Annotated in this window: 59 protein-coding genes (2 of these 59 running past the window's edge); 21 read left to right on the forward strand and 38 right to left on the reverse strand. The window is 63.7% G+C overall.

The window, feature by feature from the left end:
• From H9532_RS15015 to H9532_RS15060, 10 genes are all read right to left on the reverse strand, one after another.
• Positions 1-825 carry the 5' portion of a sigma-70 family RNA polymerase sigma factor gene (locus H9532_RS15015; RefSeq protein ID WP_296370018.1) on the reverse strand. The gene continues 147 nt to the left of window position 1, outside the view, so only the first 825 of its 972 coding nucleotides appear in the window; it begins with the start codon at positions 823-825; its stop codon lies beyond the left edge, outside the window.
• Positions 826-1066: 241 nt separating this feature from the next.
• Positions 1067-1516, reverse strand: coding sequence for a phosphate-starvation-inducible PsiE family protein (locus tag H9532_RS15020; protein WP_296370020.1), 450 nt, complete (start codon positions 1514-1516; stop codon positions 1067-1069).
• A gap of 74 nt (positions 1517-1590) precedes the next feature.
• Positions 1591-3276 carry a SulP family inorganic anion transporter gene (locus tag H9532_RS15025; protein ID WP_296370021.1) on the reverse strand — a complete coding sequence of 562 codons (1686 nt, stop codon included), beginning with the start codon at positions 3274-3276 and terminating at the stop codon, positions 1591-1593.
• 82 nt (positions 3277-3358) lie between these two features.
• Positions 3359-4018, reverse strand: a complete 660-nt coding sequence (locus tag H9532_RS15030; RefSeq protein ID WP_296370024.1) for a Na(+)/H(+) antiporter subunit B — start codon at positions 4016-4018, stop codon at positions 3359-3361.
• The gene (locus H9532_RS15035; RefSeq protein ID WP_296370027.1) at positions 4015-4533 is read right to left on the reverse strand and encodes a hydrogenase subunit MbhD domain-containing protein; all 519 of its coding nucleotides are present in this window, start codon (positions 4531-4533) and stop codon (positions 4015-4017) included. Before H9532_RS15035 ends, H9532_RS15030 begins: the two co-directional genes overlap by 4 nt.
• Positions 4530-4799: a monovalent cation/H(+) antiporter subunit G gene (locus tag H9532_RS15040; protein ID WP_296370029.1), complete on the reverse strand. Its 270-nt coding sequence runs from the start codon at positions 4797-4799 to the stop codon at positions 4530-4532. Before H9532_RS15040 ends, H9532_RS15035 begins: the two co-directional genes overlap by 4 nt.
• On the reverse strand, positions 4796-5044 hold the full coding sequence (locus H9532_RS15045; RefSeq protein ID WP_217795239.1) for a hypothetical protein: 249 nt from the start codon (positions 5042-5044) through the stop codon (positions 4796-4798). Before H9532_RS15045 ends, H9532_RS15040 begins: the two co-directional genes overlap by 4 nt.
• Positions 5041-5460: a sodium:proton antiporter gene (locus H9532_RS15050; protein WP_296370033.1), complete on the reverse strand. Its 420-nt coding sequence runs from the start codon at positions 5458-5460 to the stop codon at positions 5041-5043. Before H9532_RS15050 ends, H9532_RS15045 begins: the two co-directional genes overlap by 4 nt.
• Entirely contained in the window at positions 5460-6917 is a 1458-nt protein-coding gene (locus H9532_RS15055) for a proton-conducting transporter membrane subunit (protein ID WP_296370035.1), read from the reverse strand. Before H9532_RS15055 ends, H9532_RS15050 begins: the two co-directional genes overlap by 1 nt.
• A gap of 11 nt (positions 6918-6928) precedes the next feature.
• Positions 6929-7288, reverse strand: coding sequence for a cation:proton antiporter subunit C (locus H9532_RS15060; RefSeq protein ID WP_296370038.1), 360 nt, complete (start codon positions 7286-7288; stop codon positions 6929-6931).
• 90 nt (positions 7289-7378) lie between these two features.
• Between H9532_RS15060 and H9532_RS15065 the strand changes: the two genes are divergently transcribed.
• Together H9532_RS15065 and H9532_RS15070 are read left to right on the forward strand one after the other, a co-directional pair.
• Positions 7379-7540 carry a hypothetical protein gene (locus tag H9532_RS15065; protein ID WP_296370040.1) on the forward strand — a complete coding sequence of 54 codons (162 nt, stop codon included), beginning with the start codon at positions 7379-7381 and terminating at the stop codon, positions 7538-7540.
• A gap of 37 nt (positions 7541-7577) precedes the next feature.
• Complete coding sequence (locus tag H9532_RS15070; protein ID WP_296370042.1) at positions 7578-8918, forward strand: cation:proton antiporter; 1341 nt, start codon at positions 7578-7580, stop codon at positions 8916-8918.
• Positions 8919-8963: 45 nt separating this feature from the next.
• Here H9532_RS15070 and H9532_RS15075 read toward each other — a convergent pair whose 3' ends face one another.
• The 5 genes from H9532_RS15075 to H9532_RS15095 all read right to left on the reverse strand — a co-directional run bounded on the left by H9532_RS15075 (position 8964) and on the right by H9532_RS15095 (position 12566).
• Positions 8964-9935 carry a sigma-70 family RNA polymerase sigma factor gene (locus H9532_RS15075; RefSeq protein ID WP_296370045.1) on the reverse strand — a complete coding sequence of 324 codons (972 nt, stop codon included), beginning with the start codon at positions 9933-9935 and terminating at the stop codon, positions 8964-8966.
• 70 nt (positions 9936-10005) lie between these two features.
• A complete protein-coding gene (locus H9532_RS15080) occupies positions 10006-10458 on the reverse strand; it encodes a phosphate-starvation-inducible PsiE family protein (protein ID WP_296370048.1) in 453 nt (150 codons plus the stop codon).
• Positions 10459-10558: 100 nt separating this feature from the next.
• The gene (locus H9532_RS15085) at positions 10559-10873 is read right to left on the reverse strand and encodes a hypothetical protein (RefSeq protein ID WP_296370050.1); all 315 of its coding nucleotides are present in this window, start codon (positions 10871-10873) and stop codon (positions 10559-10561) included.
• A gap of 34 nt (positions 10874-10907) precedes the next feature.
• Positions 10908-11906: a sodium-dependent bicarbonate transport family permease gene (locus H9532_RS15090; protein ID WP_296370053.1), complete on the reverse strand. Its 999-nt coding sequence runs from the start codon at positions 11904-11906 to the stop codon at positions 10908-10910.
• Between the two features lie 96 nt (positions 11907-12002).
• On the reverse strand, positions 12003-12566 hold the full coding sequence (locus H9532_RS15095) for a Crp/Fnr family transcriptional regulator (protein WP_296370055.1): 564 nt from the start codon (positions 12564-12566) through the stop codon (positions 12003-12005).
• 607 nt (positions 12567-13173) lie between these two features.
• Here H9532_RS15095 and H9532_RS15100 point away from each other — a divergent pair.
• Genes H9532_RS15100 through H9532_RS15110 form a run of 3 tightly spaced genes read left to right on the forward strand, consistent with a single transcriptional unit; the run spans position 13174 to position 16085 of the window.
• Positions 13174-13818: a DUF6671 family protein gene (locus H9532_RS15100; protein ID WP_296370057.1), complete on the forward strand. Its 645-nt coding sequence runs from the start codon at positions 13174-13176 to the stop codon at positions 13816-13818.
• 49 nt (positions 13819-13867) lie between these two features.
• A complete protein-coding gene (locus H9532_RS15105) occupies positions 13868-14980 on the forward strand; it encodes a DUF389 domain-containing protein (RefSeq protein ID WP_296370058.1) in 1113 nt (370 codons plus the stop codon).
• A gap of 19 nt (positions 14981-14999) precedes the next feature.
• Complete coding sequence (locus H9532_RS15110) at positions 15000-16085, forward strand: calcium/sodium antiporter (RefSeq protein WP_296370060.1); 1086 nt, start codon at positions 15000-15002, stop codon at positions 16083-16085.
• Positions 16086-16092: 7 nt separating this feature from the next.
• Here the strand turns inward: H9532_RS15110 and H9532_RS15115 are convergent, their stop codons facing one another.
• Both H9532_RS15115 and H9532_RS15120 read right to left on the reverse strand, forming a co-directional pair.
• Positions 16093-16326: a hypothetical protein gene (locus H9532_RS15115; protein ID WP_296370062.1), complete on the reverse strand. Its 234-nt coding sequence runs from the start codon at positions 16324-16326 to the stop codon at positions 16093-16095.
• Between the two features lie 86 nt (positions 16327-16412).
• A complete protein-coding gene (locus tag H9532_RS15120; protein ID WP_296370065.1) occupies positions 16413-16628 on the reverse strand; it encodes a DUF4278 domain-containing protein in 216 nt (71 codons plus the stop codon).
• 365 nt (positions 16629-16993) lie between these two features.
• On the opposite strand from H9532_RS15120, the gene H9532_RS15125 reads away from it, so the two are divergent.
• Complete coding sequence (locus H9532_RS15125; RefSeq protein WP_296370066.1) at positions 16994-18457, forward strand: ammonium transporter; 1464 nt, start codon at positions 16994-16996, stop codon at positions 18455-18457.
• Positions 18458-19053: 596 nt separating this feature from the next.
• A complete protein-coding gene (locus tag H9532_RS15130) occupies positions 19054-19194 on the forward strand; it encodes a hypothetical protein (RefSeq protein WP_296370068.1) in 141 nt (46 codons plus the stop codon).
• A 15-nt stretch (positions 19195-19209) separates the two neighbouring features.
• Here H9532_RS15130 and H9532_RS15135 read toward each other — a convergent pair whose 3' ends face one another.
• From H9532_RS15135 to H9532_RS15165, 7 genes are read right to left on the reverse strand one after another with little or no spacing between them, the layout of a single operon-like run.
• Complete coding sequence (locus tag H9532_RS15135; RefSeq protein ID WP_296370071.1) at positions 19210-21975, reverse strand: cation-translocating P-type ATPase; 2766 nt, start codon at positions 21973-21975, stop codon at positions 19210-19212.
• 42 nt (positions 21976-22017) lie between these two features.
• Positions 22018-22770, reverse strand: coding sequence for an amino acid ABC transporter ATP-binding protein (locus H9532_RS15140; protein WP_296370073.1), 753 nt, complete (start codon positions 22768-22770; stop codon positions 22018-22020).
• The gene (locus tag H9532_RS15145; protein WP_296370075.1) at positions 22767-23963 is read right to left on the reverse strand and encodes an amino acid ABC transporter permease; all 1197 of its coding nucleotides are present in this window, start codon (positions 23961-23963) and stop codon (positions 22767-22769) included. Before H9532_RS15145 ends, H9532_RS15140 begins: the two co-directional genes overlap by 4 nt.
• The gene (locus H9532_RS15150) at positions 23963-24922 is read right to left on the reverse strand and encodes an ABC transporter permease subunit (protein WP_296370076.1); all 960 of its coding nucleotides are present in this window, start codon (positions 24920-24922) and stop codon (positions 23963-23965) included. The genes H9532_RS15145 and H9532_RS15150 overlap by 1 nt, the downstream gene beginning before the upstream one ends.
• The gene (locus H9532_RS15155) at positions 24922-25983 is read right to left on the reverse strand and encodes an amino acid ABC transporter substrate-binding protein (protein ID WP_296370078.1); all 1062 of its coding nucleotides are present in this window, start codon (positions 25981-25983) and stop codon (positions 24922-24924) included. Before H9532_RS15155 ends, H9532_RS15150 begins: the two co-directional genes overlap by 1 nt.
• A gap of 37 nt (positions 25984-26020) precedes the next feature.
• Positions 26021-27205, reverse strand: coding sequence for a cation:proton antiporter (locus H9532_RS15160; RefSeq protein WP_296370081.1), 1185 nt, complete (start codon positions 27203-27205; stop codon positions 26021-26023).
• A gap of 18 nt (positions 27206-27223) precedes the next feature.
• Positions 27224-27541, reverse strand: coding sequence for a hypothetical protein (locus tag H9532_RS15165; RefSeq protein WP_296370083.1), 318 nt, complete (start codon positions 27539-27541; stop codon positions 27224-27226).
• A gap of 173 nt (positions 27542-27714) precedes the next feature.
• Between H9532_RS15165 and H9532_RS15170 the strand changes: the two genes are divergently transcribed.
• Positions 27715-28416 carry a GAP family protein gene (locus tag H9532_RS15170; RefSeq protein ID WP_296370085.1) on the forward strand — a complete coding sequence of 234 codons (702 nt, stop codon included), beginning with the start codon at positions 27715-27717 and terminating at the stop codon, positions 28414-28416.
• Positions 28417-28472: 56 nt separating this feature from the next.
• On the opposite strand, the gene H9532_RS15175 is transcribed toward H9532_RS15170, so the two are convergent.
• Positions 28473-28901, reverse strand: coding sequence for an Rrf2 family transcriptional regulator (locus tag H9532_RS15175; RefSeq protein WP_296370087.1), 429 nt, complete (start codon positions 28899-28901; stop codon positions 28473-28475).
• 163 nt (positions 28902-29064) lie between these two features.
• On the opposite strand from H9532_RS15175, the gene H9532_RS15180 reads away from it, so the two are divergent.
• Entirely contained in the window at positions 29065-30870 is a 1806-nt protein-coding gene (locus H9532_RS15180; protein ID WP_296370089.1) for an SLC13 family permease, read from the forward strand.
• Positions 30871-30990: 120 nt separating this feature from the next.
• Positions 30991-31428 carry a DUF2062 domain-containing protein gene (locus H9532_RS15185; RefSeq protein ID WP_366664578.1) on the forward strand — a complete coding sequence of 146 codons (438 nt, stop codon included), beginning with the start codon at positions 30991-30993 and terminating at the stop codon, positions 31426-31428.
• Here the strand turns inward: H9532_RS15185 and H9532_RS15190 are convergent.
• Positions 31419-32432: a CNNM domain-containing protein gene (locus tag H9532_RS15190; RefSeq protein WP_296370093.1), complete on the reverse strand. Its 1014-nt coding sequence runs from the start codon at positions 32430-32432 to the stop codon at positions 31419-31421. The two genes, H9532_RS15185 and H9532_RS15190, sit on opposite strands and share 10 nt — an antisense overlap.
• A gap of 50 nt (positions 32433-32482) precedes the next feature.
• Here H9532_RS15190 and H9532_RS15195 point away from each other — a divergent pair, with 50 nt between their 5' ends.
• The 6 genes from H9532_RS15195 to bchL all read left to right on the forward strand — a co-directional run bounded on the left by H9532_RS15195 (position 32483) and on the right by bchL (position 40742).
• Positions 32483-33889 (forward strand): potassium transporter TrkG, encoded by a 1407-nt coding sequence (locus tag H9532_RS15195; RefSeq protein WP_296370095.1) that lies wholly within the window; start codon positions 32483-32485, stop codon positions 33887-33889.
• 25 nt (positions 33890-33914) lie between these two features.
• Complete coding sequence (locus H9532_RS15200; protein ID WP_296370097.1) at positions 33915-34619, forward strand: TrkA family potassium uptake protein; 705 nt, start codon at positions 33915-33917, stop codon at positions 34617-34619.
• Between the two features lie 115 nt (positions 34620-34734).
• Positions 34735-36012, forward strand: coding sequence for a ferredoxin:protochlorophyllide reductase (ATP-dependent) subunit N (locus H9532_RS15205; RefSeq protein ID WP_296370099.1), 1278 nt, complete (start codon positions 34735-34737; stop codon positions 36010-36012).
• A 40-nt stretch (positions 36013-36052) separates the two neighbouring features.
• Positions 36053-37720: a ferredoxin:protochlorophyllide reductase (ATP-dependent) subunit B gene (locus tag H9532_RS15210; protein ID WP_296370101.1), complete on the forward strand. Its 1668-nt coding sequence runs from the start codon at positions 36053-36055 to the stop codon at positions 37718-37720.
• A 99-nt stretch (positions 37721-37819) separates the two neighbouring features.
• Entirely contained in the window at positions 37820-39673 is a 1854-nt protein-coding gene (locus tag H9532_RS15215; RefSeq protein ID WP_296370104.1) for an amidohydrolase, read from the forward strand.
• Between the two features lie 184 nt (positions 39674-39857).
• Entirely contained in the window at positions 39858-40742 is an 885-nt protein-coding gene (bchL, locus tag H9532_RS15220; RefSeq protein WP_296370105.1) for a ferredoxin:protochlorophyllide reductase (ATP-dependent) iron-sulfur ATP-binding protein, read from the forward strand.
• Between the two features lie 24 nt (positions 40743-40766).
• Here bchL and H9532_RS15225 read toward each other — a convergent pair whose 3' ends face one another.
• Genes H9532_RS15225 through psaM form a run of 4 tightly spaced genes read right to left on the reverse strand, consistent with a single transcriptional unit; the run spans position 40767 to position 43145 of the window.
• Entirely contained in the window at positions 40767-41456 is a 690-nt protein-coding gene (locus H9532_RS15225; protein ID WP_296370108.1) for a fumarylacetoacetate hydrolase family protein, read from the reverse strand.
• Position 41457: 1 nt separating this feature from the next.
• Complete coding sequence (locus tag H9532_RS15230; protein WP_296370109.1) at positions 41458-42453, reverse strand: protochlorophyllide reductase; 996 nt, start codon at positions 42451-42453, stop codon at positions 41458-41460.
• Between the two features lie 27 nt (positions 42454-42480).
• On the reverse strand, positions 42481-42984 hold the full coding sequence (locus H9532_RS15235) for a hypothetical protein (RefSeq protein WP_296370111.1): 504 nt from the start codon (positions 42982-42984) through the stop codon (positions 42481-42483).
• 59 nt (positions 42985-43043) lie between these two features.
• Complete coding sequence (gene psaM / locus H9532_RS15240; RefSeq protein ID WP_043717315.1) at positions 43044-43145, reverse strand: photosystem I reaction center subunit XII; 102 nt, start codon at positions 43143-43145, stop codon at positions 43044-43046.
• Positions 43146-43286: 141 nt separating this feature from the next.
• On the opposite strand from psaM, the gene H9532_RS15245 reads away from it, so the two are divergent.
• Entirely contained in the window at positions 43287-43763 is a 477-nt protein-coding gene (locus H9532_RS15245) for a CRR6 family NdhI maturation factor (protein ID WP_296370116.1), read from the forward strand.
• Here the strand turns inward: H9532_RS15245 and H9532_RS15250 are convergent.
• On the reverse strand, positions 43756-44514 hold the full coding sequence (locus tag H9532_RS15250; protein ID WP_296370117.1) for a sulfite exporter TauE/SafE family protein: 759 nt from the start codon (positions 44512-44514) through the stop codon (positions 43756-43758). The genes H9532_RS15245 and H9532_RS15250 overlap by 8 nt on opposite strands.
• 35 nt (positions 44515-44549) lie before the next feature.
• Between H9532_RS15250 and H9532_RS15255 the strand changes: the two genes are divergently transcribed.
• A complete protein-coding gene (locus tag H9532_RS15255; protein WP_296370120.1) occupies positions 44550-45278 on the forward strand; it encodes a lipoate--protein ligase family protein in 729 nt (242 codons plus the stop codon).
• A gap of 6 nt (positions 45279-45284) precedes the next feature.
• Here the strand turns inward: H9532_RS15255 and H9532_RS15260 are convergent, their stop codons facing one another.
• Complete coding sequence (locus tag H9532_RS15260; protein ID WP_296370121.1) at positions 45285-46511, reverse strand: site-2 protease family protein; 1227 nt, start codon at positions 46509-46511, stop codon at positions 45285-45287.
• Positions 46512-46567: 56 nt separating this feature from the next.
• Between H9532_RS15260 and H9532_RS15265 the strand changes: the two genes are divergently transcribed.
• Both H9532_RS15265 and H9532_RS15270 read left to right on the forward strand, forming a co-directional pair.
• Positions 46568-47236 carry a phosphoribosylanthranilate isomerase gene (locus H9532_RS15265; RefSeq protein WP_296370123.1) on the forward strand — a complete coding sequence of 223 codons (669 nt, stop codon included), beginning with the start codon at positions 46568-46570 and terminating at the stop codon, positions 47234-47236.
• 11 nt (positions 47237-47247) lie between these two features.
• Entirely contained in the window at positions 47248-47769 is a 522-nt protein-coding gene (locus H9532_RS15270; protein ID WP_296370126.1) for a hypothetical protein, read from the forward strand.
• A gap of 47 nt (positions 47770-47816) precedes the next feature.
• Here the strand turns inward: H9532_RS15270 and folE are convergent, their stop codons facing one another.
• From folE to H9532_RS15300, 6 genes are all read right to left on the reverse strand, one after another.
• Positions 47817-48539, reverse strand: a complete 723-nt coding sequence (folE, locus tag H9532_RS15275; protein WP_296370128.1) for a GTP cyclohydrolase I — start codon at positions 48537-48539, stop codon at positions 47817-47819.
• 21 nt (positions 48540-48560) lie between these two features.
• Complete coding sequence (locus H9532_RS15280) at positions 48561-49292, reverse strand: SDR family oxidoreductase (protein ID WP_296370130.1); 732 nt, start codon at positions 49290-49292, stop codon at positions 48561-48563.
• A 45-nt stretch (positions 49293-49337) separates the two neighbouring features.
• Positions 49338-50327 (reverse strand): acetyl-CoA carboxylase carboxyltransferase subunit alpha, encoded by a 990-nt coding sequence (locus H9532_RS15285; RefSeq protein WP_296370132.1) that lies wholly within the window; start codon positions 50325-50327, stop codon positions 49338-49340.
• Positions 50328-50384: 57 nt separating this feature from the next.
• Positions 50385-51452: a long-chain acyl-[acyl-carrier-protein] reductase gene (locus tag H9532_RS15290; RefSeq protein ID WP_296370134.1), complete on the reverse strand. Its 1068-nt coding sequence runs from the start codon at positions 51450-51452 to the stop codon at positions 50385-50387.
• Positions 51453-51531: 79 nt separating this feature from the next.
• Positions 51532-52245, reverse strand: a complete 714-nt coding sequence (locus tag H9532_RS15295) for an aldehyde oxygenase (deformylating) (RefSeq protein WP_296370137.1) — start codon at positions 52243-52245, stop codon at positions 51532-51534.
• A gap of 109 nt (positions 52246-52354) precedes the next feature.
• A complete protein-coding gene (locus H9532_RS15300; protein ID WP_296370138.1) occupies positions 52355-53194 on the reverse strand; it encodes a creatininase family protein in 840 nt (279 codons plus the stop codon).
• A 74-nt stretch (positions 53195-53268) separates the two neighbouring features.
• On the opposite strand from H9532_RS15300, the gene H9532_RS15305 reads away from it, so the two are divergent.
• Positions 53269-54077, forward strand: partial view of a S1 RNA-binding domain-containing protein gene (locus H9532_RS15305; RefSeq protein ID WP_296370140.1) — the 5' portion only. 562 nt of this gene lie beyond the right edge of the window; the window shows 809 of its 1371 coding nt (coding positions 1-809); it begins with the start codon at positions 53269-53271; the stop codon falls past the right edge of the window.

The following is a 54077-nucleotide window of genomic DNA, read 5'->3' on the forward strand; positions in this document are numbered from 1 at the left end:
ATAGCGCAGCCGCAGCAACTCAGCCTCCTGGTCCGGCAGCTCATCGAGCAGGGCGACAAGGTCAGTTTGCAGGTGGGCGGCGGTGAGTTGATCGCTGGGCAGCTGGGCGTCACAGCGCAGGGAGTCGAGCAGGCGCAGGTCGTCTTCCGGGCCGTGGCTGCTGTCGAGGCTCAGGGGTTCCTGGGCGCGGAACAGGGCTTCGCGGATGTCGAGCGGTTTTAGCTCGGTGGCTTCTGCCAGCTCCTCGAGGTTGGGTTCACGGCCCAGCATCTGGCGCAGTTCCTGCTGGCAGCGGCGCAACCGCTGCAGGCGATCCTGCATGTGGGCTGGCAGGCGGATGCTGCGGCTCTGCTGTTGCAGGGCACGGCCCATGCCCTCCCGAATCCACCAGGTGGCATAGGTGGAGAACTTGTAGCCGCGGGTTGGATCAAAGCGCTGCACGGCTCGGATCAGGCCGAGGGTTCCCTCCTGGATCAGATCTTCCAGGTCGAGGCGCCGGTGGCTGATGCGGCGAGCCAGGCTCACCACCAGTCGCAGGTTGGCGGTCACCATGCGCTCACTGGCCCGTTCCGCCAGCTTCAGTTCGCGCTGCAGCTGCCGGGGTGTGAGCTGCACGTTGCTGGCCCAGGACTCCAGGCTGGGGGCTTGGCCGCCCGAGCGGAGTTTCATTTCTTCGGCCGCTTCGAGCAGGCGCCGGCCGTTTTGCACGGCGCGGCCCAGGCTGATTTCCTCTTCAGCGGAGAGGAGCGGAATACGGCCGATTGCACGTAGGTGCCGGCTGATTGCGTCGCAGTCTCCTTTGCGGAGCTTCTGTGGCGCAGGCATCGAGAGAGATGTCTGTGGGGTTGCGAAACCTTAAGGACATCTGCGGCGTGCTGGGTGGCTTTCGGCGTTGATGCAGCAACCGCAATCGCCTTGATCAGTGCAGCTGATCAATCCGGCAGACCCAGCATGGTCAGTGCGTTCTGGGCCAGGGCTTGATGTGCATGGGCCTGCGGGCTCCACCACTTAACGCATTCCTAATCCGGTTGGTGTTGTTGTTCATTAAAACGGCAGATTCAGCCTCTCATGAGGCCTGCACAGGCTTGTCATCCCGGCGTGCCCAGCGCACCAGCCAGTAGGCGGCGGCCAGCCCCACCACGATCACCCCGAATCCCGCCATCAGCGCTGGTTTGTTTTCTGTGCCCGGAGGCAGCACGATCACCTTCCGCGCCACAGCCGTGAGGGCGGTGATGAGCACCAGCTCGATTTGTACCACCTGATCGCGCAGGTAGGCGGTCACGTTCTGGAGCACCTCCAGGGCGATGAAGATCAGCAGGAGGCGATCCAGCAACTTGATCAGGCTGCCGTCGAACCAGTTGGTCTCCCGTTGCATCAATCCCATGCCTGTTTCCACCACCAGCTCCAGAGCCGCTAGACCCACCACGGCCGCCAGGAGCAGGGCTAGCAGCTTGGCCAGCTGCCGCTCGTAGCTGTGGATGGTGGAGAGGAACTGCTTGTCGTTGAAGAGCTTCATCGGCTGGGGAATACGAACAACGCATGAAAAAAGGGCATCCATGCGCTGGATGCCCTGGGAGAGATCGCCGTAACTCAGGCCAGGCCAGCCACGGCCTGCTGCAGCGCCTCGCGGCGGCCGATGCTGGTGCGCTCCGACGGCAGCTTCTTGTAAAGGCCGAGCTTCTCGAGCCGGCGCTGGGTGGTGCCAGTAGCACCCACCACAAACACTTCGCGGCCTTTCTCAATCGCTTCCTCCACGGCGTTTTCCACCGCCAAGGCGGCGGTCACGCCCAGGTGCGACACCTCGGTGAGATCGAACACAACGGCTTTGCACTCGCCGATGGCGTTGTGCTCGCGGCCGATCGCCTTGGCGACGCCGAAGATCATCGCGCCGTTGAGTTGGAACAGCAGCACCTGACCGCGGCCCTGATCGAGCAGGCGGCGCTCGTCATCACTGATGTCAAGGTCGCCATCGCCGGTGCTCACCGACTTCACGCTCTTGCTTTGCAGTGCGCTCATCTTGTCGATGGTGAGGATGTTGGCGATGAACACGCCGATCCCCACGGCGGCGATCAGATCCACCAGCACGGTGAGGGCGATCACCAGATACATGATCAGCGCGCCGCTGATCGAGATGCGGTGGGCGCGCTTGATGAAGCCCCAATCCACGATGTCGACACCCACCTTCAGGGCGATGCCAGCCAGCACGGCCTGGGGAATCTGAGCGGCGACACCGGTAAACGCCAGGATCACGATCATCAGGATCACGGCTCGGCTGATGCCCGAGAGGGCACTGCGGCCGCCCGCCTGGATGTTCACCACGGTGCCCATGGTGGCGCCGGCACCGGCGATACCGCCGAACAGGCCAGATGCGATGTTGCCCAGGCCTTGGCCGATCAGTTCCTTGTTGGAGTCGTGCTCGGTGCGGGTGATGCTGTCGGCCACCACTGCGGTAAGTAGGGCGTCGATGCAGCCGAGCATGCCCAGCACCGCTGCATCAATCAGCATCCGGCTGAGATGCGGCAGATCGAAATAGGGTGTGCGCAGCTGAGGGAAACCAGAAGCGATCTCGCCGATGCGGCGGATCTCTTCGCCGCTGCCCTTCAGCAAGCTGAGCGACAGGATGGTGCCGATCACCAGCGCGATCAGCTGTGGCGGGGCAATCTTCTTGATCTTGCCGGGGGTGAGCCAGAGGATCGCCAGGGTGACCACGGCCAGCACCACCTCAGCGGGGCGGGCGTTGGCGATCAGCTGAGGCAGGGCCTGCAGGGTTCCCATCACACCCCCTTTGGGGATGGCTTGCCCAAGGAAGGGCCCGAGCTGAAGAATGATCAGGATGAAGCCAATCCCGCTCATGAAGCCCGAGATCACCGTGTAGGGCATCTGGGTGATGTAGCGGCCCAGCTTCAAGAAGCCGAAGGCGATCTGGAACAGGCCGGCCAGCATCACCACGGTGAAGGCCATGGCCAGGCCGTTCTCGGGATCGCTGGCGGTGAGGCTGGCGATCACCGCCGTCATCACCACGGTCATCGGACCGGTGGGCTCGGAAATCAGCGTGGGGGTGCCGCCGAACAGGGCGGCGAACAGGCCCACGAGCACAGCACCCCAGAGGCCAGCAGCAGCGCCGGCACCGGAGGCCACACCGAAGGCCAGGGCCATCGGCAGGGCGATCACAGCGGCGGTCACACCGCCGAACAGATCACCTTTGATGTTGTTGGTGCTGATGTGATTCAGCAGCCGCAGCGGTGAACGCCCGGGGGGGGCCGAGGCGGAGGTCATCGCAACAGAACAGGGTTGGCGCGGAACCTTAGGGGGTGCGCGCGGAATGTGGGTGGGGTTCTGCCACTACAGCGCTGGGTGCTTAGAGCAGGCCTCGATGCCGCACCAGCCGTTGCACCATCGCCCAGGAGCCCAGCGTCACCTTGAGGGCCACCAGCAGATTGAGCAACGGAATCCAGCCACCACTCAGCAGGCTGCCGAAGCGGCCTGCTGCGGGATCCAGCCCCACGAGGCTCACCAACGCCACGAGCAGGAAGCCCACCACCGCTGCTTTCTCCCAGAGATCGGCGCGGTAGAGCTTGTAGAGCCGTTCGCTGCGATCAGCGCCACCACTGATCAGCAGAAGGCCGATGGCTGAGCCACCGGCCACCCCTGCTGCAAAGCCCCCACCGGGGCTGAGATGACCGCGTAGCGCCAGCTCCACGGCCACCAGCGCGGCAATGGTGGAGCCCAGCTCACACAGCACCTGAGACGGTGGATCGTCGAGCGAGCGGATCCGTTTGCGCTCCGGATCGCCCGCCAGCACCAGGCGCACGCCGATGGCCGCCAGGGTGAACACCACCACTTCCGCGACTGTGTCGAACAGGCGCGTGTGCAGGATCACCCCGGACACGAGATTGGGCACCTGGGTTTGCGCCGTGAGTGCCTCGATAAGGGGGGTGATTCCGGTCGCGTCGGGGAGGGGGCTGGCCAGGGGGGCCGCAAACAGGGCGATGGCCGCCAGCAGATACAGCCAGGTCATGGTTGGGGTTCGGACGCCAGGTGTAGTTCGCCGCCGCTGGCGCGCCATGCGGCATACCCCGGGCATTGCTCCAGCTGCCGTCGCAGGGGTGGCTGCAGCAGCACGAGCTGGCCATTGTCGTTCAGCCAGCCATGGCTGGCGTTGCGGCCGGGTTCATCGTTGCGCTGCCAGCGCAGCCGCAGATGCAGGGGGGCAATCCAGGCACTCAGCTGGGCATCGCGGCTGGGGTCGGGCTGGGAGCGCCGATCTTCGAGTCGCAGGGCCATGGAGGAACGCAGGGCCACGGCGTAGAGCGTGGTGGAGAGCAGCGTGCCCACCAGCGCCTCGGTGAGGGCCACATCCGGTGCACCCAGCAGGGCGTAGAGCAGGGTGGCCACAGAACCCAAGATGCCCCGCAGCACCAGGGTTTGGTAGGGGTTGCTCTGGCTCACCAGCAGCAGGGCGGTGACCGGCAGCAGAGCGGTGATCGGCAGCAGCAGGTCGAGTTCGCTGCCCAGGCTCAGGGACGCGTTCATCGGTGGTTCACCTCCGCGGGTTGTGAACAGCGGGCCAGCACGTAGCCAAAGATCGTGTTCCACACCACCAACCCCAGCAGTGCCAAGGCCAGCAGGGGCCATTGGCTGGGGATGCGCAGCAGCAAACCCAGCAGCATCAGGCCAGAGCCGAGCGTGTCGGACACCGACAACTTGTGCAGCTTGCTCAGATAGCTCCGCTCTTCGAGCAGCGGCCAGGTTCCCCAGAACCACAACGCCAGCCCAGCGCCCAGCAGCAGCAGGCTCATCGCTCCACCTCCCGCAGCAGGTTGGCCAGCAGCAGCATCCCGGCGTTGCCGGCGCTGAGACTGATCGCTCCCACCAGGCCGAGCATCCAGTCGCCCCGCAACACCGCCACCACCATCGTGATCAGCGCCACCTTGGAGGCGATGCTGCCGAAGGCGGCCATGCGGTCCCACACGCTGCAGGGCCGGCACACCACGGCAATCGGGATCAACAGGGCCAGCACCATGCCCCAAAGCAGGAGGGTCATGGCTGCACCTCCTCGGGCTGGCCCTGGCGCGGCCGCAGCTGATGAATGGTGTAGTGCGGGCCGGTTGGGCCGTTGCTGAGGCCGAGCACGATCGTGAAGGGTGTGAGTGTGATGGCCAGCACCTCCAGGAAAATCAGCAGGCGATGGCGGGGATCACCGGCGGGTCGCTCAATCCAGCTCTCCTCCTCTCGATCGCCGGAGCTGATCAGCGCGAGCGCTTCGCCGTAGGCCAGCGGCACGGCGATCAGGCTGCGACCTAAGGCCCGCAACGTCGGTGCCAGCGGCTGCCTGGGGCCACGGGCGTGGGGGAGCAGCAGGGAAAGGCCAATGCCGATGGCCAGGTTCACGGCGGTGAGATCAGCGGTGAGCAACGTCCACAGCAGCAGCCGAAACAAGCAACTCAGCAGGAACACCATCAGCCCAGCTCCGCACCGATCGAGAGGAGCAGGCCGGCGCCCACCAAACCCAGCCCCCCCACGAGATCCGGCAGGCGATCCAAGGAAGGCAGGCCGTGGCTGACCTGCTGCCGCCGCCGCTCCAGTAGCTGGTCGACAACCAGCCCCAACCCCAGCAGCACCAGGCTCACTAGCCAGCCACGCTGCACCTCGGCGAGCAGCAGAACACAACCCACCACCAGGGGAAGCATCAGCAACCAGGCGCCCCAGGGAAGAGCGCCGCTGGCCTCCTCGGGATTGGATGCGGCGGCCAGGGGGGCGCGGCAGAGCCGGCAGTACACCGCCACACTTCCCACCGACAACACCACCAGCGCCGTGGTGATCACCGGTGGCACCGCACTCTCCAGTTGCTTTTTGGCGGCGTAGCCCAGCAGCGGCGCCAGGCCTGCGATGGAACAGGAGCCAACCAGCAGCGTGAGCAGCAGGGGAGCCGGCAGGGGCTGTTGCCGCCAGGTTTGCAGGGAGCGGCTCGGCCACTGGCGCGCGGTGAGAAACAAGCCGCTCTTGGCCACGCCGTGGGAGAAGGCCATTAAGCCACCGGCCGCTGGTGCCAAGAGCACCAGCCCCATCTGGGCCAGGGTGCTCCAGGCCAGCAGGCGCTTGGCATCGGTGACAGCGAGGGCATAGATCAGGCCGAGCACGGCGCTGGCCAGGGCGATCGGCAGCAGCAGCTCGCCGATGGCGGTGTTGAGTTGCTCCAGCCTCAGCAGCGGCAGAGCGCCGCCGCCCACCACCACACCCGAGAGCAGGGCCGACACCTCCGCCGGTGCTTCGGCATGGGTGCGAGGCAGCCACAGGCCATTGAGAAACACACCGGCTTTGGTGAGCAAGCCCACCAGCACCAGCACCAGCGGCGCGCCTGGCGGCAGCTGGGCCAGGGCCGTAAACGCAAAACTCCCGGCCTGGGCGTACACGAGCCCTGCGCCGATCAGATAGATCGCCATGGTTGTGTTGCCGATCAGCAAATAGCGCAGCGCAATCCACAAGGCATTGGCGCTGTTGCCCTTGAGGATCAGCAGAAAGGCGGTGATGCCAACCACCTCCAGCGCCACATAGAGGCTGATCAGATCGGTGGTGAGAAAGCTGGTGTTCAGCGATCCCAGCAGCACCAGCAGCAGCATCCAGCCCGTTCGATCCCAGCCCTGCCGCCGCGCTTCGATCCACACCGCCAGGCACACCAGGCCATTGAGCAGCACAAACCAACCGGCCAGAGGCTCGAGGCTCAGGGGCACTCCGAATTCACCCAGCAGTTGCAGGGGTCGGGTGGTGCCTGTGATGAGCGCCTCAGCGCCCACCCAGGCGGTGGCCCCGCAGCAGCCCACCACCAGGGCATGACTCAGCGATGGCAACAGCACCGCCAAAAAGGCGGCGAGATACGGAACCAGCAGCCAGGCGATCAGCAGGCTGTCCGGGCTCATCCAGCTCGGTGTCATGGCGGATCGGTGGCTTCAAAGCTGGCAGCGTTGAGACTGGGATCGATCCTTGCCATCTGGGTGATCACCACCAGCAGCAGGGCCTGGATCGAGAGCCCGATCACGATCGCGGTGAGAATCACCGCCTGGGGAATCGGATCGGCATAGTCGCCGGATAGGAGCTCACCGGAGCGGGGCAGGATCGGGCTGCGCAGGCCTGAACGCGCTGCCAGCAGCACAAACAAAGCCACCACAGCGCTGCCCATCACATCCATGGACAGCACTTTGAGAAAGAGGTTGCGGCGCAGCAGCAACCCTCCAAAGCCGGCTAGCACCGCCAGCAGGATCAGCAGCTCCAGCAGTCGGATCGGTGCCATGCAGGCGGAGCGGTGGCGGGAACTTAGGCACCACAACCCCCAGCCTGGGTGAATCAGGCCCAAGCTCACGCCACCGTTTGGTCATTCGCGATGACCCTGCTGCTGTTTGTAGGCCTGAGCTGGTTGGCGCTACGCACCGTGATGGTGCTGGCTCAGGTGAATCGCCACACCCCGGAAGCGCAACTGGGCCGTGAGTTCCAGTCCGAGCTCCAGCAACGCGGATTGCTCGACACGCCACCCAGAACCCCCTGAAGCATCCCTATAACCAGCTGCCCGTTTCAGGCCGTTCATGCTTCCCCCTTTGGCGCTGATCGCTGAGATCAGCCCCCATCAGCTGGAAGTGGCGGAAACCCTCCTACAGGTGGGTCGCTTCCTGGTGATCTTTATCGCCGCCCGTGCCATCGCTGAGGTGATGGTTCGGCTTCAGCTACCCACGATCCTGGGTGAGCTTGTGGCTGGTGTGTTGATCGGTGTGTCCGGTCTGCATCTGATCGTTCCGCCGGATACCCAGGCTCAGATCAGCAACGCTCTGCTCTCGCTGCTGGGCTCCCTGGCTGAGATCCGCCCCGACGAGGTCGCCGAGATCTACAACGAAACCTTCCCGAGCCTGCAATCGGTTTCTCAGATCGGCTTGTTTGCCCTGCTGTTTCTCACAGGGCTGGAGAGCGAACTGGATGAATTGGTGGCCGTTGGCGTTCAGGCCACCACGGTGGCGGTGGCTGGTGTGGTGCTGCCCTTTGCCTTGGGCACCGCGGGCCTCTATTTCCTCTTTCATGTGCCATTGATTCCGGCGGTGTTTGCCGGTGCGGCGATGACAGCCACCTCCATCGGCATCACGGCCAGTGTGTTTGGCGAGCTCAAGTGGCTCAAGCGCAAGGAGGGCCAGATCGTGATCGGCGCTGCCGTGCTCGACGACATCCTCGGCATCGTGATCCTGGCTGTGGTGGTGGCGATCGTGGGTGGTGGCAGCTTCAGCATCGGCCCGGTGATCAAGCTGGGCCTGGCTGCCGTGGCGTTTGTGGCGGTGGCTCTGGTGCTGAGCCGGAAGGCAGCCCCCGCGTTCGATTGGGTGGTGGATCAGCTGAAGGCACCTGGTGATGTGGCCGTGGCCAGCTTTGTGGTGCTCACGCTCTGTTGTTTCGCAGCCCAGGCCATTGGCTTGGAGGCAGCCCTGGGCGCCTTCGCTGCAGGCTTGATTCTCAGTGCCTCGAAGCACACTCACGACATCGACGCTGCTGTGAAGCCGCTGGTGGCCTTGTTCGCCACCGTGTTCTTCGTGTTGATCGGTACCGGGATGGATCTCTCCGTGCTGAATCCCTTCGATCCCGCCAACCGTGAGGGATTGATTGTGGCCGCCTTCCTTCTGGCGGTGGCCATGCTCGGCAAAGTGGCTACAGGTTGGTGTTATTCCAGTGCAAGTCCAACCAACCGTCTGGTTGTAGGACTTGGCATGATGCCCCGTGGAGAAGTGGGTCTGATCTTCCTTGGCCTAGGCAGTCAGGCCGGGATCCTCACTCCCGCACTTGAAGCGGCCATTCTGCTGATGGTGATTGGAACAACCTTCTTGGCACCGATCCTGCTCAGACTGGTGATTCCTTCTACACCCGAAGTCGCTGCTGAACCATACTGACAAGGCCGATCAAACATGGCACCTCTCCTTTGGAGCGGTGCTTTTTTATGGGAAGATATAGTCTTTCATGTGTGACGATAACTTTGCGATTGACTGGCTAGCTCTTCGTTCAATTCCTCTAGCGGAATCTCGTGTGATTCCCATTTTGCGTGCTGCCGCACTGAGTGATAGTTCATCTGGGCACTCGATTCCGTGGCGCATCATGAGCAAGTCTTTCTCGGGCTTGGTCACTTGATTGAGGGCTTTGTGAACGTCTCTTTTCATGAGCTCTAGGATTGTTGGTGCGTCAGTTGGATCTAGATTGCTAGCGATGAGCTCCAAGAGCTCTTGGTCGTCGTTTTCTCCTGTTTTGGAGTCAAGGCTGATAGGTGCTTGTGCGCTCTGTAGCACTTCACGCACTTCTGTGAGACTGCGGCCTGTGCCCTCTGCGATTTCGTGAAGGGTTGGATTTCGCTTTAGTTTTTGGTGGAGAAGCCGCTGTGACTTTTGTAGTTTGATCAGTATCTCGATGATATGTACTGGTAGGCGAACCGTGCGCCCGTGTTTGGCTATGCCTCGAGTAATGCTTTCTCGGATCCACCAGTATGCATAGGTAGAGAATTTATAGCCTCTCGTTGGGTCGTAACGATCAACTGCCTTGATCAAACCTAGATTGCCCTCCTGGATTAAATCATCCAGTTCAAGAAGGCTGTTGCCATAGCGTTTCGCGATCGTCACCACGAGCCTCAGATTGGCATTGATCATGCGTTCTTTCGCTCGTTTCGCAGCTTTTAGCTGTCGTTTTAGTTCCTGTATTGTGATACCAGCCTCCAGTGCCAAGGCTTCTGTTGGTATTGGGCCCTGAGCAGTTCGCGCCTCGAGTGTTTCTGAGAGTGCTTCAAGCGCTCGTCCACGTTGAACCATGCGCGCGAGGTTAATCTCCTCAGCGGCAGTTAGCAGTGGAATTTTGCTAATCGATCGAAGATGCTGGCCGAGTAAGTCGTGTTTCCTGTGATCAGCTTGATGTTGTCTACCCATGGATACGGCGTGTCTCTGACTCCGTGGAATAGGCTGTGCTAGATCGTGTTTCTACTGTTTAGCGTTAGCATCAATGATTTGCAGAGTTGACTTGGTTGTTCCGTCTTGCCATCAGAACAAGCCAGTACGCTGCGGCAATGCCCACCACAATCAGCCCAAAGCTTGCCATGAGTGCAGGCTTGTTCTCGGTTCCGGGTGGAAGAACAATCACTTTCCTTGCAACAGCCGTTAGCGCTGTAAGCAGCACCAATTCAATTTGGACGACTTGATCTCGCAGATAAGCGGTCACATTCTGGAGTACCTCCAGTGCGATAAAGATCAACAATAGTCGATCCAAAAGCTTGATCAAGCTGCCATCAAACCAATTTGTTTGTAGGCTAACTGTTTTAGATATTGCCTCGATCAGCAATTCAAGTGTGCCAACACCGATGACAACTGCAAGAAGCAAGGCGAGTAGCTTGGCCAACAATCTCTCGTAGCCATGGATTCCTGATAGAAAATTGTCATCATTGAGGAACCGCATCGGCTTGCTTAACTTGGGTGGCGTTGGGAAAGGTCAAAGTTGTTATTAAGCTGCTGCGCCTGTGCCCGGCACAGGCGCAGCAGCCGATTAGTTGTGCTGTCTAGAACTTATGGTCGCGCAATGCCTCGACTTGTGAGATGTAGGTGATGATTGAGTAGTCGGCATAGTATTTCCTCTCGACCTCATGAATGATTTTGTCTGCGAGTTCGCGTGATCCCACTAAAATCTCGATCTTGACATTAGACAAGGTGTGAGACACACTCGGTTCGCCTGTTGAGCGAACGTTCCGGCTGCCTTCGCCGCCAGCTGCGACCACTGTGTAACCAGTTGCGCCTGCTTCTTTGATCAGCTTGATCAGCTTCTTGGAGAGGATTTCCTCTGCAACGATGACCAGCTTCCAAACCTGTTGGCTCATGGTTTGATCTCCGTGTTTTGAGTGAGGTTAATCATTAGCGACCCAGAAGCAATTCGGCAAGTCCGATGAAAAGGGGGATGCAGATCGCGATCGCCACCGGCGTGCCAATTGCAGTCGATGCACCGATATAAGCGGAGGGATTCGCTGATGGGATACCGGCGCGAAGAGTAGGTGGGCCTGAGATATCAGAACTGGATGCGGCAATTACAGCCATAACAACTGCGCCTCCAATGCTGAATCCTGTAATCTTGTGAATGATGAGACCGAGGCCAAAGGCCAAGAATCCATGGACGATTGGCGCAAAAAAAGCATAGATTGCAAACCATTGAGCTACTTTGCGAAGCTCATTCATTCTTTGTGCTGCTTCCATACCCATGATGATCATGAGAACAGCGAGGAATCCCCGAAATAGTGGATTGAAGAAGCTCTCATAAACCGGTTCTGGCTTTGTGAGGATTCCAAGCGCTACACCCAAGAGCAACGCTGTTACAGCTGAGCTCTGAAGGCTTTCTTTGATGATTGGCCAGATCTCAATCTTTTCGCTCGCGTTGCCGGTGGTTTTGCTGATATAAACGCTGGCTACCACGATCGCAGTCACCAGGGCTGGAATATCCATAAATGGATAGAGAGCCGCTGTCCATGCTTCATAAGGAATCTTAGCTGAATCAAGCTGCGGTAAGACTGCAGCCAGTGTTGATCCACTCACTGCACCAAATAGACCGCCAGTAGCAACCGCATCTGTGACTTTGATGCCAGGCAGCCTGCCAAGAGTGAAGCGACTGATGAAGACAATTCCGATACCAAGCGCCACCGCTGCAGCTGCTGGCAGAAAAATCTCTGCCGGATTCGAGTTGCGAATCGCGATTCCGCCAGTCAGTCCAATTTTCATCAGCAAGAAGAAACTGATGAATTTGTAAATCGAATCGGGGATGGCTAGCTGACTTCCCAATGAAGCCACCACAATTCCGCCGATCAAGAACCCCAGCGTTGGTGACTGGAGCTGATCTAAAAAAAGCTTAAGAAATTCAAACACTACGTTCCTCTGTGATGGGAGAGCAAAGCTGATTGGATCGGTTCGAGGCTGCGTGTTGGCGGATCCCTACTCTTTAGCTTGATAGATATCATTCTCTTAGCCCAGGCTTTCAAGCCAGTCCAGACCTATCTGCGTAAGAATCTCTTCGCCGCTAATGATTTCTAGGTATTTCTTTTGGCGGAACTGACTCAGGCCCTTTGTTACCGTGACGCGTGACATTCCTGTTGTTTCTGCTATTTGGCGATGAGTTAAATTCATTTGATTTAAAGGCATTATGTATCCATTGCTGCTTTCGTGGCCAAAACGTTTACTGAGCCAGGTCAGAAGGCTCATCAGTCGTGCATCAACGGGGCGAATACTTGCGATCTGAAGCAGATCCGCCATCTGTTGAATTTGCGCTATGCACAGCGAACTAGCTTCGTTTGGATTGAGCTGCTGTTCCTGCACTCTTGCCGTTGATAGTGCTCGCAGCTCAACCAAGCCCTGGCTGAGGGGGTGCAGGTCGACTAAATCGCCTGGTCCCCAAATTCCAAGCGTGAATAGTTCGTTCAGCTTTGTGTGCGCAATTGCCCTTAGGTAGCCATCGTTTACGCGCCAACAGACATGGGTTGGGAGGAGTTGGCCTGCCTCTAGAGCCAGATTCAGGCTGCGTTCTTGCATGGCTGTGTTCATCGCCTGCGCGTGGAGGGGATGGAATTCCGTTAGTACTGATGCGCACCTCGGAATATTGCGACAGAACCGTAGGCCTCGTTCCGGATGGTTTGGGGCGGCTTCTGGGAAGCAAATTCCATCGCTACCATAAGCATTTCTGAACCTACTTAGTGGTGAAAGTTCTCTGGCTACTTCAAGCTGTTCTGCCGCTACATGCTGCGTCTTCTGCAGCTGGATTCGACTGGTCTTGATGGTCGGGCCTTGAATGCCGTCTCGATTTATCGTTTGAGCATTGTGTTGCTATCTGATAGCCCAGTGTTTGTATCTGGGTACATCCTGGATAGTTCTCTGGCTACCAGGTGTTGTGTTTGTGGGTTGTTGTCGCTTAAGTTGCTTCTCGATTGACCAGCTCTGATTGCAGGCCTACTTCAGCCGCAAGATCTGTCTGACGACTCGCCATGGCAAGCACCGTGCTCTGGCGTTGCCTTTCCGCTTGGGGTTAGGTGCTGAGCTGCACGTGTGTGATCTCGATACGGACCAGCTCGGAACGTTTAGCGGCGAGATCCACCGCATGCATGAAGCCTTGGAGACTTGTCGAATCAAGGCCAGGATGGGGATGTCTGCCTCTGGTCTTCCAATCGGGATTGCCAGTGAGGCCAGCTTTGGCCCACACCCCGCCATGCCAATGCTGGCTGTGGGTCAGGAGTTATTGATTTTCCTCGATCTTGAGCGTGATCTTTGCGTGCTGGAGCAGCGGCTCGAGTGGCGAACGAACTACAGCCAGACCTTGCTGGAGTCCGATGATCAGCTGGCGCCTTGGCTGGCGCAGGTGAAGTTTCCCTCTCACGCTGTGATTGCGCGTCCGGAGACCGCGCAGGTTGGAGTGCTGTTGAAAGGGCTCAACACCAGTGAGTCGCTGGCTGAGGCCATCAGCGTCTGCCGCGCCGCCGATCCAGACGGGCGTGTGTGGCTGGAAACCGATATGCGGGCCCACTGCAACCCCACCCGCATGCGCTCGATTCGTCGCTTGGGTAGTGCCCTCGTGCGCCGGCTCCGCAACCCCTGCCCCGAGTGCGGCAGCCCGGGCTGGGGTCTGCTCGACACCCAGCCCGGCTTGCCCTGCAGCGATTGCGGTACCGCCACCGAGCTCACCCTCAGCGAGATCTGGGGCTGCCAGCAGTGCGGTGCCCGGCGCGAGCACCCACGCCGCGATGGACGGATTCAGGCCGATCCCGGTCAGTGTCCGTGGTGCAATCCCTAGCCCGATTGCTCGAATCGGTCATCCTGGATCGAGCCGCCCCCCAACGCTGATGGTTCAGCCCACCAGCCTTGCTTCCCTGGAGGCCGGGTTCGAGCGGGAGGCTCGCCTGGATGAGCCCTTTGTGGTGCTCACCGTGGCGGCGAGCCTGATTGCCACCCTCGGGCTGCTGGCCGATAGCCCTGCGGTGGTGATCGGGGCGATGTTGATTGCGCCTTGGATCCTGCCGCTGCGCAGTGCCTCCTTCGCGATCGTGGAGGGGCGGCTTCCGCTGGTAGGGCGAGCGCTACTCACCCTGGCGGTGGGTGTGGCGATCACCATGGCGCTGTCGGCGGGGTTGGGCTGGCTGGCGCGTCTTCCCGTGCTGGGCGATGAGGTGCTGCGCCGCACCACCCCCAACCTGCTGGATCTCGGCATCGCTCTGGTGGCCGGTTCGATCGCCACCTATGGACGGCTCCGTCCCGAGGCGGTGTCGTCGATCGCCGGCACCGCCATCGCGGTGGCCCTGGTGCCGCCGGTGTGTGTCCTTGGCCTCCTGCTTTCGATTCAGCAGTGGGGTCCGGCCCGTGGCGCCGCCCTGCTGTTTGCCGCCAACCTGCTGGGCATCCTTTCGGGTGGCCTGCTCACCTTGGTGGTGAGCCAGGCCAGCCTGCGCCAGCAGTTGTGGCGTAGCCGCATCGGCCTGGTGAGCTTGCTGCTCACCGGTTTGCTGTTGATTCCTCTCACCGGCAGCTTCCTCAGCCTGGTGAAGCAGGCCCAACGCCGCCAGGCCCTGCAACAGGTGGAGCGGGCGATCACCGAGAGCTTGCGGCAGCGCACCATCACCCTTGGCAAGGATTCGGAGCTCACCGGTGTTTCGATTGATTGGAATCAGAACCCGCCGCTGATCAAGGCTGCGGTGAGCGTGAGCCGGCCGAATCTGCCCACCTCAAAGCAAGTGGCCGCCGTGCAGGACTTCATCAACAAGCAGCAGGGCTTCAACTTCCGCCTGCTGGTGCAGCGGGTGTCGATTGATGTGATCGGTCCTGAAGCCGCCCCCAATCCAAAGCCGGTGAGCGTGGAGGAAGCCGTTCCCAGAGCCCAGCCGGAACTATCCCCCCAGTCGGCTTCCATCACGGCAGATCAGCCCCAGGCAGACAACAAGCCGCCTTTAGCCGACAATTGAGCGGTCTGTTGATCGCTACATGCCCTACGCCCTGAGTGCGTTTGAGATCGTCGCCGGCATCCTGTTGCTGTTTGGCGGCGGTGAGCTGTTTGTTGCCGGCTCGGTGGCGCTCTCGCTGCTCTTCGGCATTCCCCAAATCGTGATCGGCCTCACGGTGGTTTCGATGGGTACGAGCGCCCCGGAACTGTTCGTGAGCCTGCTCTCCACTATCCAAGGGGGCGCCGGTGGTGACGCCATCGCAGTCAGCAATGTGGTGGGCTCCAACATCTTCAATGTCTTGATCGTGCTTGGCGCCAGTGCAGCGGTGATGCCGCTGCGGGTGAAGAGCCGCCTAGTGCGCCGGGATGTGCCGCTTTTGCTCGGCGTTTCGATGGCGACCTGGGGTATGGCCTCCGGCGGCCGGCTCACCTGGGTCGCTGGCCTGGCTTTGATCACCGGCACGGTGATCAATCTGCTCTGGGAAATCCGCAGCGCCAAGGAGGAATCCTCCGAAGCGTCTGATGACATGGACACGGATGGGGCCGCTCCCGCCCCGGTTGCTGCTGCGAAGTTGGCGGCAGGGCTTGGTCTGCTGGTGCTGGGCTCGCAGGTCTTGGTGAAAGGTGCGATCGCTGCTGCCCAGGGCCTGGGCGTCAGCGAAACCGTGATCGGTCTCACGATCGTGGCCGCTGGCACGTCGATGCCAGAGCTGGTCACCTCGTTGGTGGCCGCCTATCGCGGCAAGGCTGATCTGGCCATTGGCAATGTGGTGGGTAGCAACCTGCTCAACCAGCTGGTGATCCTCGGTCTTTGTGCTCTGGTTTCCGGAGAGCGCGGCCTGGGTGTTGATCCGGTGATGCTGGTCCGCGACTTTCCGATCATGGTGCTCACGACCCTGGCTTGCTTGCCCATCTTCTGGACGGGTGGCGTGATCACACGGCTGGAAGGTTGGATCCTGATCGCGCTCTATGGCCTTTATGTCATCGAGCAGATCCTTTCCAGCACTGCTTCAACGGCCAGTGATGAGTTCCGGCTCATTGCCTTGGTTGCCATCCTCCCGGCTCTGCTGATCTTCCTGGTGTGGACGGTCCTGCGTTGGAAGAAGAAGCGTCACCAGCTCGCCTGATCGAGGATCAGCCGACAAGCACCGCGGGGATCTTCGCCACGTTGAGCCCCGCGGTGCGGGCATCTCTGCAGAGGGCCTCACAGCTCTCATTCTTCAGGCGGACCGCACCAGAGCAGATCAGATCCCAGGTGCTCGTTTCGAAGTGGGTCTGCAGCCAGAGCATCCCGATCACAGAGCGCGGTACGAGTTGGAAGCTGTCGCCCTTAGCGGTGAGGCTCAGATCTGTGCCGTGGCGATCCATGACCCAACAAAAAACCTCCCCCCATTGGAGGGGGAGGTTGCGTTGGCTGTCGTAGCAACAGCCACCAATTCGGGATCGTGTGGTGCTCAGCCCTGGTTCACCTGCTGGGCAGCTTCGGCTTGGCGGTGGTGGTAGGCGTGGCCGCGGTACTGCAGTTCCACCTCGGTATCCACCGGAGCGGCTTCATGGCGCAGGGGAGCGTCGTAGTGCTGACCGCGATAGGCGTGATCCACGGGCTGAGGGCTGGGTTGCTCGTGGCTGGCGTTGTCGTAGCTGACGCCGCGGTATTGAAGTTTGGTCATCGGATGGGCCTCGAAGGGTTGAGGAGGGTCTGGTGTCAGACGGGTCCGCTTCGTGGGAAGGAGCGTTGCTTCGCCTAGCGGTGGGCTACTTCCGGTGAACCAGGGCCCAGGGGCGGCTCACCCAACGTTTTGTCCTTCTGTGTAAGTTGTACCGAATCGAGACTGTTCATGGTGAACATAACGCCCCTTTCTTCACAAAAAGATGATTGCAAATGTGCTTGCGCAAGCTTTTGCCCGGGGAATCCCTTGCGCTGCCGGTTGGTCTTGTGTGCCGTTTTGTAGCGGCGGTAACAATCCGTGGTGCCGGGATCGCGAATGATCTGTGGTCAATGGCGGACCACCGCCATCACCAACCAGCGATTCTTATGACTGTTGCCTCGCCCACTTCTCGGCGCCGGCCGAGAAGTTTGCAGGAAGCGAGTCTGTTGGAGGCTCCCGAGCTGCTGCTGCGCAAAGTTCGCGGCCTCTCCTCCAACCGCACGCTCACCTGGCTGGCCTGTGTTCCCATCGCGCTGATGGGTCTGGGCCTGTTCAACCTGGCCGCCCATGCCGCCGAGCTCCCCGAGCTCACGCCGGCATTCCTGGCCAACAACATGTTCCTGTTGATCTGTGCCGCGCTGGTGATCTTCATGAACGCCGGCTTCGCCATGGTGGAAGCCGGGATGTGTCGCCAGAAGAACGCCGTCAACATCCTGGCCAAGAACCTGATCGTGTTCGCCCTGGCGGTGACCGCTTATTGGTTCATCGGCTACAAGATCATGTACAACGCCGATTGGGTGATCCCCGGTTGGTTCAAGTTCGGCGGTCTCTTCTTCGACCCCACCGTGACCCCCGAGATGGTGACGGACGGTTCGCTGGTTCCTAGCGTTGATTTCCTGTTCCAGGCTGCCTTTGCTGGTACTGCCGCCACGATCGTGTCGGGTCTTGTGGCTGAGCGCATCAAGTTCGGCGAGTTCGTGATCTTCTCGCTTGTGCTGGTGGGCATCCTCTACCCGATCTCCGGTTCCTGGCAGTGGAACTTCCCCGACGACGCTGGCGTTGGTGGCGGTTGGCTGAATCGTCTTGGCTTTATCGACTTCGCCGGTTCCACCGTGGTGCACTCCTTCGGTGCCTGGGCTGGTCTGGTGGGAGCCATGCTGCTTGGCCCCCGCATCGGCAAATTTGTGGATGGCAAAACCCAGGCCATCCCTGGTCACAACCTCTCGATTGCCACGCTCGGCTGCCTGATCCTCTGGCTCGGCTGGTACGGCTTCAACCCCGGCTCCTGGCTCTCGATGGCACCTGAAGTGCCTTACATCGCTGTCACCACCACTCTCGGTGCAGCCGGCGGCGGCATTGCAGCCACTCTTGTGAGCCAGTTCACCGGCGGCAAGCCCGACCTCACCATGACCATCAACGGCATCTTGGCCGGCCTGGTGGGTGTGACGGCTGGTTGCGATGGCTTCTCGATGCCCGCCGCTTGGGTTGTGGGCTTCATTGCCGGCATCCTCGTGGTGTTCTCCGTGGCTTGGGTTGATGGTCTGAAGATCGACGATCCTGTGGGCGCCTTCTCGGTGCACGGCACCTGCGGCATCTGGGCAACCCTGGCTGTGGGCCTGTTCAACGTCGACAAGGGTCTGTTCACCGGCCATGGATTCAGCCAGCTCGGCATTCAGATCGTGGGTGTGCTGGCTTTCGCGATCTTCGCGATCGTGAGCAGCTTCATCGTCTGGTCGATCATCGGTGCCATCTTTGGTGGCATCCGCGTTACCGAGAAAGAAGAGATCGAAGGTCTCGATATCGGTGAGCACGGCATGGAGGCCTACCCCGACTTCGCTTCCGCCAAGTGATCGTCGGCTCCGGCTAACCCTTCCAGCCCGCCGCAAGGCGGGCTTTTTGCTGTTCTGTCATCCTTAGGCTTAGGCCGTGTTTCCGTAGCGGCCGTGCCCTGCCCCAGCTGTGGCGCTCGCCTGGCGGCGGTGTCGACACAACCCCCGATCCGCCTGATCTGCGCAGGTTGCGGACGACCCTTGCCAGTGAAGCCGCCGCTGCCTGCCTATCTGTGGTGGACGCGCAATGCACGCCGCTGGCTGATTCTCCTGTTGGTGGTGGTGCCACCGTTGCTGCTGCTTGGCCTCCCGCCTCTCAACGAGCGAAGGGTTGATCGCGGGGAGCGTTCGCGGCTCGGACGCGTGACCACTGGCCGTGCGACCCAGGGCAAGCCTGGGGAGCCCTCCAGAGCCCCGCACGCATCCGCTCATCGCTGACTATGCCGAAGCGTTCAAATTGAACAGTCAGGCGCCATGTTCCGATTCAGCGTGAACGATCTGCACGCGATCGAGCTGTGGCTTGCGGGTACTGCGGTGAGCGTTTGATCAGTAAAACCTCGGAGGGGTTGAGCTGCTGCGGCTGCGGCCGGCCCTTGGCGCAAACCCGGCCCCAGGCTATGCGGGCCTTCTCGGCGAAGACCCTGATGGTGTTCGGCCTGTGGCTGATCGCGGCCCTGCCCTTCGTGGGTGCCATCGCGGTCACCGATGAGATGCGCTCCGGTGCGCTCACGTCTGAGATGGTTGAACCTCAGGAGTAGCAGCTCTCGCTGCGATTAGGCGTCGCTGCTGGCCTGGCGGCGCCACAGTCGCCAGATCTTCTCCAGCTCCAGATAGAGGAAGAAGAGCAGGCTGAAGCCCACGCAGACGCCCAGATCCGCGCCGGAGAGCGCTGTGGTGCCGAAGAAGTTGGACAGCACTGGCACATAGAGCAGCAGCAGTTGCAGGCCGGTGGTGAGCAGCACAGCCCAGATCAGCCAGGGGTTGGAGAACGCTGCCACCTGCAGCAGCGGCAGATCGCTGCGAGCCGACAGGGCATGGCCCATCTGGGCCAGGCAGAGGGTGGTGAACACCATCGTTTTCCAGTGGTCACCGCTGTGGCCGGAGGCGTAAAGCATCAGGCCGATCACGATCACGGCAAACACGATGCCGATGCGGATGATGTAGCGCCCAATGCCCCGGGCGAAGATCGATTCGCCGGGCTCTGCTGGCGCTTTTTGCATCAAACCCTCCTCGCCGGGCTCGAGCGCCAGGGCCAGAGCCGGGACACCATCGGTCACCAGGTTCATCCAGAGGATTTGCAGCGGTGAGAGCGGCACGCCCACCAGCCCCAGCAGCGGCGCCGAGGCGATGGTGATCAGCTCGCCCACATTGCTGCCGAGGATGTATTTCACGAAGCGGCGGATGTTGGCGTACACCAGTCGCCCCTCCTCCACCGCATTCACGATCGTGGCGAAGTTGTCGTCGAGCAGCACCATGTCGGCAGCTTCCTTACTCACCTCCGTGCCGGTGATGCCCATCGCAACTCCGATGTGGGCCTGCTTCAGGGCCGGGGCGTCGTTGACGCCGTCACCGGTCATCGCCACCACCTGGCCATTGGCCTGCAGCGCCTTCACGATCCGTAGCTTCTGCTCGGGCGCCACCCGCGCGTAAACGCTGCAGCGGGCCACGGCTTCCCGCAGCTCCGGCTCGTCCATGGCCTCCAGCTCCCGGCCCAGGATCACCTCCCCTGCGGCATCGGTGAGGCCGATCGCACTGCCGATCGCCCGGGCGGTGAGCGGATGATCGCCCGTGATCATCACGGGGCGGATGCCGGCCTGGCGGCAGGTGGCCACCGCCGTGGCCACCTCCGGCCGCGCCGGATCGAGCTGCGCCATCAGCCCCAGCAGCACTTGCCCTTCCAGTTCTTCGTCAGGACTGTGGTGGTGCGGGGCGCAGGCGAAGGCCAGCACCCGAAGCCCCGAGCCGGCCAGATCGCGGGCTTGATCCAGCCACCACTGCCGCTGCCCTTCGTTCAGGGCCACCACGCCGGAGCCATCGATCCAGCGATCGCACAGGCCGAGGATCACCTCCGGTGCCCCCTTGCTGATCAGGAGCCGCGCTGATCCGCTGGCACTGCTGCCTAGGGGCCCCTGCAGCTCGGCGCGGGGATCCTCGATCCACACCGCCATCAGCTGGCGCTCGGAGCTGAAGGGAATTTCGGCGGCCCGCCGGTAGTGGCTGCGCAGCTCGAAATCATCGATACCGGCCTTCAGGGCCACCACCGAGAGGGCCCCTTCGGTGGGATCGCCGAGGATGTCCCAGCTGCCATCGGCGAGTTGCTTGTGTTCGGCATCGCTGCAGAGCACACCGGCCTGCAACAACAGGGTGCGGGTACCGACGGCGCTTCCGGCGCTGACGCCGGCAGGAGCCTCGATGTCGCTGGCGGTCATGCTGCCGCTGGGGTCGTAACCCTGGCCGCTCACGCTTACGCGCTCGGTGCCTACCCGTAGTTCCTGCACCACCTGGCGGTTCTGGGTGAGGGTGCCGGTTTTGTCGGAGCAGATCACTGTCACCGAGCCCAGGCCCTCCACCGCCGGTAGGCGCCGGATCAGGGCGGAGCGGCGCACCATGCGTTGGGTACCGATCGCCAACGTCACTGTGATCACTGCCGGCAGGCCCTCCGGCACGATCGCCACCGCCATCGACAGCGACACCTCCAGCAGGTTGAGCGGGTCTTGCTTGAGCAGCAGGCCCAGCACCACCACCACCGCCACCAGAGCCAGGGCACTACCCACCAGCACCTTGGCCAGTCCATCGAGGCGTTCCTGCAGCGGCGTGCTTTCACCGCCTGCGGTGTTGATCAGCTCAGCGATCTGCCCCAGTTCGGTGCCCATGCCGGTGGCGCTCACCAGGGCCACACCGCGGCCCCGCACCACCTCGGTGCCCTGGAACAGGCAGTTCTGGCGCTCCAGCACCGGAGTGGCTTCCTCCAGCACCAGCTCGGCTTTTTTGAATACCGCTTCGGCTTCACCGGTGAGCGCCGCCTCGCGCACCCCAAGATCGGCCGCCTCCAGCAGGCGGGCATCGGCGGGCACCCGATCGCCGGCCTCCAGCCGGATCACATCGCCGGGCACCAGCTCTTCGCTGCCCACCCGCTGCCACTGGCCATCGCGGCGCACCTGCACCATGGGTTGCGCCATGTCGCGCAGGGCGAGCAGGGCTTGCTGCGCCTTGCTTTCCTGCAGATATCCCAGCAGGCCGTTGAGCACCACGATCACCAGGATCGCGATCGCATCTTTGGGAAATTCCTGCTGATGCAGCGAAACCGCCGCTGACACAGCCGCCACCGCCAGCAGCATGATCAGCATCACGTTGCTGAACTGATCCCAAAGGATCTGCCAGGCGCTACGACCTTCTGACAGTTCGAGCTTGTTCGGGCCGAATGCCGCAAGTCGCCGTGCTGTTTCAGCCGTGGTGAGTCCGTCGCGGCTGGCCTTCAGCTGCTCCAGGCAGGCCCCAGGGGCGAAGGCGTGCCATTGAAACTCTGGTGACTTGCCCAAGGCCTTCTGGAGCTCGTTGCTACAAGGCCATCCTCGCTGGACTCAATTGATCTGGCTGAGGAATTGGCGGCTGCGCTCGTGCTGCGGGTTGGCGAAGAACTGCTCCGGCGGCGCTTCTTCCACCACTTGCCCTTCCGCCATCAGCACCACACGGCTGGCAACCTGCCGGGCGAAGCGCACCTCGTGGGTCACCACCACCATGGTCATGCCGACGCGGGCTAACTCCTGCATCACCGCCAGCACCTCCTGCACCATCTCCGGATCGAGGGCGCTGGTGGGTTCATCGAACAGCATGATCCGTGGCTCCATGCAGAGCGAACGGGCAATCGCCACCCGCTGCTGCTGGCCGCCGGAGAGCTGGCCTGGATACTTGCGGGCCTGCTCGTGAATGCCTACCCGCTCCAGGAGTTCGAGGGCCTGCTGTTCCACCTCCCGCTTGGGCCGCTGCCGCACCAGCGTGGGCGCCAGGGTGAGGTTCTCCAGCACCGTGAGGTGGGGGAAGAGGTTGAACTGCTGGAAGACCATTCCCACTTCCCGGCGGATCGCATCAATGTTGCGCACGTCGTTGGAGAGGGGCATTCCATCCACCACGATCGAGCCCTTCTGGAAATCCTCCAGGGCGTTGAAGGTGCGGATAAAGGTGCTCTTGCCGGAGCCCGAGGGACCCATGATCACCACCACCTCACCCTGGTGCACGGTGAGATCCACCCCCCGCAAGGCCTGAAAGCCATTGGGGTACCACTTCTCAACCCCGCGGGCTTCGATCATCACGGGGAGGGCTGTAGGGCTGGTCATGCCTTCGATGTGGCGAGGGGATTGAGGCGGGTTTCGAGGGCGCGGCTGCCCAGGCCCAGGGCGGCGCAGCAGCACCAGAACAGCACGGCCAGCACCAAGTACACCTCAGCGTTTTTGCCCAGGAATTCCGGATTGGCCATCACCGTGCGGGCGGTGCCCAGCAGATCCAGCAGCCCTATCAGCGAGAGCAGGGTGGTGTCTTGCAGCAGGGTGATGAACTGCCCCACCGTGGCGGGCAGCGCCACCCGCAGCGCCTGAGGCAGCACCACATGGATGAGGGCCTGGTGCATGGGTAGGCCCAGCGAGCGGGCCGCTTCTAGTTGCCCCGGCGGCAGGGCCACCAGGCCGGAACGAACGGCTTCGGCCACATAGGCCGCGGCGAAGAAGGTGAGCACCCAGGCGGCTCGCCACACCCGATCCGGCGCTAGTCCACCGGGCAGCAGGAAGCCCAGGATGTTCTGCCCGAGGAACAGCAAGGTGATCAGCGGCGCGCCGCGGATGAACTCGATGTAGACCACCGAGCCCCAGCGCAGTAGTGGCAGTTCGCTGCGGCGGCCCAGGGCCAGCAGGATGCCCAGCGGGAAGCAGAGCAGGATTGCGAAGCTGGCCTCTAGCAGGGTGAGGAGCAGTCCGCCCCACTCACCTGGAGGCACCCGCATCAGGCCGAGGCCTCCGCTGATCAGCACCATGCCCACCAGGTAGAGCACCGGCCACACCAACGGCACCAGCCGCAGCAGCGGCGCCGGCAGTGCCTGGCTCCAGCGACCCGCCGCCCAGCGCACCATCAGCAGGAGCGCCGTGATCCCCCACCAGCGCAGTTGAATCGGCAGCTCCAGCTTCAAGGCCCAGCTGCCGATCACCGCCAGGGCGATCAGGATCCCGGCCGCCAGCTGGTCGTTGCGGGGCCAGGTGCCCCTGCCGCGCAGCAGGCCCCAGCACAGGCCGCTGGCGGCAGCCAGCAATCCGGTGAGCAGCCACAGGCGCCACTGTTGCTCGATCGGGTAGCGCCCCACCGCGAACAGGGTGGTGTTGGCCTGGATCACAGCCCACTGGGCTTGAAACAGCACCCAGCGCAAGAAGGCCGTGCCCACGGCCAGCAGAAAGCCCAGCAGCGCCAGGGTGATCACGCTGTCGACGGGCGTGGCGAACAGTTCGCGGCGCAGGCGGGAGAAGGTGAGGGAAGGGACTGTCATCAGCGCTCCTTGATCTGCACCCAGCTGTTCACGCCATTCATCAGCGCCGAGATCAGCAGATCGATCACGAGATAGGACCCCAGCAGGATCAACACCACTTCCACGGCACGGCCGGTTTGGTTGAGGGTGGTTTCAGCCACGGAATAGAGATCGGTGTAGCCACAGGCCACCGCCAGCGAGGAGTTCTTGGCCAGAGAGATGTATTGGCTGTTGAGGCCCGGCACGATCACCCGCAGCGCCTGGGGCAGAACGATGCGCTGCAGCGTTTGCAGCGGCGTGAGCCCGAGTGAGCGGGAGGCTTCCCATTGGCCGGGCGGTACTGAAGCCACTCCGCCGCGCACCACTTCAGCGATGAACGCGGCTGTGTACACCACCAGGCCGGTGAGCAGGGCCCCGAACTCCACGGTGAGCCGCAGTTGCCCGTGCCACACCCCATCGATCAGCTCGGGCTTGCCGAGAAACAGCCCGGATTTGGCCAGCACCACACCTGGTAGCTGGATCGCCTGCTCGCCCCCGGGCAGGGACAGGAACACCACGAAATACCAGAACACCAACTGCAGCAGCAGCGGGATGTTGCGGATCAGCTCCACATAAACCCGCGCCAGGCGCCGCAGTAGACCATTGCTGCTGAAAGCCGCCACGCCGATCAAGGTGCCCAGCACCGTGGCCCCCACCAGGCCGGCCACCACCACCCGCAGGGTGTTCACCAGCCCGGCCAGCAGGGCGCGCCAGTAGGGCAGCTCCGCGTTGAAGGGCAGCAGCGTTTCCGAAACGTCGAAACCGGCGGGGTTACCCAGCCAGCTCCAGCTGAGCAGCAGGCCGGCGTTGGTGAGGTTGCGCACCAGGTTGCCCACCAGGAACGCCACCACCACCAGCACCACCAGGCCGGCGACGCCTTGCACCAGCCAGGGAATCAGCCGCCGGTTCCGCCACCAGGGGGTGACCGCAGGGGAAGGCATCAACGGAAGGGTGGTGAGTAGATCAGGCCGCCGTCGCTCCACTGGCGGTTGAGGCCGCGCTCGAGCTTGAGCTTGGAGCCCTGGCCGACGTTGCGCTCAAACAGTTCGCCGTAGTTGCCCACGGCTTTCACGGCTTGCACCACGAAATCCGCTGGCAGGCCCAACTGCTTGCCGAAGTCGCCCTCTACGCCCAAGAAGCGGCGCAGGTCGGCCTGGTTGGGGTTGGCTTTGGCTTCGGCCACCTTGGCGTCGATGTTGGCTTGGGTGATGCCGAGCTCCTCGGCCTGCATCAGGCCATAGATCGTCCAGCGCACGGCATCAGCCCAGCCCGGATCCGCGTTCACCGTCACGGGGGTGAGCGGTTCCTTGCTCAGCACCTCCGGCAGCAGCACATGGCCCGCGGGATCGGGGAAGCTGGTGCGCTTGGCCGCGAGCTGCGAGCGGTCGCTGGTGACGGCCACGCAGCGGCCCTGCAGGTAGGCGGCGTAGGTCTGGTCGCCGGTTTGGAATTTGAGCGGGGTGTAGGTGGCCTTGATCTCACGCATGCGATCGGCCAGGTTGAGCTCGGTGGTGGTGCCGCTCTCCACGCAGATCGGTTTGCCGGCCAGATCTTTCAGGCTGTTGATGCCGGCGGCCTTTGGGGCCATCACGCCCTGACCGTCATAAAAAACAGTGGGAGCGAAGCTGAGGCCGTTGCCGCCGGAAGCATCACGGCTCAAGGTGTAAGTGGTGTTGCGCGAGAGCAGATCGATCTCACCACTGGCCAGGGCAGCGAAGCGCTCACTGGAGTTGAGATCGCGGAACTCCACTTTGCTGGGGTCGCCCAGGGTGGCAGCCGCCACCGCCCGGCACACATCCACATCCAGGCCGCTGTAACTGCCGTCGGGGCTCACGAAACTGAAGCCGGGCAGCTTGCCGTCGACCCCGCAGAGCAGCTTGCCGCGGCTCTTCACCCCATTGAGCTTCTGGCTTTGGATACCGCCGCCATCGCTGGCGCAGCCCACTAATGCCAATGCGACCAGAAGAGGTGCACATAGGGCGAGCTTGCGCAACCTGACCATGGAGGCGGTACAAAATTTCGCGAAGTTTGCCAGCAGATCAGCCTGGCTGGTTGTTCCTGGTGGGCGCCTCCACATCCCCGGGATGCAGCAGCAGACGCCGCTCCAGCAACAGCAGCCCCACCACGGTGGTGATCGTGACCATCAGCACCAGTGCCGAAAACTGCGGCGGGTTGATCACACCGGCATTCAGCGCGGTGGTGGCAAACACCAGACCTGGCAGACCGCGGGGAATCAGGCCGAAGATCACGGCCCAGCGATCCACGCCGTTGCGCTGATCACGCTGGGTGATGCCCAAGCCGCAGATCAGCTTGCTGGTGATGGCCAGGGCCAGCAAGGTCAGGCTCAAGCCCCAGGCCTGCGCTTCAAGCAGCGTGCCGGCCTGGATGCGCATGCCCACACTGATGAAATAGAGGGGCAGGAACACCTCGGAGATCACCGTGAGCAGCCCGCCCACCTGCGGTGGTTGCTCCGATAGGCGGTTGAGCAGCACCCCGCCCCAGAGGGCTCCGAGTAGGGAGGTGAGTCCACTCACTTCGCCCACCCAGGCACAGCCCACCAGCAGCATCAGCACTGCCAGGGGGCTCGTGGGTGCAGCCCAGCCCTGGCGGCGCCACCAACGGGCGATCCGATCACTGAGCAGGGCGGCCGCGATCCCCAGTAGGGGGCCGAGCCAGCCAGCGCTCACGCCGCTGAGAGTGCGGCCGCCAAGGGCCACCGCCAAGCTGAGCAGGGCGATGGCCGGCAGATCGTCGAGCACCGAAACCCCAACCGGCAGACGGCCTGTTGGCGTTTGCAACGCCTGGCGCTGGGCCAGCAGCCGTAGTGTGACGCCTGTGCCGGTGGCCGCCACGCAGGCCAGGCAAAGCACGGCCGTAGCTGGCGCCATGCCCAGCCCGAGCACCAATGGGCTATAGCCCAGAAGCGGCCCGATCACGCTGAGGCCCAGCAAGCGCAGGATCGTGCCGCGCCGTGAGCTCAGCAGGTCGCCCCGCACCTCCAGACCCACCTGGAAGAACAGGGCAAGCACTCCCAGTTCGGTGAGCCCGCTCAAAGGAGCGATGGATTGATAAGGCAGCAGCGTGTTGCCCAGCCCAAAGCCGATCAACAGCTCCACCACAATCGCCGGCACCGCGAGCCGCGAAAGCTGGCCCGCCATCAGGCGGGCTGCCCCCAAGCCGATCAACAGGATCAGCAGCGTGGTGAGCAGGGAGGGTGATTGCAAGCCCGCGGCTCTCGCCGATTAGTTCGAAGCTTCGCCTTCAGCCTCAGCTTCAGCGGGCTGGGTGGTTGGTTTCATGTTGGCCCCGAGCTCGGTGCAGGCTCGGATTGGATCCACATCGGGGGCCAGGCCCAGCGCTTTGCGCAGGGCATCCATTTGGCTCACCGATTGCATGTCAAGCGAGGCTGCAGCCTGCTCACAGGCAATCTTTTTGAGGGCCTGGGTGTCCGGCGGGCGGCAGCCACTGAGAGCGGCTCCACTCACAACGAGCGCCGTGGAGGCCAACCAGATCCGGCGATGCTGCAGGGCATTTCCGAGCGGCTGCAAAGGATTGACCACGGGCGAAGGCTGTGAATTGGATCAACGCTAGGGAGGTTGAAAAGAACTGCGTCTTGAGGCGTTTGAAAATGCAACTGGGCCCTCAAGTCGCCTTCGTTTAACGGGCGGGTAGCCACAGCTGTTGGCTTCGATCTCTAAAGATGAGCGCCAGTTGAGCCGCTCGCTCCTTCTTGATGCTCCCGTTCCACTGGCTCACTCAAACCCTGGCCTTCGGCTTGGGCATCTCGTTCAGCCCTCTCAACATCGCCCTGGTGGCTCTACTGCTGCTGGGCACCCAACCGCTGCGGCGCTGCGGCACCTTCCTCACGGGTTGGGTGCTCGCCAACGGCGGCGCTCTTAGCGCCGTGGTGTTGATCGGCGGGCGGCTGAGCTGGGCCATGCACTTGGGCAGCCGCGGCCAGATCTTGATCGATCTGATCGGTGCGGGGGCCTTGGTGGGGTTGGGCCTGTTTCAGCTCACGCCGGCCGTGGCGATCGGTGAGGAGAACTGGGCCATGCAGCTGATGACCCGGCTGCCAGAGCTTGATGGCCTTCCCCTGGTGGGGCTTGGGGCAGGCTGCGCCTTGGTGAGCCCGGAAAACCTGGTGTTTTATGTGAAAGAAGGGGGGATGCTGCTCACCAACCACACCAGCCTGCGTGGCGATCTGGAGGTCGGAGCCGTGTTTGTGGCCGTGACCGCCTCCTTACTGCTGCTCCCACCGCTGCTCTGGATCGTGAATGGTGAGGGGCTGCGCGTCTCGCTCGAGCGCGTCAATGATTGGCTGGTGCACCGAGCCGAATGGCTGGTGGGTGTGTTTGCACTCGTGCTGGGCGTTTATCTCGGATGGCAGGGCATTGAGGGTTTGCGTCATCTGACCCTGCTGGCCTCCGCCTGAAGGTGAACGCAGCTTGCTGCGTTGGTTTGATGAGTCTGGCGCTCAATGAGCTCGCCTTAAATGAAATACATCGCCTGAGCTTGCAGGCGCGCATCCCGTTCGGTGAGGAGATCGGAAAGGGTTGTGCTGGTGAGGAGTTGATCCCTTCGCAGGCGAAGTTCCTCCCCGAGTGCAAGGATCACCTGCAGCTCGTTGCTGCCTTGAGCAGGATCAGGCTGCTCAGCTGTGCCATCGAGGCAGGCGATCACGTCGGCCAGGCAGATTTGAGCAGCTGGCCTCGAGAGCGAGTAGCCACCGCGGGCGCCGCGGACGCTGCGCACGAACCCTGAGCGGCGCAGGCTGGTCATCATTTGCTCGAGGTAGCGCTCAGGGATGGCCTGCCTGGCAGCAATTTCGGATACCTGCAGGAGCTCTCCGCTGGATTGCACATCCGCCAGCTCCATCAAGGCCTGCAGGCCATACGTGGTTTTCGCACTGAACCCCAATCGGGCAGGTAAGCGCAAAGATCAGTCTGTCATCCAAAGAACGGTAACGCGCTCGGAAATGAAGGATTCCCGCGTCATGCGCCTGCGAGCTGCCTTCTGGATCAATAAATTCGTAAATCCGATCTGAACACCGTTGTATCGTGGGGCTCTGCGTGCGCCTCCCGTGGCTGATCTCTTGCTTGCAGTGCTCCAGCCAGGAGCCCTCATCACTCTCTTGGTCCTGGTTGGGGCCATCGTGTTGTTCGTCGGCGGCTGGCTCGCGCCCGAGCTCGTCGGTCTGCTGGCCGCGGCGCTGTTGATGGTCACGGGTGTGCTTAAGCCGTCTGAAGCCGTGGAGGGATTCGGAAGCCCAGCCCTGATCACCCTGATGGGGTTGTTCGCCCTCTCCGCCGGTTTGTTCCGCAGCGGCGGCCTGGATCGGTTGCGGGCCCTGATCGGCTCGGATGCCGTGCGCAGTCCCAAGCGGATGATCGCCGTGATGGTGGCCGCGGTGGGGCCTGTGTCGGCCTTTGTGCCCAATACCCCGATCGTGGCCAGCCTGCTGCCCGTGATTGAGGGCTGGTGCCAGCGCCGCCGCATCTCGCCCTCCAAGGTGCTGCTGCCGCTCTCGTTTGCCACGGTGCTCGGCGGCACCATGACCCTGCTGGGCAGTTCGGTGAACCTGCTGGCCAGTGAGGTGAGCAGCAAGCTGGGCTACGGGGCCTTCGGGTTGTTCAGCTTCACCCCCATCGGCATAGGTGTTTGGGCGATTGGTGGGGTTGTGATGCTGCTCCTGGCCGATCGCTTTCTGCCCGATCGCGGCACTGATGACGACGATCTGATCGCCTCGCTCTCCAGCAGTGGCTATCTCACCGAGGTGGAGATTCCCCCTGGCTCTGAGCTGATCGGTCAGTCGCTCCATGGCAGCCGCTTGCAGCGCCGCTTCGATGTGGATGTGCTGGAGCTGCACCGCGGCACGGAGCGCTTCATGCCTCCTCTGGCCGATCGCACTCTGGTGCTGGGTGATCGCCTACTTCTTCGCTGCAGCCGCGAAGATCTGTTGCGCATCCAGCAGGACCACACCGTGGTGCTGGCTCCCACCTCGGAGGACCTCAGCAGTCCCGATCAACAGAACAACCAGCACATGGTGGAGGTGTTGTTGCCCTCCGGTTCCACCCTCGCTGGCGATTGCCTCCGGGATCTGCGCTTCCGTCAGCGCTACAACGTCACTGTTCTCGCCCTTCGCCGCGGCAATGAGGTGTTGCGCGAGCGGCTCGGCCGGGCTCAGCTCCGCGAGGGCGACGTGCTGCTGCTGCAGGGCCCGAAGGATGCCATCCGCGGCCTGCAGGCCAACAACGATTTAGTGGTGCTCGAGCAGCTGGAGAAGGATCTGCCCACCGTCAGCCGCAAGCGCGTGGCGCTGCTGATTGCCGTATTGGTGATCGTTTTGCCGGGCTTTGATCTGATCCCCTTGGTGGCTTCTGTGCTGCTAGGCACGGTGGCGATGGTGGCTACCGGCTGCCTGCGCCCGGGGGAACTGCAGCGGGCGATTCGCCTCGACGTGATCCTGCTGCTGGGCTCCCTGGCCAGCTTCAGCGTGGCTTTGGAAAAAACCGGCCTGGCGGCTGCTTTCGCCAAGGCCCTGCTTCTGGGGCTTCAAAGCTGGCCGGTGTATGGGGCCCTGCTGGTGGTCTTCCTGTTCACCACCTTGCTCACCGAGGTGATGAGCAATGCCGCCACAGTTGCGATGCTGATCCCCATCGCCGGCCAGCTCGCCCAGGGCCTCGATCAGCCGCCGATGGCTTTCATCTACGCGGTGCTGTTCGGCGCAAGCCAGAGCTTCTTGAGTCCTGTGGGCTATCAGACCAACCTGATGGTGTTCGGCCCGGGTCGCTATCGCTTCCTCGACATCGCTCGCTATGGCTTCCCGCTCACCATCGCCATGACAGTGACGGTGCCGTTCCTGATCTGCCGTTGGTTCGGGATTTAAGCCCGCCGGCCGTCTACGCGATCGATCAGGATGAAACGGCTTTATTGATTGTTGAGCCTCGTGCGGCCCAGCTCCAGTTCTCCAGCTCGCCGCCCCTTACGTCGCAAGAGCCTGCTGCGCCTGCTTCGGCAGCGGCTGCTCTGGCTGTGGCACCACGAGGGCAGCCACGGCCAGCGAGCCCGAGGATTGGCGGCTGGCATTTTCATGGGGTGCTTCCCGTTTTTCGGGCTGCAGATCGTGCTGGGGGTAGCCCTGGCCAGCGTGGTGCGCGGCAATCACATCCTGGCGGCGGCGGGCACCTGGATCAGTAACCCCTTCACCTATCTGCCGCTGTACTGGTTCAACTACCAGTTGGGTTCCCTGCTTCTGGGGCCAGGGCCTGCCTTTCCCTCCCTGCAGGAGTTGCAGCAGGCGCCCCTTTGGGATCTTGGGGTGGCGATGAGTGGCCGGCTGCTGCTGGGTTCGTTGCTGGTAGGCATTGTCAGCGCCGTGGTGCTGGGAGGCAGCTACTGGTTGCTGCTGGAGCATCAGCATCGCCGCCGCAGCCCTCAATCCTGAGTTACCCCTGCGTTGTCGGGTAGGCGTTTCCAGCCAGCCAGCACCCCGAGAATGTCGGCTGCGCTTACGAGCCCCACGAAGGCTCCAAATTCATCTACCACCACCCGCACGGAGCTGCGATCGCCGCGGCGGAATGTGGTGAGCAACCGATCGGCTCGGATCATCTCGGGCACGTATTGAGGCGGATCGCAGAGCTCGCACACCAGGCGCGCTCCGCCGCCCTGCAGCAGTGCGGCCAGCGCTTCCTCCCGGCTCTGCACCCCCAGCACCTCATCCACCTCCTCCCCCAGCACCACCCACCAGGCATCGTCGGGCGCGGTCAGGATCTCCTGGTGCACCGATTCAAGGCTGGCGGCGCCCGGCAGCGAGGGCGTCGACACCCGCGACACCATCAGATCCCTTGCCGTGAGGTCGTTCAAGGCAAACACCTTGCCGATCATGGCGGCCTCATCAGCCTCGATCTGGCCCTGCTGTGAGCCCAGCCGTGCCATCAAATGGATCTCCCGCTCATTGGTGGTGAGATCGGCCTCCGCGGTAATCGCTGGCATCAGCTTCTCCAGCAGCAACAGCAGAGGCAAGGTGAGGCGCTCGAGCAGCAGCAAGACCCGAGCTCCACCCAGGGAGATCGGCATTGCAAAGCTGTTGCCCAACGCCTTCGGCAAGATCTCCCCAAACAGGATCACAGCCACCGTGAAGCCGGCATTGAACAGCACCAAGGCGGCTGTGCCTCCTGGCCATTGCTTGAAGGTGTGATCGGCCTGGCTGCCCAGCAGCATCGAGCCGGAAATATTGAAGAGGTTGTTGATCACCACCAGGAGGGCTAGAGCACGCCCCGGACGCCCTTTGATCCGCTCGAGGGCCCGCGAGCCTGGAACCCGCTGCTGCACCAGGGTGTGCACCTGGATCGGATTCACTGTGAGCATGGCTGCCTCGGTGCTCGAGGCCAGCGCCGAGCCCACCAGAATAAGCGCTGCCATGACAAGCAGCACAACGATCGGATTCATCGCTGGGGTGGGGATGCGCTTTGGACCGGACCTTACCTACGGTTTGCGGGATGAACCTGTCTCTGAGCCATCCACTTCAGGCGCTGCAGCGCTGGCGCCATCAGCTCACCGTGCCCCAGTTCACGGTGGTCACGGGTCTGCTAGTGATCGTGGTGGGCACGTTTTTGCTCGCTTCGCCCCTGTGTTCCACCGACGACGTCGGCCTTTGGCAGGCCCTGTTCACCGTGACCTCCGCCATCACCGTGACAGGGCTGTCGATCATTTCAATTAACCGGGATCTCACGTTGTTGGGCCAGGTGGTGCTGGCCGGCTTGATCGTCACCGGAGGCCTGGGCCTGATGGCGATCACCACCTTCCTGCAGGGTTTTGTGCAGGGGCGCTCCGGCCTGCGCCATCGCCTCGATAAGGGCCGTGCACTTGATGAATTCGGCGTGGGCGGCATCGGCCCCACCTTCAACAGCATCCTGATCACCGCCACCTGCGTGATGGGCCTCGGAGCGGTGGTGCTCTACGCCTTCGGCTTCACCAACATCGAACAGCCGGGCCAGCGGCTCTGGGCCTCACTGTTTCATGTGATCAGCGCCTACAACAATGCCGGCTTTGGCCTCTGGGACAACAGCCTGATCGACTACCGCGATAACGCCGTGGTGAATGGTGTGATCGCCTCCATGATCGTGATCGGCGGTATCGGCTGGCGGGTGATCAACGACCTGTGGGCCAACCGGCTGCGCTTGCGGCGCTTGCGCCGACTCAACCTGCACACCCGCTTGGTGGTGCGCAGCACGGTGCTGTTGATCGTTGTTGGGGCGATCGGCCTGCTGATCACTGAGCATTTCGGCTATCGGGCTTCGGCCATGGGGGATCTGAGCCTCTGGCAGAAGCTGCAGATCACCTTGTTCCAGTCGATTACCACCCGCACCGCTGGCTTCAACACCATTCCGCTCTCGGCCGAAACGATCACCGATGCCGGCCTGCTGTTGATGATCCTGCTGATGTTCATCGGCGCCAGCCCCGGTGGCACCGGTGGCGGCATCAAAACCACCACCTTTGCGATCCTGATGGGGGCCACCCGCTCCACGCTCGAGGGTCGCAGTGATGTGCTGATGCATCGCCGACAGATTCCTGATGCCACTGTGCTGCGGGCGGTGGGCGTCACCCTGGCTTCGGTGCTGTTTGTGGTGCTGATGGCGCTGTTCCTGGGCCTGGGCCCCACGGCAGCTGGCGTCAGCGGCCATCAGAGCTTCAGCTTTCTCGAGAAGCTGTTCACCTGTGTATCCGCCTTCGGCACCGTGGGTCTGGATCTGGGGGTGACGGCCAACCTCAACCGCTGGGGGCAGCTGGTGCTGATGGTGGGCATGTTTGTGGGGCGGATCGGCATCCTCTTGCTGCTGTCAGCTCTCTATGGCAACCGCCCGCAGCTGCGGGTGGGCTATCCCAGAGAAGACCTCTACGTCTAGAAAAGGTGGGCTTGCAGGTACAGCCGTGAATCAGTGGTGGCAGTGGGGCGCTGACGGTGAGGGCGGTCGCGGCGGGTTCGCAGTAATCGGTGTCGGTCGCTTTGGCTCCTCGGTTTGCGCGGAGCTCGTGCGTGCCGGAGCTGATGTGTTGGCGATCGATTCCAGCCAACGCGCGATTGATGAGCTGCGCCAGCTCGATCCTTCGATCGAGTGCCGCGTGGTGGATTGCACCGATGAAGAGGCCTTGCGCGCCGCCGGCGTGCTGGATTTGGAAACCGTTGTGGTGGCCATGAGTGATCCGATCGAGGCCAGCATCACCGCCACCCTGATCTGCAAAGACGCCAAGGGCACCCGGGTGCAGCAGGTGATCGCGCGTGCCACGAGCGATCTCCACATGAAGATGCTGCAGCGGGTGGGCGCCGATCGGGTGGTGTTTCCTTCAAAAATGATGGGCCAGCGCCTCGGCCTCGAGCTGGTGCGCCCCAACCTGCTGGAGCAGTTGCGCCTCGACGACCGCAGCTGTATCGAAGAGATCAAGGTGCCCAGTTCCTTTGTGGGCCACTCCCTGCGCGATCTCAACCTGCGTAAGCACTTCAACGTGAACGTGCTGGCGGCTGGCCCGGTGGGCCATCTCGATGTGAACCCGCCCGCCTCGCACGTGCTGGCCCAGGGGGAATTGCTGGTGGTGATGGGCTCGGAGGAGGCGCTGCGCTCGCTGCCGGGCAGCTGATCGGCTGCGAGCACCTGTGGCTGTTTCAACACCGCTCGTTTAAGGGTTGTGCACAGGGGGTTTGCTGCAGCCTCCGGCTGGCGCTAGCGAGGGTGGGCACGGCAGGAGGCCGGCCATGGCATCGAGCATCGCCACACGCGCATCGGCGGAGACGGATCTGCCCCCACCTCTCAAGGAAAGCGGCCAACGGGAGGTGTTCTGCGGGCTCACCTCGATCGTGTGGCTGCACCGGCGCATGCCGGATGCCTTCTTCCTGGTGGTGGGCTCGCGCACCTGCGCCCACCTGATCCAGAGCGCCGCCGGCGTGATGATCTTTGCCGAGCCGCGCTTTGGCACCGCGATCCTCGGCGAGCGGGATTTGGCCGGCCTGGCGGATGCCAATGAGGAGCTCGATCGGCTGGTGGCGCAGCTGCTGGAGCGCCGCCCCGAGATCCGCACGCTGTTCCTGGTGGGCAGCTGCCCAAGCGAGGTGATCAAGCTGGATTTGGCCAAAGCCGCCGAGCGGCTCAACCGCCAGCATGCCGGCCGCGTGATGGTTCTCAACTACAGCGGTAGTGGCATCGAAACCACCTTCACCCAGGGGGAAGACGGCGCCCTGCAAGCGCTGATTCCGCTGATGCCCGCCAGCGATCAGCAGCAGCTCTTGATCGCCGGCACCCTGGCCGATGCGGTGGAAGACCGCCTGGTGGGCCTGTTCCACAAGCTCGGCATCAAGCGGGTGGCAAGCCTGCCGCCGCGCCGCTCCACCGAGCTACCCGCTGTGGGCCCGGGCACCAAGTTGCTGCTGGCGCAGCCCTTCCTGAGTGGTACCGCCAGGGCCCTGATCGATCGCGGTGCAGAACTCATCCGCGCTCCCTATCCCTTCGGCGTGGAGGGGAGCCGGGATTGGATGGCCGCGGCGGCCAGCGCCTTTGGCGTGGCGCCGGCCCGGGTGGCCGAGGTGTTGGATCCCCTGGTGGAGCGGGGGCAGCGGGCTTTGGCTCCGATGCGGGAGACATTGGCGGGGAAACGGCTCTTCCTGCTCCCCGATTCCCAGCTGGAAATCCCGTTGGCGCGCTTTCTTAGCCGCGAGTGCGGCATGGAGCTGGTGGAGGTGGGCACCCCCTATCTCGATCGCCAGCTGATGGCCGAGGAGCTCGCGCTGCTGCCGCCTGGCACCCAGCTCAGCGAGGGCCAGCATGTGGAGAACCAGTTGCTGCGGGTGCGGCATCAACGGCCTGATCTGGTGGTGTGCGGCCTGGGGCTGGCGAACCCGCTCGAGGCGGAAGGCATGGCCACCAAGTGGTCGATCGAGCTGGTGTTCAGCCCCATCCATGGCATCGATCAGGCCGCCGATCTGGCTGAACTCTTTGCCCGCCCTTTGCGCCGCCGCCGTGCGCTGTCGTTTGCCTGATCAGCCCGTTTGCCCGCTTGTGTTGCTCGCTGCCTAACCGATGGAACTCACCCTCTGGACTTACGAAGGCCCCCCGCATGTGGGCGCCATGCGCATCGCCGCTTCGATGGAGGGGGTGCACTACGTGCTGCATGCCCCCCAGGGCGACACCTACGCCGATCTGTTGTTCACGATGATCGAACGGCGGGATCGGCGCCCACCCGTCACTTACACCACCTTCCAGGCCCGTGATCTGGGCGGCGACACAGCCGAGCTGGTGAAGCGCTCCATCGCCGATGCCGTGGAGCGCTTTCAGCCTGAGGCGCTGCTGGTGGGTGAGAGCTGCACGGCTGAGTTGATTCAGGACCAACCCGGTGCCCTGGCGGCGGGCATGGGCTTCGGTGATCTGCCGATCGTGAATCTCGAGCTCCCCGCCTACTCCAAAAAGGAGAACTGGGGCGCGGCTGAAACCTTCTACCAATTGGTGCGCACCCTGCTCAAGCCGCAACTGCCGGCGCCGGGTTCGCCCAAGCCCGATCCAGCCCGTTGGCGCTCCGAGGGCCGCCGGCCCCGGGTGAATCTGCTGGGCCCGTCGCTGCTGGGCTTCCGCTGCCGCGACGACGTGCGCGAGATCACGCAACTGCTGGCCAGCTACGGCATCGATGTGGCGGTGGTGGCTCCGATGGGGGCAAGGCCCGCTGATCTGCAGCGCATCCCTGCTGCTGACGCCAATGTCTGCCTCTATCCAGAGGTGGCGGGCACGCTCTGCAGTTGGCTGGAGCGCCAGTTCGGCATGGTTTGCGCGCGCACGGTGCCGATCGGGATCGGGGCCACCGTGGCGTTCCTGCGGGAGTTGCATCAGCTCTTGGCGCTGGAGTTGCCAGCGGAACTGCAGCCGGCCGCTGATGGGGTGTGTGAGGCCGAGCGCCGCTCCCGCCTGCCCTGGTATTCCCGTTCGGTGGATTCCACCTATCTCACCGGCAAGCGCGTGTTCGTGTTTGGCGATGCCACCCATGCCATTGCTGCCGCCCGGATCGCCAGTCGCGAGCTCGGGTTCGAGGTGGTGGGCCTCGGCAGCTACAGCCGGGAGATGGCCCGGGAGGTGCGCGCGGCGGCCCAGGAGCTGGGGGTTGAAGCCCTGATCAGCGACGACTACCTCGCGGTGGAGGCGGCCATCGCCGAGGCGGCGCCGGAGTTGGTGCTGGGCACCCAGATGGAGCGCCATAGCGCCAAGCGCTTGGGGATTCCCTGCGCGGTGATCAGTACGCCCCTGCATGTGCAGGATGTGCCGGCCCGCTATGCCCCGCAGATGGGCTGGGAGGGGGCCAACGTGATCTTTGATTCCTGGGTGCACCCGCTGATGATGGGCCTGGAGGAACACCTCATCGGCATGTTCCGCCACGATTTCGAATTCGTGGATGGCCACCGCAGCCACCTGGGCGATGGGGCGCCGACTGCTTCGAGCTCAGGCGTTGGCGAACCACCGATCATTGAAGAAGCGGTGCTGCCTGCCCTGGCTGGTCTCCATTGGAGTGCGGAAGGCGAAGCGGAGCTGCCTGCCCTGGCTGGTCTCCATTGGAGTGCGGAAGGCGAAGCGGAGCTGGCCAAGATCCCCTTCTTTGTGCGCGGCAAGGTGCGCAAGAACACAGAGGCCTTCGCGCGTGAGCGCGGCCTGGCGGTGATTGATAGCGAGGCGTTGTACGAGGCCAAGGCGCATTTCAGCCGCTGAGGCTCTGCGGCATCTCTCGCCGTGCTCGATCACAAACGCCAACAACTGAAACCAGCCCGCGGATTCGGCAGCACCCTGTAACCAGATGGTGTGGCCAGGATGTGCATCGGATGTGAGCTCAGCCAACAGCTGAGCAGCTGCTTCAGCCAGGCGGTGCTGGCCCGGGCTGGCACCACCAGTCGCCGCCGGGTGCTGCAGGCCGGCGCACTGATGGCCGCCTCCGCCGTGGCCCCCAGCCTGCTCAAGGGTGATGCTCAGGCCGCACCAGCGAACGGCAAGGCCGACTGGCTGTTTGAAGGCGGCACGATTCTCACCATGGAATCCGATCGGCACCGGGCCGAAGCCGTGGCCGTGCGCGGACGCGAGATTGTGTATGTGGGTGACCGCCGGGGCGCCCAGGCCTGGGTGGGGCCCGCCACCCAGCGCGTGGATCTCAAGGGCGGCACGTTGTTGCCAGGGCTGATTGACAGCCATGTGCACCCGATGGTGGGCGCCCTGTTGCGCAGTGGCGTTGGGCTCAAGATTGAGTGGCAGGAACGGGAGGTGCTCGACTCGATCGCCACCTATGTGAAAGCCAATCCCGGCACGGGTGTGTTTTTTGGTCAGGGCTGGAATTCAAATCTGTTTCGGGATCAGGGCGGCCCGCATCGGCGTGATTTGGATGCCATCAGTGCTGATCGCCCCATCTTTTTCTTCTCCTCCGATGGCCATTCGGGCTGGGCGAATAGCAAAGCGCTAGAGCTTGCCGGGATCACCGCTAAGACGCCTGATCCTCCCGTTGGTGGTTATGTGCGGGATCAGGATGGTCAGCCGACCGGTTACATCCGCGAAGTGCCGGCGATGCTGCCGGTGATCAATGCGCTCAATCTGCTGGATCCAGGCACCTATGGGCCAACGCTGCTGAAGCTTCTGCGTCAGTTCTCGGCGATGGGGTTTACCAGTGTGTTTGATGCTGCCCTGCCCTTCGGCCAGATCCCTGTTTTTACGGCTGTTCAGCAGTTGGATCAGAAGGGTGATCTGCCCGTGCGCTTGCACACCACACAGGTGGTGACGAGTGAAGACGATGTTCAGAATGCTGTTCAATCCCTCACGGAGCTTCGAAGCCAGTTCGGCTCAGAGCACTTTCAGATTTCCACGGTCAAGGTTGTCGGCGATGGAGTGATCGAGAATCGGCAGGCTGCCTTGCTTGAGTCGTATCTCGAGCCTGCCGGAACCCACGGGCGCCTTGCGATTTCTACGGATTCGTTGGTCAAGTTGCTCCGCCAATGTCATCAGGCCGGCTTTGATCTGCACTATCACACCATTGGAGATGCGTCCCTCAGGCAGGCCCTCGATGCCTTGGCGACCTGCCGCCAAGCGGGTCAGGCGCCGAAGCTCACCTTGGCCCATGTGCAGATCGTGGACGATGCGGATCAGGCTCGTCTCGCCAGGTTGAAGCCGTTGATCAGTAGTACGGGCATTTGGTGTATTCGCTTCCAGGAGGTGGAGAAGGCGATCGGCACCGATCGCTACAACAAGATGTTCCGTTTTGGGCGTTTGCAGCGTGATCACGGGTTGAACGTGGCGCTGGGCAGCGACTGGCCGGCGACCTATGCGAGCGGCACCCTCGGGATTGAGCCGATGTTGAATGTTCAGGCGGCCATCTTGAGGCAGCCGCCGCCGCCGCTGTTAGAGGCGATGAAGGGTTCGCTTGGGCCCAATGCTAGTGAACCCCTGCCGCCGATGCAGGATGCTTTCACCCTCAATGGCGCCTTGGAGGCTTACACCATTGCTGGTGCCAGGCAGTTGGGCATTGATGGCATCACCGGATCGATCAAGGTGGGGAAGCGTGCTGATCTGTGTGTGTTGGATCGGGATCTGACCCGTCTTCCTGCCGATGAGATCTATAGCGCTCGCTGCAGGCTCACGTTGATGGATGGAGTGGCTCGTCATGATGCTCGACAGACGACGTAAACGTCTTCCTTGATAGCGAGCTTCATGCACAGATCTTTGCCTTTGTCCTGAGTATTTGTGCTTATGGATAGGGCGATGTGTGTGCAGATGCGCACGCCTCGGGGATCGATGTTTCGCTTTGCCCTTCCTGCTGTTGCGTCGTCGCTGTGCGGGGGTTGGATGAAGGAACCGAAGCCTGGCTTGTATGACCACCACGCTCACGCGCCCCGATGGCGAAGGCAGCGTTCAGGTGCACCAGGAGGCTGGCCTCCAGATCGAAGAGGGGGCCTTGGTGATCGCTGTCTACGGCAAAGGCGGCATCGGCAAGAGCACCACCAGCTCCAACCTCTCCGCAGCCTTCTCCAAGTTGGGCAAACGGGTGCTGCAGATCGGCTGTGATCCCAAGCACGACAGCACTTTCACGCTCACCAAGCAGATGGTGCCCACGGTGATCGACATCCTCGAAACCGTGGACTTCCACACCGAAGAGCTCCGCCCGGAAGATTTCGTATTTGAAGGTTTCAACGGCGTGCAGTGCGTGGAATCCGGTGGCCCACCGGCCGGCACCGGATGCGGCGGTTACGTGACCGGCCAAACCGTCAAGCTGCTCAAGGAGCACCATCTGCTCGAAGACACCGATGTGGTGATCTTTGATGTGCTCGGCGATGTGGTGTGCGGCGGCTTTGCGGCGCCGCTGCAGCACGCCGACTACTGCCTGATCGTGACCGCCAACGATTTCGATTCGATCTTCGCGATGAACCGGATCATTGCGGCGATCCAGGCCAAGGCCAAGAACTACAAGGTGCGCCTCGGTGGCGTGGTGGCCAACCGCTCCAAGGACACCGACCAGATCGATCGCTTCAACGAGCGCGTGGGCATGAAAACGATGGCCCACTTCCCCGATCTCGACGCGATTCGCCGCTCGCGCTTGAAGAAGTGCACGATCTTCGAGATGGAAGCCACTCCCGAAGTGGAGGCGGTGCAGAATGAATATCTGCGCCTGGCCCAATCGATGCTCGACAGCGTGCAGCCCCTGGAGGCCGAATCGCTCAAAGATCGCGAGATCTTCGATCTGCTGGGCTTCGATTGAGCCCTCGGGCCCAGCGCTCCTGCCTCAGCCCCGGTTGCGCACCGGGTTGCTCAGGCATCCCAAGCCGCTGATCTCCACCTCCACCACATCGCCATCGCGGAGGAAGCGTGGTGGCTTGCGGCCGGCACCCACGCCGGCAGGCGTGCCTGTGAGGATCACGCTCCCCGCCAGCAGGGTGGTGCCCTGGCTGAGGTCGCTGATCAGGCGTGCCACCGAGAAGATCATGGTGCTGGTGCTGGCCTGCTGCACCACCTCGCCATTGAGCCGGGTGGTGAGCAGCAGATCTTGCAGATCGGCGATGCCACGGATCGGTGTGGGGTCACCCAGCGGGCAGAAGGTGTCGAAGCTCTTGCCGCGGCACCACTGGCCGCCACTGCCGTGCCACTGCCACCAGCGCTGGCTCACGTCGTTGGCGCAGGCCACGGCTGCGATCACCTCGCGGGCCTGGGCTTCGGGCACATCGCGGGCGTCGCTGCCCAGGATCACCGCCAGCTCCCCTTCGTAATCCACGCCGATGGGGGGATCGCGGTCGTCGGTGTGGACCACCGGCGGTAGTTCGATCGCTGCGCCGTTGCCGATCACGCTGGCGGGATTCTTGAGAAACAGCACAGGCCTCTCCGGCAGCTTGAGGGTGCCGGGGTCGGCCAGCTCGGCGGCGTGATCGGCGTAGTTCTTGCCGATGCAGAGGATGGCGGGAGGCCGGGCGGTGCCCATCTCAGGCCAGCCCCACCAGCTTCATCGATTCCTCCCACACCCCCACGGCGGTTTCAGGATTGCTGGCCTTATCGGAGAGCTCCTGGCTGAATTGCTTGCCGCCCTTCTTCTGGCGATTGCCCCAGCTCCAATGCACGCCGGAGGCGGCAAACTCAGGATCGGCCACCACCTGTGCTACCCGCTCTCCGGCCAGGGCCTGGCTTACGTAGCCGCCGGTGATGTTCTTCTGGAACCAGGGGAAGATCGTTTGGAACGCCTTGGGGGTATTGCGGAAGAGGGGCGTGTCAGCCACGCAGCCCGGATAGAGCGAGCTGAACACGATGCCGGTGGAGTCATGCAGGCGGCGGTGCAGCTCCTGGGTGGTGATCATGTTGCAGAGCTTGCTGTCCTTGTAGGCCTTGCCCGGCTTGAACGGCTTGGCATTCGCCATGGCGATCGGGGCCTTGAAGCCGGCCTTGAAGCCGCTCAGATCGCCCAGATCCGCGGGCGCTGGGATGGGGATCTTGCCGCCCAGCTCTTTGGAGTTGGCCGTCACGGTGCCGAGGATCACCACCCGGCGGGAGGGGTGCTGAGAGCGCTGCAGATCGGGCAGCAGCAGTTGGATCAGCAGGAAGTGGCCCAGGTGGTTGGTGGCCATCGAGAGCTCATAGCCCTGGGGTGAGCGCTCGGGCTCCTTCAGCCGCGGCTTGTAGACGGCGGCGTTGATCACCAGGGCATCGAGGCCAAAGCCCAGCGAGCTCACCAGGGTCTCCACACCCACCCGCACGCTGTCGAGATCGCCGAGGTCGATGCGCAGGTGATGCAGGCGCTCGCTGGGGATGCCGAGGGCATCGGCGGCGGCGGCAGCCCGCACGGGATCTCGGTTGGCCGTCACTACGGTCCAACCGCGCTCCACCAGGGCCTTTGTGGCATTGAGCCCCACCCCAGACGTGGTGCCGGTGATCAAGACAGCGCCGGGGCTGCTGCTGGAGCTGGATGCGCTGCTGCTGACCACCATGAAGCCCGGAATACGGCGGGCCTCAAATTATCGAGTGGGCTGCGGCTTCTCGGCGCTGGGCTGTGGCTGCTCAACAGTTGGAAATGGCGCGGCCGCCGTTGAGGGGCTTCCCTGGCCAGGTGTGGTCCACACCACCCGCATGCGATTGGGGGCGATCCACTGGTCTTGTTCCTGAATCAGCCGCTGCTCCCCGCCGGTGGTGAACAGGCTGTCGAAGCGTTGCTGCGCCTTGTTCAGCTTGGCCTGCTGGATGTTGAGCACCGCGGTGATCTCGCCATAGCGATCTAGGCGTTCGCGGTAGGCGCCGCCGAGCCGCACCAAGCTCACCACGGCCACCAATCCGAGGCCCACCTTCAAGGTGAGACCGATGCCACTGCAGAGCTTTTCCTGGGCAGGTGTGGAGGGCCGCAGGGAAGGCGGTGGCGTCAGCGTGGCCAGTGACGACGATCTTGGTGCGTGGCCAGCGGTGCTGCGCTTACCCCGTGGCGCGGATCGCTTCTGCGATGGCTGGGCGGTGCGGGGCAGGCTCAAGGCTTGCGGAGCGTGGTTGTGGCCCGCTTTTAGCAGGCCACAACCACGCTGCCAAGGGATCAGGCGCGGTAAAGGCTGGCGGCCAGACGAACGGCGAGCACACCCGCGTGGGCAGCCACCACCAGGGCAATCAGCACTTCGGCCTGGGTGAGGGACGTCATGGCCTGATTCAAAGCAGAAATCCAGCCCATTCTTCCGCAGTTGCAGGGCCTTGCCAGGGCTTGGCCCTTGGCCTGTCACAGCTCGACACCCCCCTCGTTCCAGCTGCTGGCTACGGTCGACTCCCATTGCCTGCCATTGCCTTGTCCCCTGCAGGACCCGTGTTGATCGCCCAGCAACAGGTGCTGGAGCGCAGCCTGGCCCCGCTGGAGCCCTGGTTTTCCCTGGAGCCGGAGGCGTTGCTGCAGCAGAGCGGCAGCCTTGAGCTGAATTTCGAGTGGCCTCGTGCCAGCGACGATCCCCGCGAGCTCTCTGAAATCCCGGAGCTGCGGGTGTGGAGCCTGCGGGCTGACGCCCTCTGCCCCTGGCTGCCGCTGTTGCTGGAGCGCAGCAGCGGCCAGCTCACCCGCCATGTGGCGATGCTCCTGCCCCACAGCTTCAGCCGCAGCGAAGGCATTCGCTTTGCGCCCGACAGCCTTGAGCTGTGGATGACCCATCGGCTCTTCCTGCTCGATCACTGGTCCCGGGGCCACGGCCTCAATTGCCGCGGCAACCTCGAGCAGATGTCAGCGGTGCTCGGCTTTGAGCTCGATGGCAGCTTCTGGCAGGGGCTCAGCTGAGGGCAAGAGTCACGGCCCTGCGCGTGGCATCCAGCGCCAGCAGCACGCACAGCAGCCGCAGCAGCCACACCAACTTCGTCTCGCTCACCGATTGCAGCCGCGAGGCCGACCACTGGGCGGCCACGGCGGCGGCGCCCCCGAGCAGCAGCCCCATGCCGAGGTTGCCCCGGCCATCGCTGGTGAAGGTCACCGCGGCTGTCGCCGCTGAGGCGCACACCGCGATCGTGCTCAGCCGGATCGCCTGATACACGCGGATCCCCAGGCCCTGCACCATCAGCGGCACCATCACCAGCCCGCCGCCAACCCCCAACAACCCGCTCGACCATCCCGCCACCAGGCCCACGCCGCTGAGCCCCGCCAAAGGGAGCTGCTCCGGGGCATCGCTCTGGTCGCTGCGGCGCGGTGCAATCACCAGGGCCAAGACGCCATACATCAAGGCCTGCAGGCCGAGCAGATGCCATCCCTCCAGGCCATCGCCGGCCCGGCTGAACACCAGCGCCCCCGCGATGGCCCCACCGGCAATGGCCAGCACGGCACGGGTGGGCACTTGGCCGCTGCGCAGGTGGGCCCAGCTGCCCGCCAGGGTGGTGGGCAGGATCGCCAGGGTGCTGGTCGCGAGGGCTTGGTGCGGCGTCAGCCCCACCGCGAGCAGCAATGGCGAAAAGATCAAGCCCCCGCCGATCCCCAGCAGACCCGAGAGCAGCCCTGCCACCAGGCCAAGGGGCAGCAGCGGCAACAGGTCCCAGGGCATGCGCGGCCGCGGCAAGGTGGTTCCAGCATCCCTGAGTGCTGTTGAGCGCGGCTGTGCCCTGGCGTTGGATTCCGCCGATCACGGCGCCGGCGGCCACCCAGATGGCGATCGATCGCTGGATGCTGCAGCAGCTGCTCGCCGGCGGACCGCCGATGCTGCGGCTGTATCGATGGAGTCGCCCGGCTCTTTCGCTGGGGCGGCACCAACAGCGTTGGCCGGCGCAGTGGCGCGATGAACCCCTGGAGCTGGTGCGTCGCCCAAGTGGCGGACGGGCCGTGCTCCATGCCGGCGAGCTCACCTATGCCCTGGCGTTCACCCCCCAGACGCGCGATCGCGAAGCGGTGTATCGCCATTGCTGCCAGTGGTTGCAGCAGGCTCTCGCCAACGCCGGAGAGCCGCTGCAGTTCGGCCAGGCCAGCCCTGCGGCAGCAGCCCAGCGCAGCAGCTGTTTCGCTACCGCCACGGCGGCCGACCTGGTGACTGCCCGTGGTGCCAAGCGCATCGGCAGCGCCCAGTTCTGGCATGGGCCGGCCTTGCTCCAGCACGGCAGCCTCTTGCTCGATCCGCCTGCGGCGCTCTGGCAGCGGCTGTTTCAGGCTGATCCACCAGCGCTGGCGCCCTTGCCATGGGGCCGTGAAGCGCTCGAGCAGCAATTGCGCGAGGCCGCCGAGGAGCACCTGTGCACGGAAGGCCTGATCAGTGAGCCCCTCAGCCCCGAGGAATGGGCGGCTGTGCGGGTGCTTGAACCCTTGAGCCGCGTCTGAGCGGGCTCAGCCTTCGCCGCTGGCTTCGATGCTGCGGGCCACAGGGGCCAGCCCCATCCCGAGCGGATACACGCCCTGGCGGCGGGCCGCTTCGAGGATCGCCTGGGGCAGGCGAACACCCAGCTTCTCCAACACCCGCTCAGCCAACTCCGGCCGCTCCAGCGTGCCGCTGGGGAGCCCCGCCGGGCCCATCACCAGCAGCCGCGGTGTGTCGGGCTGATCGAGGCGGAGCACGGCTTGCCAGAGCGGGGCCTCGGCACTGATCTGCGGCAGCTCATCGAGGGGCTGCAGGTGATCACCCACCCGCTCCTGCTCCCAACGCTGCACGGGCAGGTGTTGCAGGGGGGCATCGGTGATGAAGCCCTGCCATCGGCCCTGGCGAGTCACCAATAGCCAATCCGCCAGGCCATGGCCATCGCTCAGGCGCAGGCGGCTCAGTTGCTTCAGGGTGCTGTCGGCTTCCAGCACGCGGAAGCGGCGCTGGGCCGCATCTTTCACCTTGAGTTGGCGCAGCACCCCCTGCAGGGCGAGCAGCTGGCTCTGGCTTCGGGCGGCCCCGAGACCAAACCAGCCCAGCAGCATCAGCCAGAGGCCCCCCACGCTGGCCCCGCGCAGCAACAGCACCACGCCCAGGCCGATCGCCGCAAGCGAGAGAAAGCGGCCTGTGGCGGTGGCCACTTGGGTGCCTTTGCGCTGGCTGCCGCTGAATTGCCACACCAGCGCCTTGAGGATCAGGCCCCCATCGAGTGGCAGGCCGGGCAGCAGGTTGAACAGCGCCAGGATCAGGTTGAGGCCGCCGAGCTCGTTCACCATCGCGCCCAGCAGGGGCGAGGCATGGGCTGCGCTATGCCCCCCCGCCAGCAAGAGGGCTGCCAGGATCAGGCTCACCAGCGGCCCGGCAGCCGCCACCATCAGCGAACCGAGGGCGGTGGGGCACTCCCGCTCCACGCTGGCCACGCCCCCCAACAGAAACAGGGTGATGCTGCGCACCTGAACGCCCTGCTGCAGGGCCACCAGCGAGTGGCCCAGTTCATGCAGCAGCACCGACACGAACAACAGCACGGCGGTGAGCAGCCCCAGCCCCCACAGCTCGAGGCTGGTGCCGCTGCTGCTCAGCTGCTGGCTGTATTGCTGCTGGAAGGCCACGGTGGCCAGGCCCAGGATCACGAACCAGCTGGGATGGATGCGCAGGGGAATGCCGCGGATCGTCAGCAGCTGCCAGCCCTCGCCCACGCGGTGCGTCCCAATGGCTCGATCCTAGAAAGGCCTGGCTGCTGCGGCCGATTGCCATGCTGCTGAAGGTGTGCGGGCTCCGCTCAGCCCAACAGGCCGCTGCGGTAGCGGCCCTCGGAGCCGATGCCATCGGTGTGATTGGCGTGCCACAGTCGCCGCGCTGGCTGGCCCCGGAACATCGGCGGGCCCTGTTTGAGGCAGTGGGTGCGGCACGCCCGGGGTGCCTGGGCGTCCTGGTGGTGGCGGATCCCGCCGCAGCTGAGCTGCCGCACTTGGGGCCTGCGGCCGGCCATCAGGTGCTGCAACTGCATGGCGGCGAAACGCCCGAGCGTTGCGCTGAACTGCGCGATCAGCTCGGCCCTGAGCTGATCCTCTGGAAGGCCCTGCGCATTCGCAGCCAGGCCGATCTGGAGCGGGCCGCGGCCTACGCCTCCGTGGTGGATGCCCTCTTGCTGGATGCCTGGGTGCCCGATCAGTTGGGCGGCACCGGCCACCGCATTCCGATCGAATGGTTGGAGGGTTTCCGGCCGGCGCTGCCCTGGTGGCTGGCAGGCGGCATCACAGCGGAGCGAGTGCCCGCCGCGCTTCAGACGCTTCAGGCCTCACCGCCAGTAGGGGTGGATGCCTCCAGCGGCGTGGAGCGTGCTCCGGGTGATAAGGATCTCGATCGGGTGGCGCAACTCGTGGCTGCTGTGGCCGCATTCCGGCAGGATCGGGCCAACTGAAGGCCTCTCACATGCCCTTGTTCCTTGCCCTGTCTCCCCACACGCTGCGTTTGGCGCTGCCGGCCGCGGCTGCCGTGATCGCGGCGTCGCTCCCGCTTCAGGCGCAGGATCTGGTGGGATGCCGGCTGGTGGGCGCCACGCTCCAGTGCGTACCCGGGGTGGATGAGAGCCCGCAGCTGCAGATCGAGCAGCTGCAACAGCAGATCTCCACGGATATCCAGCTCGAGGGCGTCGTGCAGCAGCGCATCAACGGCTTGCAACAGCTGGTGCTCGAGGGCAACGCTGTTGTGGGTGCTGCCCTCACCGCGACAGCTGTGGCTGATGCCCAGGCCGCGCTGCCGACAGCGAACTACCACTGGTACCGGCTCAAGCCTGGGCAGCGCAGTTGGGTGTTGATTGAAGGTGCCAACGGCACCACCTACGTGCCTGCGCCGGTGGATATCGGCCAAAGCGTGATGGTGGTGGCCGTGGTCAACGACAACGGCACGGTGAAACGCGTGGCGTCTCAGCCGGTTGGCCCGGTACAGCCGTAGTAACCAGCGCAACGGGCTTCAGCGCCGCGAAAGTCAGTGCCGCGAAGTCAGTGCAGCAGGAGTGATTCCTGCTGCTTGACCAGCTCGAAGAATTCAGCCTTGAGACTGGGGTCGTGGCGGAAATCGCCGCGCACGACAGAATTCACCATGCTGGTTTGGGGTTCTTTCACGCCGCGCCACTTCATGCAGTAGTGCTGGGCCTTCACCAGAATTGCCAGGCCCTGAGGTTCACACAGGCGCTCAATTTCATCAGCAAGGATCATCACCGCTTCTTCTTGGATGTGGGGGCGTGAGAACACCCAATCCGCCACACGGGAGAACTTCGACAGGCCGATCACACGATCACCCGGTTTGATCCCAATCCAGCAATTGCCGAGGATGGGAACCAGGTGGTGGGAGCAGGCGGAGCGCACCGTGATCGGCCCCACGGTGTAGATCTCATCCAGCTTCTTCACGTTGGGGAAGCTGGCGATCTTCGGCTGCTCGTGATAGCGGCCTTTGAACACTTCGTGCAGATACATCCGAGCTACGCGCTCGGCTGTTTCTTCAGTGTTGTGGTCGTTGTCGATATCGATCACGAGGCTGCGCAGCAGCTCACGTACCTTGCCGGCCACCTCAATTTCGAGCTGTTCGAGCTCGCCCTCGGCGAGATGATCAGCGATGTTGTCGTTGGCGAGGTAGGGAACGCCAGTCGCTTCAAGACGATCGCGAATGCGGCGGCTCACGGGAGCCAGCTGGCCGGAAACGCTTGAAGGAAGAGTGGAAGTCATGGATAAATCCCGCGCGGCGAATCAGAGAACGCCAGCGGCGGGCATGAGGGTGATGTCCTCCGCGACTTGGGAGGCAGGTTGCTGGGCCAGAGACAGCAGCGCCTCGGCCACGCGTTCTGGGGCAAGCATGGCACGGCGATCAAAGGAACTGTGGACCGTTTCGCTGTCCCAGAGGGGCGTATTAACCGCACCGAGCGTGAGCGTGGAGATGCGGATGCCGTGCTGGCGCTCCTCTTCCGCCAGGCACCGGCTGAAGGAAGCCAGGGCCGCTTTGGTGGTGCAGTAGGCACCCCACTCGGGAAAGGCGTTGCGGGCAGCGTGGCTGCTCACATTGATGATCTGGCCGCCTTCCTGGCGCAGCGCCGGGAGCACCGACTGGCACACCTGAAACACGCTGGTGAGATTGAGCTGCAGCAGCCACTGCCAGCGATCCAGTGGCATTTCCGCCAGGTTGCCGGTGTAGGCCGCGCCGGCATTGTTGATCACCACGTTCGGGCTCAGCCCGCGGTTCAGCAGCTCCTTCAGGCCAGGCGCAATGGCGCCCGGATCTGACAGATCCACGGCAGCCGTCTCCACCCGCTGCCCGTGGCCGCGCAATTCGGTGGCGAGGGTGTCGAGGTCGGCTTGGGAGCGTGCCACCAGCAGCAGGTGATAGCCGGCCTGGGCAAAGGCCCTGGCTGCTGCCGCACCGATGCCCCGCGAGGCACCGGTGATCAAAGCGGTGGGAGATGAACGGGTGGAACTGGCGGTCAAACGGGCTGGACCACCAGGCGGCCGTCCACGAAACGAAAGGAAACCTTAAGAGCTGAGGCTGGCGTCTTGTTGTCCGGCTTCGAGGAAGCGGCCCATGCGCCGGAACTTGGCGTAGCGCTGGTCGGTGAGTTCGGTTTCGCCGAGGGACTGCAGCTCGCCGAGGTGGCGCAGCAAAGCTGCTTTCAGCGTTTCCGCCGCCTGGCGCGGCGCCCAATGGTTGCCACCGGAGGGCTCGGGGATGATGTCGTCGATGATGCCCAGCTTCTGGAGATCCGGGGCGGTGATCTTCAGCGCCTCGGCGGCCACCGGTGCTTTGCCGGCATCGCGCCAGAGGATGGAGGCACAAGCTTCGGGGCTGGCCACGGTGTAGACGCTGTGTTGGAACATCAGCAGGCGATCGGCCACGCCAATGCCGAGGGCGCCGCCGGAGCCGCCCTCGCCGATCACGGTGGCCACGATCGGCACCCGCAGGCGGAACATCTCGCGCAGATTCACCGCGATCGCTTCACCCTGGCCCTGCTCTTCAGCCGTGAGGCCGGCATAGGCACCGGGGGTGTCGATGAAGGAGAAGATCGGCAGGCGGAAGCGATCGGCGTGCTCCATCAGCCGCATCGCTTTGCGGTAGCCACCCGGTGAGGCCATGCCGAAATTGCGCGCCACGTTTTCCTTGGTGTCGCGCCCCTTCTGGTGGCCCAGCAGCACGACCCCCTGATCACCGATGCGGCCGACGCCACCTACCAGGGCCTGGTCATCGTTGCCGCGGCGATCGCCATGCAGCTCGATGAATTCATCGGTGACCACCTGGATGTAGTCGAGCGTGCTGGGGCGCTGGGGGTGGCGCGCCACCTGGATCTTCTGGGCCGGGCTGAGGTTGGTGAAGATCTCCTCGCGCCGGCGTGCCGCCAGGGTTTCCAGCTGCAGCAGCTGCTGGCTCACATCCACTTCAGAATCCTTGGCCAGCTGGCGGATCTGCTCGATCTGCTCCTCCAGCTCCACCAGAGGTTTCTCGAAATCAAGCAGCGGACGGCGGGCCATGGCAGCAGGAGAGAGGCTGGGCTGGGCTGAGAGGGCGTGGAGCTGGGTGGACGGGGCTCAGGCCGCCGCCAGTTGCACTCCGCCCTGGGCTGCTCGGCTCAGTTGAGCAGGGTTGAGTCCGATGGCCTGGAAGCCGTGGCGCAGCGAGGCATTGCCGATCAGTTCCATGTTGGCCAGCGAGATGTTGTTGCGCCCCCAGCTGAAGTTGGTGTGGATTCCCTCAAATTCCAGCAGCATTGCTTCGGCAAAGCAAGCGAAGAGCTGGCGCTTGGGGTTTTCCATCTCAGCCACTTCCATCATCTGCCAGCCGATGTCCTGCCAGAACTCCACGATGCCGCCCTTGAGCACGTGCACCCCATCGCCCGCCACCTTGGCGTCGAGGTTCTTCGGATAGCCGCCATCGATCATCAGGCAGGGCTTGCGCAGGCTGTCGTGATCGATGCTGAGGGTCTGGGGGAGGCTGGCCACCCACACCACCACATCGGCTTGGGGTAAGGCTTCCTCAAGGCTGAGGATCGTGCCGCCGCCCAGGGAGGTTTGCAGGTCTTGCAGGCGCTGCTGCTGGCGGGCCACGAGCAGCAGCTCACCCACACCCGTTTTTTGGCTGAGCCAGCGGCACACGGCGCTGCCGATGTCGCCGGTGGCGCCCACCACGGCCACCTTGGCCTGGCTCAGATCGATCCCGAGCAGCGGCGCATTGCGCTCCACCTGCTGGCAGATCACCCAGGCGGTGTGGGTGTTGCCGGTGGTGAAGCGCTGCCACTCGAGGGTGGTGTTGCGGATCTGCTGGAACTTCGAGAGGTCGTAGTTCTCGAAAATGATTGAGGTGAACCCGCCCAGGGCCGTTACGTTGATGCCCTGCTTCTGGGCCATCTCCATGGCGTTCTGCACCTTGCGGGTGGCCGTTTTGAAACGGCTCAGCATCTCCGGCACAAAGCAGGAGTCGATGTAGGTGCCCTCGATCGTCTTGCCGGTGCGGCTGGTCACCTGGAAGGTTTCCAGCAGCTGGGGCGGTGCGGAGCACCAAGCCAGCATGTCGGCCTCGGCCATCTCCTGGAGTCCCAGCTCGCGGGCCTTTTCCTGGGCCTGGGCGAAGCTGCTGGAGTGACCGATCAGACCAAACATGCGTGCAGATGCTCCTGGTGACACACCGGCCTGGAAGTCACCCGATTAAAGGGCAACGCCGGTTTGAGGCTGGCGATGCTCAGCCCACCAGGGCGGCGGCGGCCATGCGAGCGATCTCGCGGGTGCTGAAACCGATTTCGGTGAGGGCTTCCTGGTAGGCGATCAGGAAATCTTCGATCAGATCCTCCTTATCCATGTGCAGGACAGCGGCATCGGCGGCCACCTGATCCAGCATGCGGCGAATCAGGGGCAGGTTGTCGCGGTTGGCCTGCTCCAGCTCCTCACGGCAGCTCTCGAGATTGGCCTTGAGCCACTCCTGCCCGTAGTTGAGGTGGGTGTATTCGTCTTTCACCACGCCTTCGGTGATCTTGCGGGCGAAGGGGTCGGCAACAGGGATATAGATGTGATACGCCGAGATGGCAAACGCCTCAATCAGCAGGGCCTGGATCAGCAGGCAGGTGGGAACCTTGCCGGCCTCGAGGGCGGTGGTGAAGTTGTTGTGCAGTGGAGCAAAGAACTCCTTGGCGAAGGCCATGTCGGCGGTCACGCCGAGGTTGTTGGCGCAAGCGGTGAAGCCCTTCATGTGCTTGAGCTCCATGCGGGCCAGCTTGGTGAGCTCCTCGGCCTGATCAGGCAGCAGGGTGCCGATGGCGATGTAGTTGTCGTGGGCTTCCTGTTCGCCCTCGATCACGATCGCGTTGATACGGCTGTAGGCGTCCTTGTAGGTCTCGGTGGTGAAATCGGGCAGGTTGCCGGTTTCGGTGCCGAGTTCCGGGGCTTCAAGGGTCGCCATGGCTACCTGATCCACATCGCAATGGAGTCGACTGTAACCATCTCCTGCGGGTGTAGTTGGGCTTCTGAAAGCTTTTGAGCACCTGCGTTGATCCGGATCCAGGCTTGGATCAGCTGCTGGATCGGCCGCGCTCCCCCGCTGGCCTGGCTGCCCCTGGCGGCCAGGAGCTGCGGAGCAGAGCTGTGAGCAGCGCCTGCCAACCGCTCACCAGTCGCTCCTCCAGGGCTGCCCCCAGCTCGGCTGAGGCTCCCCGGCTGTCGCCCACCACGCCTGAGCTGGAGAGGTCGGTGGTGAGCCAGGCCTCCGGCACAGCGCCCTCCAGGCTCCAGCCCGGCGGCGGTGGCTCCTGCAGCAGCCCATCCACGGGGCGCTCCGCGCCCACCAGATCAGGCGCCAGGTGCAGCATCAGGCTGGTTTCGGCCAGGCCCGCGTGCAGCCCCTGGCTGCGTTCCGGCTCAGGGATCAGCTCCCCAACGCCTTCAGGGCCGCTCCAGAGGAAACAGGGCAGTACGGCCAGTTCCGGCCGGTTGGCCCGCAGTTGGCGGGCAGCCACTTGCAGCAGTGCGATCTGGCCGCCGTGGCCGTTGAACAGCACGAGCCGCTCGAACCCTGCATCCGCCAGTTGCGCTCCGATCACCTCGATCTGGCGGATCAGCAGTTCCGCCGGCAGGCTCAAGCTGCCCTTGAAGCTGAGGTGCTCGGGGGAGAAGCCCAGGCTCTGGGGTGGCAGGCGCCAGATCGGCAGCTCCGGCGCCAACCCCTCCAGCACCGCATCGAGCAGGCGGTCGGCAAACAGGGCATCGGTGCCCAGGGGCAGCTGCGGACCGTGTTGCTCGAAGGCGCCGAAGGGCCACACCACAGTGCTGCCTGGCTGAGAGGCAGCCTGCACCAGCTGCGGCCAGGCGAGCTGCTCGAGCCGCCGGCTGCCGGTTGAGCGGATGCGCTGCATGGGCGGCGTCTCGCGAGAGGGGTGGGCTGAGGGGGGCTCACTACAGTGTGGCGCTGTGCATCTGTGCTTGTTTCATGGCCGGTACTGGCAACCAGCAGCCCTCCCAGCCTTCGGCCAAGCAAGTTCAGTCGCCGCGCCCAGTGCCCCCGGCCTCCCCGCGGCCGCCGGTGGGGGGCGCGCCGGCCCGCAAGCCCCCCCAGGTGCTGCAGATCAATAAAAAAGAAGAGCAGCTGCAGCTCGAGCGCCAGGCCGCTGAAGCCCGCGCTGCCGCCGAAGCCGCTGTGCAACGCGCCGCTGAACTCGAGGACGCCGTGCGCGCCTCCCGCGGTGAGGCCCCTGTGGCCCCGCAACGGCCCAGCTCCCCTGCCGCCCCCGCCCGCAACCCCGGTGGTGACGACGAGCTGTTCGACATGAGCGGCTTCGAGGGGCTCTCCATGGCCGATCTGCTCGGCCCTGACGACAAGCGCGATCGCCGCGGTGGTCGCGCTGCAGCGGCTGGTTCGCGCTCCGCAACCCCGCAGCCGGAGCGCGCCGCCGTGCCCTCCCGCACCGTGGACGACTTCGATTTCGATGCCGACGCCTTCTTGGCGGCTCTCGATGAGCAGGAGTTCGTGGGCACCACCGGCGAAGTGGCCATCGGCACCGTGGTGGGCCTCGAGAGCGATGGCGTGTATGTGGATATCGGTGGCAAGGCCCCCGGCTTCATGCCGAAGAAGGAGTGCGGCCTTGGGGTGATTACCAACCTCAAGGAGCGCTTCCCCCGCGGCACCCAGGTGGAGGTGCTGGTGACCCGTGAGCAGAACGCCGACGGCATGGTGACCGTGAGCGCCCGCGCCCTGGCCCTGCGCCAGAGCTGGGAGAAGGTGCGCCTGCTCGAGAAGGA

The sequence above is a fragment of the Vulcanococcus sp. Clear-D1 genome (assembly GCF_014654725.1).
Classification (GTDB): Bacteria; Cyanobacteriota; Cyanobacteriia; order PCC-6307; family Cyanobiaceae; genus Vulcanococcus.

What these genes read in the sequence shown, in the direction of transcription:
- H9532_RS15020 (WP_296370020.1), bottom strand. Translation starts at nt 1,516, where the DNA reads ATGAAGCTCTTCAACGACAAGCAGTTCCTCTCCACCATCCACAGCTAC.
- H9532_RS15025 (WP_296370021.1), bottom strand. Translation starts at nt 3,276, where the DNA reads ATGACCTCCGCCTCGGCCCCCCCCGGGCGTTCACCGCTGCGGCTGCTG.
- H9532_RS15030 (WP_296370024.1), bottom strand. Translation starts at nt 4,018, where the DNA reads ATGACCTGGCTGTATCTGCTGGCGGCCATCGCCCTGTTTGCGGCCCCC.
- H9532_RS15035 (WP_296370027.1), bottom strand. Translation starts at nt 4,533, where the DNA reads ATGAACGCGTCCCTGAGCCTGGGCAGCGAACTCGACCTGCTGCTGCCG.
- H9532_RS15040 (WP_296370029.1), bottom strand. Translation starts at nt 4,799, where the DNA reads ATGAGCCTGCTGCTGCTGGGCGCTGGGCTGGCGTTGTGGTTCTGGGGA.
- H9532_RS15045 (WP_217795239.1), bottom strand. Translation starts at nt 5,044, where the DNA reads ATGACCCTCCTGCTTTGGGGCATGGTGCTGGCCCTGTTGATCCCGATT.
- H9532_RS15050 (WP_296370033.1), bottom strand. Translation starts at nt 5,460, where the DNA reads ATGGTGTTCCTGCTGAGTTGCTTGTTTCGGCTGCTGCTGTGGACGTTG.
- H9532_RS15055 (WP_296370035.1), bottom strand. Translation starts at nt 6,917, where the DNA reads ATGAGCCCGGACAGCCTGCTGATCGCCTGGCTGCTGGTTCCGTATCTC.
- H9532_RS15060 (WP_296370038.1), bottom strand. Translation starts at nt 7,288, where the DNA reads ATGGCACCGATCCGACTGCTGGAGCTGCTGATCCTGCTGGCGGTGCTA.
- H9532_RS15065 (WP_296370040.1), top strand. Translation starts at nt 7,379, where the DNA reads ATGACCCTGCTGCTGTTTGTAGGCCTGAGCTGGTTGGCGCTACGCACC.
- H9532_RS15070 (WP_296370042.1), top strand. Translation starts at nt 7,578, where the DNA reads ATGCTTCCCCCTTTGGCGCTGATCGCTGAGATCAGCCCCCATCAGCTG.
- H9532_RS15075 (WP_296370045.1), bottom strand. Translation starts at nt 9,935, where the DNA reads ATGGGTAGACAACATCAAGCTGATCACAGGAAACACGACTTACTCGGC.
- H9532_RS15080 (WP_296370048.1), bottom strand. Translation starts at nt 10,458, where the DNA reads ATGCGGTTCCTCAATGATGACAATTTTCTATCAGGAATCCATGGCTAC.
- H9532_RS15085 (WP_296370050.1), bottom strand. Translation starts at nt 10,873, where the DNA reads ATGAGCCAACAGGTTTGGAAGCTGGTCATCGTTGCAGAGGAAATCCTC.
- H9532_RS15095 (WP_296370055.1), bottom strand. Translation starts at nt 12,566, where the DNA reads ATGCAAGAACGCAGCCTGAATCTGGCTCTAGAGGCAGGCCAACTCCTC.
- H9532_RS15100 (WP_296370057.1), top strand. Translation starts at nt 13,174, where the DNA reads ATGTCTGCCTCTGGTCTTCCAATCGGGATTGCCAGTGAGGCCAGCTTT.
- H9532_RS15105 (WP_296370058.1), top strand. Translation starts at nt 13,868, where the DNA reads ATGGTTCAGCCCACCAGCCTTGCTTCCCTGGAGGCCGGGTTCGAGCGG.
- H9532_RS15110 (WP_296370060.1), top strand. Translation starts at nt 15,000, where the DNA reads ATGCCCTACGCCCTGAGTGCGTTTGAGATCGTCGCCGGCATCCTGTTG.
- H9532_RS15115 (WP_296370062.1), bottom strand. Translation starts at nt 16,326, where the DNA reads ATGGATCGCCACGGCACAGATCTGAGCCTCACCGCTAAGGGCGACAGC.
- H9532_RS15120 (WP_296370065.1), bottom strand. Translation starts at nt 16,628, where the DNA reads ATGACCAAACTTCAATACCGCGGCGTCAGCTACGACAACGCCAGCCAC.
- H9532_RS15125 (WP_296370066.1), top strand. Translation starts at nt 16,994, where the DNA reads ATGACTGTTGCCTCGCCCACTTCTCGGCGCCGGCCGAGAAGTTTGCAG.
- H9532_RS15130 (WP_296370068.1), top strand. Translation starts at nt 19,054, where the DNA reads ATGCGGGCCTTCTCGGCGAAGACCCTGATGGTGTTCGGCCTGTGGCTG.
- H9532_RS15140 (WP_296370073.1), bottom strand. Translation starts at nt 22,770, where the DNA reads ATGACCAGCCCTACAGCCCTCCCCGTGATGATCGAAGCCCGCGGGGTT.
- H9532_RS15145 (WP_296370075.1), bottom strand. Translation starts at nt 23,963, where the DNA reads ATGACAGTCCCTTCCCTCACCTTCTCCCGCCTGCGCCGCGAACTGTTC.
- H9532_RS15150 (WP_296370076.1), bottom strand. Translation starts at nt 24,922, where the DNA reads ATGCCTTCCCCTGCGGTCACCCCCTGGTGGCGGAACCGGCGGCTGATT.
- H9532_RS15155 (WP_296370078.1), bottom strand. Translation starts at nt 25,983, where the DNA reads ATGGTCAGGTTGCGCAAGCTCGCCCTATGTGCACCTCTTCTGGTCGCA.
- H9532_RS15170 (WP_296370085.1), top strand. Translation starts at nt 27,715, where the DNA reads ATGCTCCCGTTCCACTGGCTCACTCAAACCCTGGCCTTCGGCTTGGGC.
- H9532_RS15190 (WP_296370093.1), bottom strand. Translation starts at nt 32,432, where the DNA reads ATGAATCCGATCGTTGTGCTGCTTGTCATGGCAGCGCTTATTCTGGTG.
- H9532_RS15195 (WP_296370095.1), top strand. Translation starts at nt 32,483, where the DNA reads ATGAACCTGTCTCTGAGCCATCCACTTCAGGCGCTGCAGCGCTGGCGC.
- H9532_RS15205 (WP_296370099.1), top strand. Translation starts at nt 34,735, where the DNA reads ATGGCATCGAGCATCGCCACACGCGCATCGGCGGAGACGGATCTGCCC.
- H9532_RS15210 (WP_296370101.1), top strand. Translation starts at nt 36,053, where the DNA reads ATGGAACTCACCCTCTGGACTTACGAAGGCCCCCCGCATGTGGGCGCC.
- H9532_RS15215 (WP_296370104.1), top strand. Translation starts at nt 37,820, where the DNA reads ATGTGCATCGGATGTGAGCTCAGCCAACAGCTGAGCAGCTGCTTCAGC.
- bchL (WP_296370105.1), top strand. Translation starts at nt 39,858, where the DNA reads ATGACCACCACGCTCACGCGCCCCGATGGCGAAGGCAGCGTTCAGGTG.
- H9532_RS15225 (WP_296370108.1), bottom strand. Translation starts at nt 41,456, where the DNA reads ATGGGCACCGCCCGGCCTCCCGCCATCCTCTGCATCGGCAAGAACTAC.
- H9532_RS15230 (WP_296370109.1), bottom strand. Translation starts at nt 42,453, where the DNA reads ATGGTGGTCAGCAGCAGCGCATCCAGCTCCAGCAGCAGCCCCGGCGCT.
- psaM (WP_043717315.1), bottom strand. Translation starts at nt 43,145, where the DNA reads ATGACGTCCCTCACCCAGGCCGAAGTGCTGATTGCCCTGGTGGTGGCT.
- H9532_RS15250 (WP_296370117.1), bottom strand. Translation starts at nt 44,514, where the DNA reads ATGCCCTGGGACCTGTTGCCGCTGCTGCCCCTTGGCCTGGTGGCAGGG.
- H9532_RS15265 (WP_296370123.1), top strand. Translation starts at nt 46,568, where the DNA reads ATGCTGCTGAAGGTGTGCGGGCTCCGCTCAGCCCAACAGGCCGCTGCG.
- H9532_RS15270 (WP_296370126.1), top strand. Translation starts at nt 47,248, where the DNA reads ATGCCCTTGTTCCTTGCCCTGTCTCCCCACACGCTGCGTTTGGCGCTG.
- folE (WP_296370128.1), bottom strand. Translation starts at nt 48,539, where the DNA reads ATGACTTCCACTCTTCCTTCAAGCGTTTCCGGCCAGCTGGCTCCCGTG.
- H9532_RS15285 (WP_296370132.1), bottom strand. Translation starts at nt 50,327, where the DNA reads ATGGCCCGCCGTCCGCTGCTTGATTTCGAGAAACCTCTGGTGGAGCTG.
- H9532_RS15290 (WP_296370134.1), bottom strand. Translation starts at nt 51,452, where the DNA reads ATGTTTGGTCTGATCGGTCACTCCAGCAGCTTCGCCCAGGCCCAGGAA.
- H9532_RS15295 (WP_296370137.1), bottom strand. Translation starts at nt 52,245, where the DNA reads ATGGCGACCCTTGAAGCCCCGGAACTCGGCACCGAAACCGGCAACCTG.
- H9532_RS15300 (WP_296370138.1), bottom strand. Translation starts at nt 53,194, where the DNA reads ATGCAGCGCATCCGCTCAACCGGCAGCCGGCGGCTCGAGCAGCTCGCC.